This window comes from Bradyrhizobium sp. SZCCT0231, assembly GCF_018130245.1.
In the GTDB taxonomy this organism is placed as follows: Bacteria; Pseudomonadota; Alphaproteobacteria; order Rhizobiales; family Xanthobacteraceae; genus Bradyrhizobium; species Bradyrhizobium japonicum_F.
This window is the reverse complement of sequence record NZ_JAFCKP010000015.1, coordinates 112,928-170,598: the sequence shown is the minus strand read 5'-3', so window position 1 is coordinate 170,598 and position 57,671 is coordinate 112,928. Positions and strand designations below refer to the sequence as shown.

The following is a 57,671-nucleotide window of genomic DNA, read 5'->3' as shown; positions in this document are numbered from 1 at the left end:
CGTGTCCTGCCGATCGAGCCGGTCGAGCCGCAACAGACTGACGTTGGCAAGGCCCGACCAGGAGGGCTCGAACTCCGGCCGGGACGTCAAGAGCACGAGTATCGGCAGTCCCCTGATCCGATCGACCGCGAGATCGAACAGTTCAAGTGTCGTGGCATCGGCCCAATGCATATCCTCGCAGATGATCAGCAACGGCTGGTCTCGCGCCAATCCCTCGAGCTGATCGAGAAGGGCGGCAAATGTCTGCCGCCGCTGCTGCGCCGGGCTCAAGCCGAGGGGCGGGCAATGGTCGCCGGTCGGAATCGAAAGCAGAGCCGCAATGAGCGGTGTTGCCCGGGCGACCTGCTGGGTTCCTATTGCCAGCATCGCCTCGAGCTTGTCGAGCTTTTGTTCCGGCGTGTCGTGCGAGCGAATTCCGGCGGCACGCTCGAGCTGCGCGACAAAGGGATGAAGCGCACTGTTGGTGTGGTAAGGCGAACACTGATATCGCACGCGACGGTGCGCCCCCAACGAGGGGCTTTCGGACAGCGTTGCCACAAGACGCGACTTGCCGATGCCCGCTTCGCCGGAAATCAATACGATCTGGCCCCGGCCCTGCCATGCCTCCCGCTGCCGCGAAAGGATGAATTCGATCTCGTTCTTGCGGCCGACAAAGCCGATCGAGCGCGCGGCACGGACTGCCTCGAAGCGACTCTCGGATGCGGTCGCTCCTTCCACCGCCCAGACTGCGATGGGTTCTGCTAATCCCTTGACCTCCCGGCGGCCGAGATTGCGAAGGCAGAAGAGATCGCCAAGCAGCCTGCGCGTGGACGAGGCAACGACGACCACCCCCGGCTCCGCCAGGCTCTGGAGCCGGGCGGCGAGGTTTGGTGTATCGCCGATGGTTGCGTGCTCCTCCGACGCATCTCCGCTGATGAGGTCGCCGACCACCACAAGTCCGGTCGCAATTGCGATCCGCAGTTCAGCTCGTTCGCCAGCGCCTGTTTTGAGCTGGCGTATCGCGGAGATCATGTCGAGGCCCGCGCGCACCGCGCGCTCCGCATCATCTTCGTGGGCGCGTGGATAGCCGAAATAGACGAGTATTCCGTCACCGACGAATCTGGCTATCCTGCCATCGTAAGCAGCAACGGCGCTCGCGCAGGCAGCGCGGTAGGCCCGGATCACTTCCCACATATCCTCGGGATCGAGACGCGCCGAGAGCGCAGTCGAGCCGACCAGATCGCAAAACATGACGGTGAGGTGACGCCGCTCGGCGTCCTGAGGAGGAACGGGCGATGCGATCAACGCGGCTGGATCGAGGTCGGCGATAGCACGCAGCATCTTGCGGCGATGGCCGAGCAGGACTCCGAGCTTATCGAAGTCCTCGTCCATCAGTTCGGGAAGGATGCCTACGTCGATCCCATTCTGGGCAAAACGCTCTGCGTATTGCCCAAGCCCCAGCTTCTCGAGCCACTCCGCAATCTGCATTGGCTCCACCGATCGTGTGGTTGGCGGTTAGCAGAATTTTGGACCACGGCACGCGGGGACAATATACCAACGCCACCATGATGGCACGTCTTGTTTGTTGCGCGATGGCTTAGGTTTCTCGATACCGATACCGCTTTCAAGCAGTGACGCTGCTCGATGCGAACGGCTTTGCTACCAAACATCATTGGCGCGCAGCGTTGGACGGCAGAGGTTGCGATGAGTCGTCGTTTCAAACCAGAGCCGAACCAACACTGCGGCTCGTGCTCACGCATGGTGCCAAGCGGATGTTTTCCGCGACCGCAGTTCTTTCATTGCTCGCCGATCGGCGCTTCATAGCTGCGAGCCATCGTGCCCGCCGCAACTTGGAGCGAAGAACCAACCGCCCAACAGCCGGCAACAAAACCTATCAAGCCGTTGGGCAGGTTTTGGTCAAGGACAAGGATGCTGACGGAGAGAGTTGCGGCGATTGCCGCGCCGAACGTTCCGGCCGCACTCATGATCTCGACCGGCTCGGAACCGTTCCATTCTTCCGAGATGCTCGATGTCGGCCTCTGTGCCTTGCCGGACAAATCAATTCCGACATAATAGCCAAGAGCTCCGTAGAGCATCGTTATCAGGACGATCCAGCCGCTTTCAAACAGTCCGGCTTTCTGACGTAACACGGTCGCGCCAACATAGAGGCCGCCAGAGGCCCCAACGGCTGCCAGTCCGATTCTTTCAAGAAGATGGGCCGATTTGATCAGACTGGAACGGGCGATCCGAAGATTGCTGACGCGCCTCGTTAAAGAGAAGGCGCTGGAAATTGCGCTGCTTATCTTCATAGGAAGCTCCTTCTGAGCTAGTAGCAGCCTACCGGCCGACCCCGAACAGAAGCTGCGTGAGTTGCGCGATGCCCTTTCATTCCGATTTCTGAAGGATCTTTGCTGAGTGATGGGATTGGCTTGCTCGTGAGCGAGGCTGAGCCAATCCAAAGCTGCGAGCATGCGGCTGCGCAGGCATTGCATCTCACCCGAGTCTGGCAAATGGTGCGGGTGCGGCAATTTCTTGCGGGAGTGGTAATTCAGAAAGAGAGCGATCGAGTATGAAGCGGTTCACACACTGTCGCTCCATTCGGTCACGATTTCCGGAGCACGCGTCTGCATCGTCGCGATAACCGGACGCGAACACGCTGGATCTGCAACGCGCGGTTGGTCAGCAAGCTGCCCGCGTCGCGCCGAGATCAAAGATCCGCGCTTGGCTTCGTGAAGCTCGCAGTGTCATGCCGACCACTCCTCGCCCCAGGCCTGTACGACGTGGCCGGGCGAAACTTCGCGATATTGCCGCACCGGCGGCTGATAATCCGGCGCGCGCACCGGGCTTCTGATCTCGTCGTTGGAGGCCTCGCGCCTGGTGCCGCGACGCGACGGGTCTGGCACCGGCACCGCGGCCATCAGCTTTTTCGTATAGGGATGCTGCGGGTTGCCGAACACCGAAGCGCGCGGACCGATTTCGACGATCTCGCCGAGATACATCACGGCGACGCGGTGGCTCATGCGCTCGACCACGGCGATGTCGTGGGAGATGAAGAGATAGGCGAGGCCCATGCTGGCCTGAAGGTCGAGCATCAAGTTGACGACCTGCGCCTTCACCGAGACGTCGAGCGCGGAGACCGCCTCGTCCGCGACGATCAGCTTCGGCCCCAGCGCGAGCGCGCGGGCGATGCAGATGCGCTGGCGTTGGCCGCCGGAGAATTCGTGCGGGAAGCGCGCCGCCATGTCGGCGGAGAGGCCGACGCGGACGAGAAGGTCGGCGACCCTGTCGCGCGCCTGCGCCGCAGAGGCAAGTCCATTGGCGAGCAGTGGCGCTGCAATCGCAGCTCCCACCGACATGCGCGGATTGAGGCTCGCGAACGGATCCTGAAACACGATTTGCATGTGCTTGCGGACATCGCGTAAAGCTCGGCCGTTCATCGCCAGCACGTCCTGACCTTCGATCAGAACCGTGCCGCTGTCCGGCTCCGTCAATTTCAGGATGGAGCGGCCCGTCGTCGACTTGCCGCAGCCGGATTCGCCGACCAGGGCCAGCGTCTCGCCGGCGCGCAAGGTGAAGGAGACGTTCTCGACCGCATGGACGCGGCCCGAAACCTTGCCGAACAGGCCCGAGCGGATCGGGAAACGCGTGGTGAGGCCCGAGACTTCCAGCAGCGGCCGCTCAGCCGTCGAAACGGTATCGGGCGTTTCCATCGGCTCGTCCGAAGTCCCCGTCACCCTGTCGACGATCGGAAAGCGCATCGGACGCGCGCGTCCGTCCATTGAGCCGAGACGCGGCACGGCCGCGAGCAGCGCGCGCGTATAGGGATGCGAGGGCGTCGCGAAGATGCGCGACGTTGCATCAAGCTCCACCGCCTGTCCGCCATACATCACCACGGTGCGATCCGCGATCTCGGCGACCACGCCCATGTCGTGGGTGATGAAAAGGATCGACATCCCCTCCTCCTGCTGAAGCTCCTTCAAGAGCTCGAGGATCTGGGCCTGGATGGTGACGTCGAGCGCGGTGGTCGGCTCGTCCGCGATCAACAGCTTCGGCTTGCAGGCCAGCGCCATCGCGATCATGACGCGCTGGCGCATGCCGCCGGAGAAGCGATGCGGATGCTCGTGGAAGCGGGATCTCGCCGCGGGGATGCGGACGCGATCGAGCAGGCGGATGGTTTCGGCCTCCGCCGCCGCGCGCGACAGGCCGCGATGCTGGATCAGCGCCTCCGCGATCTGGAAACCGATGGTGAGCACCGGATTGAGGCTCGTCATCGGTTCCTGGAAGATCATGGCGACGTCATTGCCGCGGATGTCTTTCATGCTCGCTTCGGGCAGCGCGAGCAGATCGCGGCCGGCCAGCATGACGCGGCCCTCGACGCGGCCGATCTCCTTCGGAACAAGACGCATGATCGAGAGCGCGGTGACGCTCTTGCCCGAGCCGGACTCGCCGACGATCGCCACGGTTTCCCGGGGCGCGATGTCGAACGACACGTTGCGGACCACGGGTATCCATCGCCGCTCGAGCATGAAGGAGGTGGTGAGGCCGGAGACCGACAGCACGGGGGACTGTGCTTGCGCGATCACCTCGTCAGCTCTGCTCGCGTCCATGCTCATGCGATTGCCCTAATAACCACGCCTGCGATCGACGCGTCCCGGCAGCTCCTCGCCGCGGCGGTGACGGGCGATGACGTCGAGCACGAAATCGACCGCCGTATCGGGCGTGGTCATGCTGGCATTGTGCGGCGTCAGCAGGATGCGCGGATGGCTCCAGAACGGATGTCCTGCAGGCAGCGGCTCGGGATCGGCGACGTCGAGCACCGCGCCGGACAGTGCGCCGCTGTCGAGGGCCGCGAGGAAATCGGCCTCGACGAGATGCGGGCCGCGCCCGACATTGACGAGCCCTGCCCCGCGCGGCAGGCGCGCGAACAGGTCGGCATTGAGAATGCCGCGCGTCTGATCCGTCAGCGGCAGCAGGCAGACGAGAATGTCGGCCTGCGCCAGAAAGTCCGGCAATGCGTCAACGCCCGCGTAACAGGTGACGCCTTCGATCTCGCGCGGCGAACGATTCCACCCCGATAACGCAAAGCCGAACGCCTTGAGGCGTTCGAGCACGGCCTGGCCGAGCTGGCCGAGCCCCATCACGCCGACGCGCCGGCGCTTGGCCGGCGTGATCCGGATCTCGCGCCAAACCTGCTGCTTCTGCTGGCTGATGAAATCGAGGAGATCGCGATGCAGGCCGAGCACGGCCATGGTGACGTATTCGACCATGGTCTCGGCGATGCCGGGCTCCAGCATGCGGACCAGCGGAATGTGCGCTGGAACTTTCGTGGTGTCGAACTGATCGACGCCCGCGCCAACCGAGAAGACCAGTTCGAGATTGGGAAAGGTCGTCGCGATGTCGTCCGGCGGCACCCATGCCACCAGATGGCGGATTTCTGTGGGATTGCCGATGTCGGGCCAGAGCCGGAACGGCATGTTGGGCGCGCGCTCCGCGAAGAGGCGCGCCCACTCGGCGCCGCGCACCATGTTGGCCTTGTAGAGAACCGTCATGCCGCCCTCAGAACGGGCTGACCGGCGCGAGCCGCCGGCCGTCGATCATGCGCTTGTGGCTGTAAGCGGCGGGATCGACCAGCGGCGTTGAGCCGGTCACGATGTCGGCGGCGAGCTTGCCGGCCGCGGGGCCGATACCGAAGCCATGGCCGGAGAAACCGGTGGCGAGGAAGAAGCCGGGCAAGGCATCGACCGATGAGATCACGGGGATCGTATCGGGCGTGCAGTCGATCGTGCCGCCCCAGGCTTCCGCGATCTCGATGTCCTTCAGCTCGGGATTGGACTTGATCAGCGCCGCCAGCGCCGAATTGACCAGCGACATGTCGGGCGCGGGATCACGCACGCGCTCGGCCTCGAACGGCGACGGATTGTCGAAGCTCCAATTCGTGCCGCGCATGATCTGGTCGAAGAACGACTTGCCAAACGACATCTTCAATCCGTTACGGCGGTGCAGATAGGTCGGCCAGAACGTGCGCGCGTAGCGGAACAGGTCGGGCGACAGCTCCACCGTGCCGCGGTTGCGCAGCGCGAGTGTAAAACCGCCGTCGAGGCGGCGACGGATGCAATAGAAATCGGTGCCGAGCGCGCCGGAGGTGATCTCCGGTCCCGGCGTGGTGCGGCAGGCGGTGGCGTTGACGAGGCCGATCGGCAGCTCGATGCCGTGGCGGCGGCAGAACAGCGACGACCACGCGCCGCCCGCCAGCAGAACGGATTGCGTGCGGATAGTGCCCTTCTCGGTGACGACGGCGCTGACCCTCCCGCCGGTCGTCTCCAGCCCGCGCGCGGCGCAGCCCTGATGGATGGTGACGCCGTGCTTTCGTGCGGCGGTGGCGAGCGCGGGCACGGCCATCGACGGCTCGGCGCGGCCGTCGCTCGGTGTGTGCAGGCCGCCGACCCATGTGTCGGCATTGCCGGGCATGCGCTCGGCGACCTCGGCCGGCGTCAGCACGGTGGAGTGCACCTGCTGCTCGCGCGCCACCGCGGCCCAGCGCTCCCAGCTTGCGAGCTCGTCCTTGCTCTTGGTCAGGAACAAGACGCCGGTACGGCGGAAGCCGGCATCGACGCCGGCGTCATTCTGCATGTCCTCCCACAGAAGCAGCGCCTCGCGGGCGAGCGGGATTTCCTCGCGGGCGCGTCCCTGCTGGCGGCACCAGCCCCAATTGCGGCTCGACTGCTCGCCGCCGACATGGCCCTTCTCGACCAGCGCGACGGAGTGCCCCTTTTTCGCCAGATGATAGGCCGCGGACACGCCGATAACGCCGCCGCCGATGACGACGGCATCCACCTGCTGCGGCAAGCGCTCGTCGCTGTTGATACGGTTGAGCGGCGGGGACATGGGGCACTCCTGGAGTTCAGTTCGATCGGGTCTTGCTCGTCACGGGATGCTCATTCGCGGATCGAGCGCGTCGCGCAGCCCGTCACCGAGAAAGTTGAAGCTGGTCACCGCGAGCGTGATGGCAACGCCCGGCGCGATCGCGAGCCAGGGCGCGCTGGTGAGATAGATCTGCGCGTTGTTGAGCATGTTGCCCCAGCTCGCCGCCGGCGGCTGGATGCCGTAGCCGAGGTAGCTGACATAGGATTCGAGCAGGATCGCCTTGGCGACATTCAGCGTCGCCGCGACCACGATCGGCGCGATCGCATTGGGCACGAGCTCGCGGAACATGATCCGCAGGTTGGACGAGCCGAAGGCGAGCGCGGCCACCGCGAACTCACGCTCGCGCAACGACCGCACCTGGGCCTCGACGACGCGGGCAACTGCCATCCACGCGGTCGCCGCGATCAGCATGGTGGTGGTGACGAGGCCCGGCTCGGTGAGCGCCGCGAGCGCGAGCAGGAGGAAGATGGTCGGAAAGCACAGCACGGCATCGACGAGCCGCATCAGGACTGCGCCGACCACGCCGCCATAGAAGCCGGCGAAGGCGCCGACGGCAATTCCGACCGCCATCGCGATCACCATCGCGACGATGCCGATCGAGAGCGAGACGCGGCCGCCCATCATCAGCCGCGCCAGCACGTCGCGGCCGAGCTCATCGGTGCCGAGGATATGCGCGCCCGACAGCGGTGGCGCGAACCGCTTCATGATGTCGATATAGGTGTCGTCGAACGGCAGCAGATAGGGACCGAAGGCCGAGCCGAGCACGAGAACCAGGATGATCACGGCGCCCGCGAGCGCCAGCCGGTGGCGGCGGAAGCGCCGCCATGCGGCTTGCCCGGGGGCGAGTTGGACGGTGGAGAGGGCTGCGGTCGCCATCGCTTAGCCCACCCGAATGCGCGGATCGACGACGGCATAGAAGATATCGGCGAGCAGCGAGCCGATCAGCACCATCGTCGCCGAGAACATCAGGATGCCCATCACCACGGGATAGTCGCGATAGCCAATCGAATCCAGGAACAGCCGCCCCATGCCGGGCCAGGTGAACACGGTCTCGGCGACCAGCGCGCCGCCGAGCAGGGTCGGAAACTGCAGGCCGGCCACCGTGATCATCGGCAGCAGCGCATTGCGCAGCGCGTGCACGGTGAGGATGCGCCATTCCGGCATGCCCTTGGCGCGCGCGGTGCGGATGTAATCCTGGTTGATCACCTCGAGCATCGAGGAGCGCATGAAGCGGCCCCACATCGCGGTCTCGACCAGCGCCAGCACCATTGCCGGCGCGATCAGGTGATGCAGCAGGTCGAGGAAGGAGCCGTCGCCGACCGTCTGCCGGTTGCCGGCCGGCAGCCAGCCGAGCTTCACCGAGAAGAGGTAGATGGTGACGAGGCCGAACCAGAAGGTCGGGATCGACAGCGCGATCATGGCGCCGACAGTGGCGAGCGTATCGAACAGCGAATAGCGGCGCAGCGCGCCAAGGATGCCGATCCAGCAGCCGAGCAGCACCGCGATGATCGTCGCCGTCGCCATCAGCTCCAGCGTGGCGCCGAGATGCGATGAGATCACCGACAGCACCGCCTCGCCGTCGCGATAGGAGCGGCCCCAGTCGCCTTTGAGCATCCGGCCGAACCAGTCGAGATACTGGATCGGCAGCGGTCGATCGAGCCCGAGCTGCCTGGTGACGCGGTCGAGATCCTCCTGCGTCATCTGTGCGGACGCCGCGAACTGAGACAGCGGACCGCCGGGCGCCAGATGCAGGATGGCAAAGCCGATCCCCGAGACGATCACCAGCAGCATGATCGCCTGCGCCAGGCGGTTGACGACGTAGCGGGCCATCTCAGGCGATCCAGCGTGCCCGGGACATCAGGCCCAATACCATTCGCGGATATTCCAGCAATTGATGGAGGTGTTGATGTTGGGACGGAAGCCTTGCAGCCCCTCCTTCACGCCCTCGGCGATGAAGCCCTGGAACAGCGGCAGGATCGCAAGGTCGTTGCGGATCAGCTTCTGCAGGTCACCATAAGTGGTCTTGCGCTGGGTGAGCTCGAACTGCTTGGCGCCTTCGGCGAGCAGACGATCCGCTTCCGGGCTTCTGTACTGATAGGTGTTGAAGCCGCGGCCGCCCTTGGCGGGAATGGCGCCGGAGCCGAAGCGCGGCGTCACGTCGGGGTCGCTGCCGAGCATGAAGTTGACAGAGACCAGCACTGAATTGAACTTCGACTGCTGCCAGAACTCGCCCCAGATCACCGCCGCCGGCATGTTGTTGACGCGCATCGCAGCGCCGATCGCGCGCCAATCCTGGATCAGGAGCTGCTGGGTCTGCTCGCGGACTGCATTGCCCGACGTCGTCGAATTGGTGAATTCGAGCTTGACGCCGCCCTTCTCGCGCACGCCGCCGGAGCCGCGCACCCATCCTGCGGCATCGAGCAGCGCGTTGGCCTTGGCGGGATCGTATTTGTGCTGCGGCAGACCCTGCTGGAACGACCAGGCCTGCTGCGGCACGAAGCTCTCGGTCGGCGTCGGCAGGCCGTAGTTCAGCGCGTCGATGATCGCCTGCTTGTTGATAGCGAGATACAGCGCCTCGCGCACGGTGCGATCGGCAAAGGGACCGAATTCCAGATTGGGCGCAATGTGCTCCACCGAGGACGTCGAGGACACGAAGATCTTGCGGCCCTTCAGCGTCTTCGCCTCCTGCACGAAGTTCGGCAGGATGCCCTGCAGGCCGGTGTAGTCGACCTGGCCGGTGCGGAACTGGGTGTAGAGAACGGTGAGGTCCGGAATGTACTTGAAGACGACGCGTTCGACGTAAGGTCCTTTGCCGTGATAGCCGGCATGGGCATTCAGCTGGATGTGGTCGCCCGGCACGCGCTCGGCCCAGCGGAACGGCCCGGTACCGACGGGCGCGTTGTGGAACGGCGAGGAATTCGGATCGGACACCTTCGCCAGGATGTGTTTGGGCACGATGAAGGTGAGCGAGAGGATCGACATGTAGGGCGAATAGGGAGCCTCCATTCGCCAGTGGATCTCGTCGGGCGCGACGACCTTGATGTCCTTGACGAGGCTGTGGCCGACGCGGTTGCGGACGCGGAAATCGGGATTGTTGATCAGCTCGAGCGAGAACTTGACGTCCTCGGCCGTGAAGGCCGTGCCGTCGTGCCACTTCACATCATTGCGCAGCTTGATCTTCCAGGTCAGGCCGTCCGCGGACAGGCCGCCATTCTCGATGGTCGGGACTTCGCGGGCGAGGTCGGGGACGAACTTGCCGTCGGGCTCGATGAACCAGAGCGGCGAGAACACCTGCCACCAGATGCCCTGATCGACCTCGATACCTGGCATCAAGGGGTGAAAGACGGTCGGCTCCTGCGACAGCGCCGCGATCACCTGTCCGCGCGGCTTGTCCGGCGGATTGGTCGGGCGTTCGGTCTGGGCGAAGGCGTTGCTCGAAAGCGTCCACCCCGCTGCTGCGCCCGCGCCGAGCTGGAAGAATTGACGGCGATTCGGAATGCCGAGATGCAGTGTCCCAACGCCGAGCTTGCCGGTGTCGTCTGCCATGACCCACTCTCCGTTTCCGCACGCGGCACCTTCTCCCGCGCCCCCGAGACCCCGGCAGAGGGACAGGAGTGGGCTTTAGTGCTTCTAAATTTTTCAGCCAAAATTTCATCATGACTAAATACAGCTGTCAATCGCATTGCTAGTATGCGCAATCTTTTTCACTCTGACTAAAAGCCACGGGACCGGTCCGAGGCTGAGATGATGCATGGGAGAGCGACATGAATGGTCGCGGCGACACGAACGGCCCCAAGGATGGCCCCAAGGATGTTGCGACGGTCGAGGCCGACGACGCCGTCGACCAGCGCCTGGGTGAAACCGTGCGGCTGCTGCGGCAGCGCGCCGGCCTCTCGATCCAGGACGTCGCCAACAAGACCGGCCTGTCCACCGGCATGATCAGCCAGCTCGAACGCGCGCGCGCCATGCCGTCGATCCGCACGCTGCGCCTGCTCAGCATCGCGCTCGACGTTCCCATCTCCTACTTCTTCGAAAGCAGCGATCCCGCCGACGGGCAACGCTACATCGTGCGCAAGAACAACCGGCGGCTGCTGCGGCTCACCGCCAGCGGCGTCGTCAAGGAAGCGCTGACCCCGGAAGGCAAAGGCCAGCTCGAGCTCTACGAGCTCACGCTCAACCCCGGCGCCTCCTCCGGCACCGACTTCCTGCAGCACACCGGCGAGAAGGCGGGTTACATCCTGTCGGGCAGCCTGCGGCTGTGGCTCGACAACCAGGCCCACCTGCTGGAAGCCGGCGACAGCTTTCGTTTCCCGAGCATCGTGCCGCACATGTTCGACAACCCGACCCAGCAGGTGGCGCGCGCGATCTGGGTGACGACGCTGCTCCAGACCGATTCGCCGGCCGGTTAAGGCGGCCCCGTTCTGCACCACCGGAAATGCCCCTCGACGCCGCCGCGCCGAGTCTGTAGCTCACGTGATGCCCGCCGCTCGACAAGGCGGCCGGGCGGTCCGCGGCAGGCGTCTTTGGTGTGAGACCATGAAACTCAGGGGGCTTCTGACACTCGCGTTGGCCGCACAGCTCGTCGTGACTGCTGCAGTCTTCCTGACCTCCGATCTGGCGACCGGCGTTGCGGAATTCGGCACGGCCCAGCTCATCGCGCTGCTCGCGAGCGCCGCTGTTGCGGTGTTGCTTGCCCATCTCTGCACCCGCACGATCGAGACATCGCAGCAAAAACGCACCGCTGGGCAGCTGGCCGAGCGGGCGCAGGCCGGCGCACAGATGATGCAAGCGGTCATCAGAACCGCGCTCGATGCCTTCGTTCAGATCGACGAGAGCGGCGCCGTGCTGGAGTGGAGCTTTCAGGCGGAGGCGCTGACCGGATGGACGCGGCAGGAGGCGCTCGGCGCCGACGTTGTCGATCTCGTCGTCGCCGAGCCGCTGCGCGCCGCGTTCAGGCAACGCATGGCGCGCCTCGTTCCGGAATTGTCCGCTGCGCCGGCCGGCATGCGCTTCGAAGTCACCCTGGTCCACAGGAACGGCGAGCCCATTCTGGCCGAGGCGGCCGGCACGGTGACGCGGATCGGAGAGCGCTCCATCATCAACACCTTCGTCAGGGACATCACCCAGAAGCGCGCCGCCGAGGAGCAGCTGATCCAGTCCCAGAAGATGGAGGCGGTCGGGCAACTCACCGGCGGCATCGCGCATGAATTCAACAACATGCTCACGGTGATAACAGGCACGATCGAGATCCTCGCCGACGCCGTCAAGGACAACCCGCCGCTCGCGACCATCACCAAGCTGATCAGCGAGGCCGCCGACCGCGGCGCTGCACTGACATCGAGCTTGCTCTCCTTTGCCCGCAAGCAGGCGCTCCAGCCGGCCGAGATCGACGTCAACGAGCTGATCGAGGAGCTCGCCAGGCTGCTGCTGGCGACCTTCGACAAGAAGATCGAGATCGCGACGAAGCTCGATCGCGCCGTCTGGCTCGCCTACGCCGACCGCGGCCAGCTGAGCTCGGCGCTGCTCAATCTCGCGATCAACGCCCGCGATGCCATGCTGGACGGCGGCAGGCTGACGCTGACGACGTGCAACGTCGTGTTCGGCGTGCGCGAGGCGCTGGCGGTCGGTGCCGGCTATGCCGGCGACTATGTCGGGATCGAGATCGCCGACACCGGCACGGGCATTCCGCAGGCCATTCTCGAACGCATCTTCGACCCGTTCTTCTCGACCAAGGAGGTCGGCAAGGGCACGGGGCTCGGGCTCAGCATGGTGTTCGGTTTCGTCAAGCAGTCCGGCGGCGGCATCAAGGTCGCGTCCGAGGAAGGACGCGGCACGATCTTCACGATCTACCTGCCGAAGGCGGAGGCGAGCACGCTTCGCCCGACCGGCTACGACGATCGCAAGATCGTCGGCGGGAACGAAACCATCCTCTGCGTCGAGGACGACCGCGAGGTCCGCCACTACGTCACGGTCCAGCTCGAAGGCCTCGGCTATAAGGTCATCCCCGCCGCCGATGCGACCGAAGCCCTCGCCATCGCAGCCGAAGGCACGCCGTTCGATCTGCTCTTCACCGACATCGTGATGGCCGGCAGCATGAACGGACGCGAGCTCGCCGAGCAGATGGTGGCCGCGCGGCCGTCCTTAAGGGTCCTGTTCACCTCCGGTTACGCCTACGACTCGCTGCATACCCAGGGACGCGCCACGATGGGCGCACCGCTGCTGCGAAAGCCGTACCGCAAGGCCGAGCTGGCACGCCTGCTGCGCCGCTGCCTCGACACCGCCGTCGATTCCGCCGGCGACGCCATCCCGACGCCCTACTCGGTGCAGGCCGATGTCGAAGCTTTTCTGCGCAGGCAGGCGGCGGAAGACAATACGACGCGGTCGCGGAAGTAGGCGGCCGCCCTAGCTCATCCGTCGCCGCAGCGTGGCCGATGGTGTCTCGCCGAATTTCTCGCGGTAGGCGCCGGCCATGCGGCCGAGATGGGTGAAGCCGAGATCGAAGGCGATCTCGGTGATGGAGGCATCGGGGGCGGCGTGCGCGAGGCGCGTGTTCAGGCCAGCAAGGCGCATGTCGAGCAGCATCTGCGAGATCGACACGCCGAAGTGACGGCGGAAGCCGAGCTGGAGCGCGCGGATGCCGATGCCGGAAGCGCAGGCGAGCTGCGCGAGATCGAGCGGCTCGCCGGCCTTGTCGGCCAGATGGTCGCGCGCGGCGCGGAGTGCGCGCGGCAGACGCTCGGCTTGCCCCGAGAACGTCCGGATCGCATCCGACAGGCCGTGCCGCTGCCGGTTGAGGAGATGATCGAGCAGCGCTTCGCGCCAATCGGCCATCGCGACCGGCGACAGCCTGCCGGACGGACCGAGACGCTCGGCGAGCGTCATCAGCCCGGCAAGGCTGGTCTGCAAGGCCCGCCCGGACGGCGCGTCCAGCTCGATCGCGGGATCGAACTCGACCACCCCGGCCGCCCTGCCCGACAGCGCCGCGGCGCGCTGCTCGACCATGCGGCGGTCGAGCAGCAAAATCGCCTGCGCGCAGTCGCTCCACATCATCCGGGTCGGGATCGTCGGCGACAGCAGTGACGCCGTCCGGTCCGGCGCGGCATCGAGCTCGGTGACACCGGCGCGAATGCGGGCGCTGCCCGCGAGCGGGACTTGCACCAGGAAGAAGCGCTCGAGGCAGCCGGGATCGATGCTGACCGATCCGCCATAGGCCACGTAGTTGATGGAGAAGCCGTCGAACGCCGCGCAATTGTGCCGGGCGGAGAAGCCGGCCGCCCGCGCCTCTCCCGGCTTGAGGTCGTGCGGGCAGAAGATGCGGCCGATCTGCTCGGCGGCTTCGTCGACATCGTCAGTGGTGACGCGGGCGAAGGCCGCAAGCCGCTCGGCTGCGGGCGCCCTTGCGCTCATTTCCAGCACGGCTGCGGACATCATCGACCACGCTTCGCGTCGCGGAATTGCTTTAAGCCTATAATAGTTCCCCAGATGCGAAAAGGGCCGCGCCCTAGAAATCGTCGTGCTGCATGGCAATAGGCGCATCCGGATTCGTTTAGCGGATAGACAGCCGGCCACCAGCTGGCGGAAGCTCCGTCCCCGCCGGAATCCATGAGGAGCAAGCCATGACTGCACTCGAAAAGGGCATTACTGCAAACGGCACGGGCTATGGCGGCAAGAGCTGGAACATCCTTGGCCAGGTCTATTTCCCCAAGGCCGTCACTGATTCCACCTTCGCGTTCGAAACCAACAGCGATCCCGGGCAGTTCGTGCCGGTGCACATCCACCCGACCCAGGACGAGTTCATCCTGGTGCAGGAAGGCACGCTCGATCTCAAGCTCGACGGCCAATGGGTCAAGGCTCATGCCGGCGACCTCGTGCGCATGCCGCGCGGCATTCCGCACGGCTATTTCAACAAGTCCGACAAGCCGTGCCGCGCGCTGTTCTGGGTTTCGCCGATGCAGAAGCTGGAGGCGCTGTTCAACCAGCTCCACAACCTGACCGACCCCGCAGAGGTCGTGCGCATCTCGGCGCTGCATGAGGTCGACTTCCTGCCGCCCGAGGCCAACGACTAGGCGACCCGCCTCCTCGCCCACTTTCATCTGCCTGCAGCTCGGCCGGCCACACCTTGCGGCCGAACCTGGCCGCATGCGCGCGAAACACATCGATTGCGAGCAATCCCATGGTCAGCCCAAAACATGTCTGCGTGATCGGCTCCGGCGTCTCCGGCCTTGCCGCCGCAAAAGCTTTCGCCACCCGCGGCCACCGCGTCACCATCGTCGAGCGCAGCGGCGATCTCGGCGGCGTCTGGGAGCCGGCGCGCTCCTATCCTGAGGTGCAGACGCAGAGCCCGAAGGAGCTCTACCGCTACACCGACCGCGCCATGCCGGACGCCTATCCGGAATGGCCGACCGGGCCGCAGGTCCACGCCTACCTCGCCGACTATGCCAAGAGCTTTGGCCTCAACGGCATGCTGCGCCTCAACACGGAGGTCGCCGGCATGGCGCGCCGCGCCGACGGCAGACCGGGCTGGACCCTCGCCCTGACGAGTAAGGACGGCACGACGAACGAGGATTTCGATTTCGCCGCGATCTGCACCGGGCAGTTCAACGAGCCGCGCGAGCTGCATTGTCCGGGCGAGGACGGCTTTCTGGCGCAGGGCGGCCAGATCCTGCACTCGTCGAAATACGGCGATCCCGCCCTGGCGAAGGGACGCCGCGTCGTCGTGCTCGGCGGCTCGAAATCGGCGACCGACATCGCCGTGAACGCGGTGAAGTCGGGCGCGCGCGAGGTGACGATCGTGATGCGCGAGCCGGTCTGGCGCATCCCCTATTTCATCGGCGGCCTCGTGAACTTCAAGCGCATCCTCTACATCCGCGCGCAGGAGGAGATGTTTCCGGGATGGGGCATCAGCACAATGGCGCGGCTCGCCCACCGCATCGCCGCGCCGCTGGTCTGGGCGAACTGGCGCGGGCTGGAAAGCCTGCTGAAGGCGCAGCTCAAGCTCGGCCGCTGCAACATGGTGCCGAAGGAGCGGATCGAGGACGGCGTCAACTGCTCGGTGCCGATCGCAACGCCGGGCTTCTATCCGATGGTCGCCGACGGCCGCATCAAGGCGGTGTTCGGCACGTTCGATCACTACGAGGGCGACAGCATCGTGATGAGCGGCGGCGAGCGCATCAAGGCCGATGTCGCCGTGCTCGCGATCGGCTACAAGCTCGGCGTGCCGTTCCTGCCCGAGGCCTACACGCAGAAGCTGGTCGACGAGGACGGGCAATACCGGCTCTATCGCCTGATCGCCAACCCTGATCTGCCGGAGCTCGGCTTCGTCGGCTTCAACTCGTCGTTCTGCACCGTGCTCTGCGCCGACCTCGCCGCCAACTGGCTGGTGCGCTATGCCGACGGCCAGCTCGCGAACCAGCCGACGGCGCAGGCGATGCGCGACAACATCGAGATGATGCTGCACTTTAAGCGCGTCGAGCGGCCGGCCGCGGGCGTCTATGGCGGCCTCTGCGTTGCGCCCTATCACTACCGCCATTTCGACGAGCTGATGGCCGACATCGGCGCGAAGCAGCAGAAGCGCGGCGGACTCGCGGGGCGCTTCCAGCCGCCGGATGCGGACGCCTATGCAAAATTCCTGGCGACGGCGCCAGACTACCGGGCCACGGCATGAGAGGAGAATTGCGGCTGCTCGCGTCTGATGGTTACGATCTCGCTGGCCATCGAATCGACGGGAACCAGCCATGGGATCGAGACGACTTGCCGCCGTGGCATTTGCGACTGTTGCCTTCTTCGTCGCGGCGCCCGCCGTTGCGCAGAAGGCCGCGCCGACGCCAAAGCAATCCGAGGCGCTCGCAGCTTACGAGCGCGCGCTCGGCGACTTCAAATCTATCCTCGCCGAGCGGCGGCGCCAGATCGAGGCGAAGGAGCCGCTGCCGAACCTGCCGGGACAGGCGCTCTATCTCGCGCGCGTCGCTGTGATCAGCAGCTACAAGGACCTCACCGACGCCATGCCGTCGCGGATCGGCCGGCCGAACAAGTTCGAGATTCCTCCGGCCTATTTCGATGCCGAGATCGAGCCGCTGGTCGACGAATACGGAAGGCTGTTCGACATCATGGAGGCACCGCCTGCCAGCGCGCAGAACTCGCCAACGCCGTTCAAGGACGTCGTCGATCTTGCGGTCGCGATTGCGCGCGCCAAGGGACTTGCGCCTGAACATGCCGCGGCTGCGGGCCGCATCAGCCTCGGGCTGTTCTTTGCGGAGACCAACGGCAAGCAGAATGTCCGCAATGCGCGTTCGAACACCTATATGGGCAGCTTCCAGACCGGCCCCTCCGAGGACCGCAACGGCCGCAGGAAATGGGAGGCCATCAAGGGCGACATCGCGGCGATTGATCCGGGCTTGAGCGCGCGCGACGACAAGGAAGAGGCGCGGGCCCGCGGCACCGATCACCGCTTCAACCATTGGACCAACGTGCGCGACGGGCTGATGAACGCGCATGCCGACCTGTTCCGTGAGATACCCGGAATCGTAAAGACGCTGCCCGACCCGATCGACCAGATGAAGCTGTTCGAACTGATCCAGATCGTTCCCACCCCGACCCGGTCCGCACTCAAATCGGGCGATCTCCTGAACTATGGGGTCTCCAGCCCCACGATCATGAAGCATTTGCGCAACAACAGCATTTTTGCCTTCGGACAGGCCGACCGGGCGAAGACCTCGGCAAGCTACCGCGAGATTTTCGCTGCGATGTGGCTGTTCAACCGGAAGTTCGAGCGTGCGATGGCGAAGTACGAGGAGATCAAGGGGCGCTGAGAGAATGATTGCAACCGCTACCGCACGTTGTAGTCTGTCGATCTCATCGGCGACACGGTCCGTTTCATGCGCATGCTCATTCTCGGCGGCAGCCAGTTTCTCGGCCGGGCGATCGCCGCTCGTGCCTGTGCCGCCGGCCACGACGTGACCTGCGCGGCCCGCGGCCTCGCCGGGCCGATCGCGCAAGGCGCCCGCTTCGTCCGGATCGATCGCGACGTCGCGGACGGCCTCGCGCCGCTTGCGGGCGAGACGTTCGATACCGTCGTCGATGTCTCGCGTCATCCCGCCCAGGTCCGGCGCGCGGTCGCCGCGCTGAAGCGACCGGGCGTGCATTGGACCTTCGTGTCGACAATCAGCGTGTATGCGGACAACCGCGTCCCGGGGCAACGCGCCGACACGGCGCCGCTGCGCGAGCCTGCCGCCGAGGACGTGGAGCACAGCACCGACGCCATCTATGGCGCCGCCAAGGTCGCCTGCGAACAGACAGTCGGCACCGACGCCTTCATCTGCCGGGCGGGCCTGATCGCCGGGCCGGAGGACCCGACCGGACGGTTCGCCTACTGGCCGGCGCGGCTTGCGCGCGGCGGCGAGGTGCTGGCGCCGGGATCGCCGGAGGATGCCGTCCAATTCATCGACGTGCGTGATCTCGCGCAGTGGATCGTGCATGCGGCAGAGACCCGTCTCACCGGCATCTATGACGGGATTGGGCCAATTCGCACGCGCGGCGAATTCCTGGCCGAGTGCGCATCCGCGCTGGACGCATCCTGCACCTTCACCTGGGTCGATCGCGCCTTTCTGGAAGCGCATGACGTGCGGCGCTGGGCAGGTCCGCGGTCACTGCCGATGTGGCTGCCATTGCCGGACTACGCCGGCTTCCTGACGCGCGATACCTCGCCGGCCCGCGCGGCTGGGCTGAACGCGCGGCCCGTCGGCGTTACCGCGCGCGATACGCTTCATTGGCTCAACGCCAGCAAGGGCCCGGTCATCGGGCTGGCCGCCGAAGAAGAGAAGGATGTGCTCGCGGCGTGGCATGCGCACCAGCCGGTCGCAACCGGAATGTAGTCCGCAACGCAGTCCGACGACTATCCGGTGCGGACGCAGGGCGATCGCACATGACTCGTGGCGGCGGCCTGCGCGCACGCCTCGTCCTTCGAGACGGCGCTGACGCGCCTCCTCAGGATGAGGCTCATCGGCGTCGGTGCCCGTTGAAACTGCTACCGCGCACTCCGCCCTCATCCTGAGGGCCCGCCTCAAGCGGGCGTCTCGAAGGATGGCCGCAGGGAAGAGCTCTCAAATGCGATAGCCCTGGGTGCGGACGCGTCGATCGTGCGCCCCGTGAAAAGCGCCTTGTCATGACAAATCTGTCAAAGGCCACACCTCTCCTTGCGGTTCAAGGCCGTTGACTGCCATGGCTATGGTGTTTCACGGCCAGTCATTTGTTGCTAGCCTGCCGCACCGACAGACAGCAACCCGAGGCCGCCGAATGACCTGCGCCAATCCCGCATCTCCCGCACGACGCCATGGAGCAGCGAGGAAACATATCGGTCGGGCACTCGCCGCAACCGCGGCATTGGTTGCGCTCGCGGGATGCGAGGACAAGAACACGTTCGTGGCGCCACCGCCGCCCAAGGTGGACGTCGCGACGCCGGTGCAGCGTTCCGTGACGCGCTATATCGAGGCCACCGGCAACACCGCGCCGATCAAGAGCGTCGATCTGGTCGCGCGCGTGCAGGGCTTCCTGCAAACGATCGACTATCAGGACGGTACTTTCGTCAAGCAGGGCACCCAGCTGTTCACGATCGAGCCGGAGACCTACAAGCTCAAGGTCGAGCAGGCGAAGGCCGCGGAGGTCGGCGCGCAAGCCACGGTCAAGCAGGCCGAAGCCGATTACAAGCGGCAGGTCGAGCTCGTGCAGCGCCAGGCGGTCTCGCAATCCACCCTCGACACCTCTACCTCGAACCGCGACAACGCCCAGGCCAATCTCCAGCAGGCCCAGGCCAACACCAAGCTTGCCGAAGTCAATTACGGCTACACCAGGGTGACCGCGCCGTTCGACGGCGTCGTCAGCGCACATATGGTCTCGATCGGCGAGCTCGTCGGCGTCTCCTCGCCGACCCAGCTCGCCACCATCGTCGCGATGGACCCGATCTATGTGAACTTCACCGTCAACGAGCAGGACGTGCTGCGCATCCGCGCCGAGGCGGCCCGCCGCGGACTGACGCCCGCAGATATGAAGCAATTCCCGATTCACGTGGGACTGCAGACCGAGACCGGCTATCCGCACGAAGGCAAGCTCGACTACGTCTCGCCGACCCTCAATCAATCGACGGGCACGCTGGCGGTGCGCGGCCTCGTTCCCAACGACAAGCGGGTGCTGCTGCCCGGTTATTTCGTCCGGGTCCGCGTGCCCTTCGACCAGGAGAAGAGCGCCCTGCTCGTTCCCGACACCGCGCTCGGCAGCGACCAGGGCGGCCGCTATCTGCTCGTGGTCAACGGCGACAACATCGTCGAGCAGCGCAAGGTGCAGATCGGCCCCGTCGACAACGGCCTGCGCGTGATCGAGAGCGGCCTGAAGCCAGAGGACCGCGTGGTGATCGCAGGGCTGCTGCGCGTCATCCCGGGCCAGAAGATCGACCCGCAAGTGACGAAGATCGAGCAGCCGCAGGCCTCTGCCAAGTGATATCCGCCAAGTGAAGGGGCGCCAGCCATGATCTCAAAATTCTTCATCGAGCGGCCGGTCCTCTCCAACGTCATCGCGCTCCTGATGATCCTGATCGGCGGCGTTGCGCTGTTCAACCTTGCCATCGCGCAATATCCCGACGTGGTGCCGCCGACGGTGCAGGTCACGACGCGTTATCCCGGCGCCAGCGCCAAGACCGTGATCGACACCGTGGCGCTGCCGATCGAGCAGCAAGTCAACGGCGTCGAGGACATGCTGTACATGCAGTCCTACAGCGGCTCCGACGGCACCTACACGCTGACCGTGACCTTCAAGATCGGCACCGACCTCAACTTCGCGCAGGTGCTGGTGCAGAACCGCGTCTCCAGCGCATTGTCGCAATTGCCCCAGGCTGTGCAGAACCAGGGCGTCACCGTGCAGAAGCGGTCGACCTCGATCCTGCTCTTCGTGACGCTGACCTCGCCGGATGCGAGGTACGACAGCCTTTACTTGAGCAACTACGCCACCATCAACATTCGCGACGAGCTCTCCCGCCTGCCGGGCGTCGGCAACGTCACCGTGTTCGGTGCCGGCCAATACTCGATGCGGATCTGGCTCGATCCCAACAAGCTGCAAGTGCGTGGCCTCGTGCCGCAGGACGTCATCCAGGCGATCCAGCAGCAGAGCCAGCAGGTCTCGGCCGGCCAGGTCGGCGCGCCGCCGACGCCGCCGGGACAGGCGTTCCAGTACACGCTCAACGTCAACGGAAGGCTCGACGACGCCAGCCAGTTCGAGAACATCATCGTCAAGTCAGGCAGCAACGGCGACGTCACGCGGGTGCGCGACGTTGGCTGGGTCGAGCTCGGCGCGCAGACCTACAGCCAGATCTTCTCGCTCAACAAGCAGCCGGCGGTCGGCATCGGCGTGTTCCAGTCGCCCGGCGCCAACGCGCTCCAGGTCGAGCGGGCCGTCGAGAAGAAGATGGCCGAGCTCGCCAGGCGCTTCCCCGAAGGCATCAAGTACGACACGCCGTTCGACACCACCAAGTTCGTGGAAGCCTCGGTGCACGAGGTCTACATGACCTTGATCGAAGCCGGCCTGCTGGTGCTGGTGGTGATCCTTGTCTTCTTGCAGGACTGGCGCGCGATGCTGGTGCCGGCGACGACCGTTCCTGTCACCATCATCGGCGCCTTCGCCGCGATGGCGGCGCTCGGCTTCACCATCAACATGTCGACGCTGTTCGCGATCGTGCTCGCGATCGGCATCGTGGTCGACGACGCCATCGTCGTGGTCGAAGGCGCCGCCCACAACATCGAGCAGGGCATGAACGGCCACGACGCCGCGATCAAGGCGATGGACCAGCTGTTCGCGCCGATCGTCGGCATCACCCTGGTGCTGATCTCGGTGTTCTTGCCGGCCTCGTTCCTCGCCGGGCTCACCGGGCGGATCTATTCGCAATTCGCGCTGGTGATCGCGGCGACTGCGCTGCTCTCCGCCATCAACGCAGCGACGCTGAAGCCGACGCAATGCGCGCTGTGGCTGCGGCCGGCGGTGCCGCCGGAGCAGCGCAATTTCTTCTATCGGGGCTTCAATGCGGTCTACGACCGCGTCGAGCGCGGCTACACGAGGCTGATCACGTTCCTCGTGAAACACGCCACCATCTCGGTCGCATTCGCCCTGCTGGTGATCGGAGCCAGCGGCTACGGCCTGTCGCGGGTGCCGACCGGCTTCCTGCCGATCGAGGACCAGGGCTATCTGATCGCCGCCGTGCAGCTGCCAGACGGCGCCGCGCTGGAGCGGACGCAAGCCGTGCTCGACAGAGCGAGCGAGCTGATCAAGGAGACGCCGGGCGTGGCGCAGGTCATCACCATCGCCGGCATCTCCGCGCTCGACAACAGCGCCAGCCTTGCCAATGCCGGCGTCGCCTACATCATCCTGAAGGATTGGGAGGCCCGCAAAGGGCCCGGCGAGGATCTGCGCTCGCTGGTCTTTGGCCTCAACGACAAGCTCGCGACCATCATGGAGGCGCGCACCATCGTGCTGCCGCCGCCGCCGATCCAGGGCATTGGGAATGCGGCCGGGTTCTCGATGCAGGTCGAGCTGCGCGACGGCAACAGCGATTTCGCCAAGCTGCAGGCCATCACCGCTGCGATGGTCTCCAACGCTCAGAGCCAGAGCGCGCTGCAGCGTGTGCAGTCCTCGTTCCGCTCGTCGGTGCCGCAATTCAACATCGAGATCGACCGCATCAAGACCCAGACCCTGCACGTGACGACGGACCAGGTGTTCTCGGCGCTGTCGACCTATCTCGGCTCGTCCTACGTCAACCAGTTCAACAAGTTCGGCCGCGTGTTCCAGGTCTACACCCAGGCCGATCCGGCCTTCCGCGTCACCGAGCGCGACATCGCCAACATGCAGGTGCGCAACTCGAACGGCGACATGATCCCGATCGGCACCGTCGCCAAGATCACGCCGGCCACCGGCCCGTCGCTGATCAGCCTCTACAACCTCTATCCATCCTCGACCGTGATCGGCCTGCCGGCGCAGGGCTACTCCTCCGGCCAATCGCTGAAGCTGATGGAGGAGATCGCGGACAAGACGCTGCCGCCGGGCACCGGCTATGAATGGACCGCGATGTCCTATCAGGAGAAAGCCGTCTCCAACCAGATCTACTGGGTGTTCGGCCTTGCCATGCTGCTGGTCTATCTCGTGCTCGCCGGCCAGTACGAGAGCTGGTACGCGCCGATCTCGGTGATCCTCGCGGTGCCGCTGTCGCTGCTCGGGCCGATGCTGATCCTCTCCGCGCTTAAGATCGACAACAACCTCTATTGCCAGATCGGCCTGATCCTCTTGATCGCGCTCTCGGCCAAGAACGCCATCCTGATCGTCGAGGTCGGGCTCGAGCTGCACGGCCGCGACGGCAAGCCGATCCTGGAGTCCGCGATCGAAGCCGCGCGCGCCCGCTTCCGCCCGATCCTGATGACGTCATTCGCCTTCATCCTCGGCGTGGTGCCCCTGGTACTCGCCACCGGCGCCGGCGCCAGCGCCCGCAAGTCGATCGGCATCACCGTGTTCTCGGGCATGCTAGCCTCGACCTGCCTTGCGGTGCTGTTCGTGCCGGCCTTCTTCGTGGTGGTGCAGCGCTTCGAGAACTGGCGGGCGAGCAAGAAGGCGGTGAAGGTCAAGGCGGTGGAGGTGAAGACTTAGCTTCCTTTCGTCCGCTCAAAACAAAAAGTGCGAAAACAACCCCATGCACAGTAGGGATGGGGTTGAAAAGGCTTGGAAAATTTCGGTCTTGCCGAAGCGATTTGCTCCGTCGGGCAAAACAGGGGCATAATGGCATCATGGGCGGCATGGGTGAGGTGCCGCGCTCGTTGCGAGCGCACCCCTCTCGTCATTCCGGGGCGCGCGTAAGCGCGAGCCCGGAATCCATAGGGCAGCAGAGATTGCGGACAAATGGATTCCGGGCTCGTCGCTACGCGACGCCCCGGAATGACGGAGCCCTCACACCGTCTGCGGCGTCCTGATCTCGCGCGGCAGGATCAGGGCGGCGGCGATCGCGAGCAGGCAGAGGGCGGCGAAGGCGTGCAGCATGGTGACGAAGCCGCCCTGCTCGTAGAGCCAGGCGACCAGGCCGACCGACGCGCCGGCCGCGGTGAAGCCGACGAAATAGCGCACGGCATAGGCGCGCGAGCGCCATTCCTCGGTGGTGTACTTGCCGACCATGGCATCGTTCACCGTGACCTGCCCGAACGCGCCCATGACGATGCCGATCGAGACCAGGATCAGCGGCAGGTTGTTCAGGCTTGCGGCGAGATACAGGAACGGCGCCAGCATGAAGGACAGCGGCAGCGCCACCGTCTTCAGCGAATAGCGGTCGAGCAGCCGGCCGATCGTGTACTGCGTCATCGCGCCGAACACGTAGACGCCGGCCGCGATGACCCCGAGCAGCGCCGGGCTCCTGGTGAGATCCGCGAGCCGCTCGGCGAACAGCTTCGGCAGCGCCACGGTGACGGCATTGAACGTCGTGGAGATCGCGATCACCACGATCAGCAGCGACAGGATCACGCGCCACATGTCCTGTTTGGCCACCCGGGCCTGGGCCGCCGCCTGCTTCGAGCCCTTGCGATCCTCATGGACGACACTCATCGCGAAGCCGATGCCGATCAGGACCGTGACCGCGCCGGGAACGATGAACGCAAAGCGCCAGCCGAGATATTGGCCGATCACGCCGGTGACCAAGGCCGACGACGCCACGCCGAGATTGCCCCAGACGCCGTTGATGCCCATCTCGCGGCCGAGCCGGTCGGCATAGGACACGATCATGGCGGTGCCGACGGGGTGATAGATCGAGGCGAAGATGCCGATCGCGAGCAGCGCAGCGCCGAGTTGCACGGGGGTCTGCACGAAGCCGACCGCGATCATGGAGGCGCCGATGCCGGCGAAGAAGATCAGCATCATGTGGCGGCGGCTCCAGCGGTCCCCGAGCCAGCCGGTGAGCAGCGAGCCCGCGCCGAAGGCAACGAAGCCCGGCGTCGCGTAAGGCAGGAGCTCCGAATACGCCATGCCGAGCGCCGGGCCCATGATGATGACCGCAGCGGCGAAGATCAGCATCGAATAATGGTCGATGAAATGGCCTGCATTGACGAAACTGATGACCCGGCTGGGGCTGTTCATACGGAATCTTCTCCTGCTCCGAAAATGAGTTATATGTCGGACCCATGACGGGATGCTGCCAATGACTGTCTTGGAAACGCCAATCCTGCGGGAGGTCCGGAGCAACCACCGCTCGCCCGCAGGCGTGCACCTGGTCGCCCGCGACTATCCCAAGGGGATGCGAATCGAGCCACACCTGCACCGCGAGGCGCAGCTGATCTATGCCGCGAAGGGCACGATGCAGGTGACGACGCCCGGGGGACGCTGGCTGGTGCCGCCGGATCGGGCCGTCTGGGTGCCGGCCGGGCTGGAGCACGCCCTCGACCTGCTCGCCGACATCGAGATGCGCACGCTGTATTTCGACCTGGCCTGGCTGAAGCGCGAGCAGCGCCATGACGGCCTGACCAGGGAGTTCGTGGTGCGGGTGTCGCCGCTGCTCAATCAGGCGATCCTGGCGCTGTTCGACGCGCGCAACACCGAGGAGCGCACCGAGCTCCTGGTGCGCCTGGTGATGCTGGAATTGCATCAGGCCGAGGATTCCGCGACCTTCGTGCCGCTGCCGCGCGAGCCGCGCTGCCGCCGCGCCGCGATGATCGTGCTCGACGATCCCACCGGCCTGCACGACATCGACACGCTGGCGCGCGAGGTCGGAACCTCGGCGCGCACGCTGTCGCGGCTGTTCTCGAGCGAGACGCAGCTGAGCTTCAAGAGCTGGTGCCAGCGCGCGAGGATTGCGGCGGCGATCCAGCGCCTGTCGACGGACGCCAACGTGTCGGTGAAGCAGCTCGCCACCCAGCTCGGCTATGCCAGCGTGCCGGCGTTCTCGGCCGCGTTCCGCCAGGTGACGGGGCGGACGCCGACGGAGTTTGCCACACACTCGGCGTCATCGCCCGCCTAGTGCGCAATTGCGCACAGGGGCGGGCGATCCAGTATTCCAGAGGCGGCGCGGCTAGAACCGAGAAGCCGCGGCGTACTGGATGCCCCGCCTACGCGGAGCATGACAGTGTACCGTGGGGTGCATGGCACCACTAAAGATACAAAACTCCCCTGCTTGATTGTGATCGGTTTCCACCCAAATCCCGTGTAAGCTCCCGCGTCGCACAAACCTGATACGAAAGCCCAGATGGCCAACGCCTTCTTCTCCGACCTGCTCACCACCATCTCCGAGCGCGGCCGCACGCTGCTTCGCCGCGGCGACGCCTCGGACACCAGACGGGATGCCGACGGACTGCTCGAGCTTTGCGGCGCGCTGCTGTCCGGCCGGGGCGAAGCGTCCGGCACCGCCATGGCGCGCGAGGTGCTCGATCTCTATCACGAGCTGGATGCGGCGGGACGCCGCGCCTTCTTCGAAGGACTGGTGCGCTTTTTCGGCCCCGACCGGGAACGATTGTCCAAGGCCATCGAGCAATGGCGCGCCAAGCCGAGCGACGAGGATGCCAGCGCCCTGCACTTCGCCTCCGAGCCACGGCGGCAGGAGCTGATCCGCCGCCTCAACCGCGCGCCCGGCGGTACCGGCGATCTCGTCAACATGCGCGCCGATTTGCTCGGCATGATGAACGGGCATGCCGATCTCGCCGCGCTCGACCGCGACGTCTCGCATCTTCTCTCTTCGTGGTTCAACAGGGGGTTTCTCGTGCTGCGCAGGATCGACTGGTCGACCCCGGCCAACATCCTCGAAAAGATCATCCGTTACGAAGCCGTGCACGAGATCTCCGACTGGGACGATCTGCGCCGCCGCATCGATCCCGTCGACCGCCGCTGCTACGCCTTCTTCCATCCCGCGATGGTGGACGAGCCGCTGATCTTCGTCGAGGTGGCGCTGACCGAGACGATTCCCGGCGCGATCGCGCCGCTGCTCGCGGTCGACCGCCAGCACCTTCCGATCGCGAAGGCGCGCACCGCCGTGTTCTATTCGATCTCCAACACCCAGCGCGGCCTTGGCGGCATCTCCTTCGGCAGCTTCCTGATCAAGCAGGTGGTGGAAGAGCTGCGCCGCGAGCTGCCGAAGCTCGACAGCTTCGTGACGCTGTCGCCGGTGCCGGGCTTCATGGCCTGGGTGAAGCAGGACAAGGACCTGCCGCTGTCGGACGAGGACCGCGAGATGCTGAAGCGGCTCGACGATCCCAAATGGTTCGAAAGCCCCGAGACGGCGGCGCTGCTCCGCAGCGTGATCGAGCCGCTCGCGGCGTACTATTTCCTGAGGGCGCGCACGCCGAAGGGCCGGCTGATCGATTCCGTCGCCCGCTTCCATCTCGGCAACGGCGCCAGGCTCGAGCGCATCAACTGGTTAGGGGACCTCTCGCCCAAGGGCATGCGGGAGTCCGCCGGCGTGATGGTCAACTACCTCTACCGCCTCGACGACATCGAGAAGAACCACGAGGCCTACGCCAATGACGGCGAGGTGGTGGCGTCGAGCGCGGTGAAGAAGCTGCTGAAGGGCGAAGGACGGCGGCTGCTGGACATGCGGTTGTCGTAGCGACATACTCGGTCGTCGTCCCGGACAAGCGAAGCGCAGATCCGGGACCCAAAACCACAGGGTTGCGTTTGGCGAAGATTCGGAGTTGCCGGCTCGCGCGAAAACTCCTACCTGGGAGTATGGGTCCCGGATCGGCGCGCGCTTGGGGCGCGCTTGTCCGGGACGACAGCGAGCGTGTGGCGCGGCCGTCCGCCCCCTACTCCGCCAGCGCCTTCATCTCCTTGTAGAGATCGGACTTGCCTTCGAAGCCGATGCCTGCAAGCTCGGGCATGGTGATGTGGCCGTTCTCGACGCGGACGCCGTCGGGGAAGCCGCCGTAAGGCTGGAACAGGTCGGGATAGCTCTCGTTGCCGCCTAAGCCCAAGCCGGCGGCGATGTTCAGCGACATCTGGTGGCCGCCATGCGGGATGCAGCGACTGGGCGACCAGCCGTGGGTCTTCAGCACCTCCAGCGTGCGCTGGTATTCGCACAGGCCGTAGGACAGCGCGCAGTCGAATTGCAGCCAGTCGCGGTCGGGGCGCATGCCGCCGTAGCGGATCAGGTTGCGGGCGTCCTGGTGGCTGAAGAGATTCTCGCCTGTCGCCATCGGGCCCGGATAGAATTCGGCGAGCGCGGCCTGCAGCGCGTAGTCGAGGGGATCGCCGGCCTCCTCGTACCAGAACAAGGGATAGTCGCGCAGCATCTTGGCGTAGGCGATGCCGGTCTCGAGATTGAAGCGGCCATTGGCGTCGACGGCGAGCTGCGCGTCGTTGCCGATCTCTTCCAGCACGGCCTCGATGCGCTTACGGTCCTCGTCGATATCAGCGCCGCCGATCTTCATCTTCACGACGTTGTAGCCGCGGTCGAGATAGCCGCGCATCTCGCCACGCAGCATCGACAGGCCCTTGCCGGGATAGTAATAGCCGCCGGCGGCGTAGACGAAGACGCGCGGATTGGCGGTGACGCCGTGACGTTCGGCGAGCAGGCGGAACAGTGGCTTGCCGGCGATCTTCGCCACCGCATCCCACACCGCCATGTCGATGGTGCCGACCGCGACCGAGCGTTCGCCATGGCCGCCCGGCTTCTCGTTGGTCATCATCGCGGCCCAGACCTTGTCGGGGTCGAGATTGTCGCCGGCTTCATCGCGCAACGACTTTGGATCGGCCTCCAGGATGCGCGCGGCAAAGCGCTCGCGGATCAGGCCGCCCTGCCCGTAGCGGCCGTTGGAGTTGAAGCCGTAGCCGACGACACGCTTGCCGTCGCGGACGACGTCGGTGACGACGGCGACGAGGCTCGTCGTCATCTTGGTGAAGTCGATATAGGCATTGCGGATCGGCGATGAGATCGGTTTTGTAATTTCGCGGACGTCGACGATGCGGACGGACATGGGGGGCCTTTCACTTTCGTCATTGCGAGCGGAGCGAAGCAATCCAGAGTGTCACTGCGGAAAGATTCTGGATTGCTTCGTCGCAAGGGCTCCTCGCAATGACGAGGAGAGAGCGGCGCGCGCTCAGCTCAAGCTATTTCCTATCCCTGAAATACGGCTCGACCGGACCGTGCACCTTGATGGTCAGCGGGTTGCCGTGGCGGTCCTTGGCGTTGCCGGCGGTGACGCGGACCCAGCCTTCGCTGATGCAGTACTCCTCGACATTGGTCTTCTCGATGCCCTTGAAGCGGATGCCGACGTCGCGCGCCAGGATGTCCGCGTTGTAGTACGGGCTGTTCGGGTCGACCGACAGGCGGTCGGGAAATTCGTCGCTCATGATTGTCTCGCTTCACAACAGTGTTTCGATTTGCTGCCGCAATCCTTCGGGCCGGGCGGTCGGCGCGTAGCGCGCGACCACCTTGCCGGCACGGTCCACCAGGAATTTGGTGAAATTCCATTTGATGGAGGCCCCTAGCAGGCCGGATTGCCGGCGTTTCAGGTACTCATACAAAGGATGCGCGTTCGGCCCGTTGACGTCGATCTTCTCGAACAGCGGAAAGGTGACGTCGTAATGGGTCGAGCAGAACTCCTGGATCTCGCTCGCCTGCCCCGGCTCCTGCGCGCCGAACTGGTTGCAGGGAAAGCCGAGCACCGAGAAGCCGCGCGGGGAGAGGTCGCGATAGAGATCCTCGAGGCCGCGATATTGCGGCGTGAAGCCGCATTTGCTCGCGGTGTTGACGATCAACAGCACCTGCCCCTCGAAACGCCTCATCGGCACCTCCTCGCCGGCGAGCGAGTTGGCCTTGAAATCGTAGATGACGGTCATCGCTAGCCCACGGGATCGATCGGCGACGGCGGCACGCCGCCGGCCTCGATCGCTTCGCCCGCGAGCAGGCACAGATCCTCGCGATAGCGGCCGGAGACGATGTGCACGCCGACCGGGGCCTTGCCGACGAGGCCGGTGGAGACCACGAGGCCGGGCAGTCCCATGAAGGGAATCGCGATCTGCGGCAGCTGCGCTTCCCAGACGCGCTTGAAGGACTCGTCGTCCTTGCAGTCGAGATGATCGGGGAACGGCAGCTCGCCGGAGACCGGCGTCAGCAGCACGGCATATTTTTCGAAGAACAGCATCCACTCGCGCGTCAGCGTGGCGCGTCGGGTCAACGCCTTGGCGTAATTCGCCTGGTCCATCGGCGTGACCCTGCTGCGATTGCCGCGCAGGCACGCCAGCGCGCCGGGATCGCCCTCGCGCTCGGCCATTTCCAGCTGCGCCTCATAGCCGTCGCCGAGCCAGAGCTTGATCTGCCACTCGACGGCATCGCGCATCGGCGGGGTGTTCTCGATCACATCGACGGTCCAGCCGGCGCGCTCCAGGCGCTTGCCGGCATCGCTCACCGCGGCCTTCACTTCCGGAGCGGTGGCAAGGCCATCCGGGTTGAGGCAGAGCGCGGCGCGCTTCTCCCGTGCCGGGCCTTGCAGCGGCGCCGGCACATACCAGGGATCGCGGATGTCGCGGGCCGACATCGCTTCGAGCGAGATCCTGATGTCGTTGACGGTCCGCGCCAGGGGGCCTGACACCGCCATGATCTGCGGGCCGATCGGGCGCTCCGGCAGCGCCGGATTGAAGGCGGGGATGCGGCCGAGCGTCGGGCGCAAGCCGTGCACGCCGCAGGCATAGGCGGGGTAGCGGATCGAGCCGGCGATGTCGGTGCCGTGAGCAATGTGGCCGATGCCGGCCGCGACCGCCGAGCCGGCGCCGCCGGAGGAGCCGCCCGGGGTCAGCGAAGGGTCGCGCGGGTTCTTGGTGTCGCCATGGACCAGATTGGTGGTGAACCAGCGATAGGAGAAGGCCGGACAATTGGTGCGGCCGAGCATGACGGCGCCGGCTTTGCGGAAATTGGCGACCACCGGATTGTCCTCGCGCGCGATCAGATCGCGCTGGAGTTTCAGGCCGTTGGTGGTGGCAAAGCCCTCCTGGTCGACATTGGCCTTGATGGTGACGGGCACGCCGGCGAGCACGCCGGGGTCCTCGCCCCTGGCAATTGCGGCATCGACGGCATCGGCCTGCTTGAGCACGTCCTCCGGCCGGTGGTCGATCACGGCGTTCAGTTGGGGGTTGACGGCATCCAGGCGCGCGAGACCGGCCTTGGCGGCCTCCCTGGCGGATACCTGTTTGGACTTGACGAGGGTGGCGAGGTCGGCGGCCGACAGGCGCCAGAGATCTTGCATGGCTTGCTCCGTATGACCGGCGTCTTTTAACGCCGGCAACGCGGCAAAGCCATGCGGATTTCGCGGGGGTGCCTCCGTCATTGCGAGCGAAGCGAAGCAATCCAGACTGCCTCCGAGGAAGCAGTCTGGATTGCTTCGTCGCAAGGGGCTCCTCGCAATGACGGTGGAGAGAGCGGCGCGCCCCTTACTCGCGCGCGGCTAATGCTTCGTCGCGGACTGGTCCGGCAGGTCCAGCAGGGCCTCGGTGAAGGGAAACTCCAGCACGATCTCACCGTCGACGTCGGTCACCTCGATGACTGCCTCCAGCAGGGCCCGTTGGGTGCCTTCCGACTTCACGACTTCAAGGATCATCTGGCGCGCGACCTCCCAGGCGCGATCGGGGTTGCGCAGGTCCTCGCCGTCAGGATCCACGATCAATTCGTCGCCGATACGGGTGTTGAAGAAATATCTGGGCATGCCTGATCCAATGGGGTCGCCTGGAGCCGAAGAGAAGCCGTTCCATACTCACAACTCGTCTATCCTGACAGGGATCACGACCTATCGGCAATTTTGCGTATGGCTTCGTTCATCTTTACGGCCGCAATGCGCTCTCTTTGCAGTGCAACAATTCTCCCAGCCTACTACCTAGGTCGGGAAAATTTCACTGGCTAAGTTTTCCGCCAGCATTAGTTTAGCGGGCGGGCGGATACGTCCCGAATTCCCAAGATGGAGAGCCGAAATGGCCTGGAAAGCCCCTAAGATCGTCGAAGTGCCCTGCGGCATGGAAATCAACATGTATGTGAGCGCCACCCGCAAGTAAGCGGCTGGTGAGAACGCGTTCTGCGCAGGTGGATCTTTCGGTCACGATGCATTTCCGGAAGACGGGATTTGTGTCGGCCTGAGATCCACCTCGCGAATTTGCCTCCAGGAGACGGATCATGCTTCGCGTCGTCGTCCTGGGCGCCGGGGCCGGCGGCGGAGTACCGCAATGGAATTGCGGCTGCGAGGGCTGCCGAGCGGCCCGCAGCGGCGGCCACGAGCTTCAAAGGACCCAAGCCTCGGTCGCCTTCAGCGGCGACGGCGAGCACTGGTTCCTGATCAACGCCTCTCCCGACCTGCGGCAGCAATTGAATGCCACGCCACAGCTGCACCCCAAGGCGGGCGCGCTGCGTCATACGCCGATTGCGGGCGTGATCTTGACCAACAGCGAAGTCGATGCCGTCGCGGGCCTGCTGTCGATGCGCGAGGGCTCGCCCTTTACGGTGTATGCGCATGAGAAGGTGCTGGCGATCCTCAGCACCAACAGCATCTTCAACGTGCTGAACGAGAAGAACGTGCGGCGCCAGCCGATCGCTCTCCGCGAGCCGTTCGAGCCGCGGCTGCCGGATGGTGCGCGCTCCGGCCTGGAGGTGCTGCCCTTCCCGGTGCCGGGCAAGTCGGCCTGGTATCTGGAAGGCAAGGTGCATCCGGGCGGCGAGAGCGGCGACGGCGACACGCTGGGCCTGAAGATCACCGACAAGGCCACGGGCAAGTTCTTCTACTTCATCGCGGCCTGCGCCGAGGTCACCGACGCGCTCAAGGCCGAGATCGACGGCGCCGCGCTGGTGTTCTTCGACGGCACGGTCTGGCGCGACGACGAAATGATCAGGGCCGGCCTCGGCCACAAGACCGGCAAGAGCATGGGACATGTCGCGATGTCCGGCGACGACGGCGCCATCGCGCGGCTGGCCGACCTCAATATCGACAGGAAGCTGTTTCTGCATATCAATAACTCGAATCCGGCGCTGCTGCCCGGCTCGCCCGAGCGCAAGGCCGCGGAGCAGGCGGGCTGGCAGATACCCGCGGATGGAACGGAGATCGTGCTGTGAATGCCGCATCACTGACTGGAATGACCGCGCTCTCGATCGGCAAGGACTTGAGGCTCAACTCGGCCGAGGAGCTGGAGGCAACGCTGCGCCATATCGGGGCGACGCGCTATCACAGCCTGCATCCGTTCCATAAGCTGCTGCATGGCGGCAAGCTGAACAAGGGCCAGGTGCAGGCCTGGGCGCTCAACCGCTACTATTACCAGAGCACGATCCCGATCAAGGACGCGGTGGTGATCTCGCGCTTCCGCGACCGCGCCACGCGCCTGGAATGGCGCCATCGCATCGAGGACCATGACGGCGACGTCGGCAGTGAAGGCGGCATCGAGCGCTGGCTCAAGCTGACCGAAGGGCTCGGGCTCGATACGGCTTACGTGGAATCGACCGAGGGCATCCTGCCGGCGACGCGCTTCGCCGTGGAAGCCTATGTGCATTATTGCCGCGAGAAGAGCCCGCTGGAGGCGATCGCCTCCTCGCTCACCGAGCTGTTCGCGCCGAGCATCCACGAAGAGCGCATTGCCGGCATGCTGCAGCATTATGATTTCGTCAACCCCGACATCATGAGCTACTTCAAGCGCCGCCTCACCCAGGCGCCGCGCGATGCCAATTTCGCGCTTCATTATGTCAAGACGCACGCCACGACGCCGGAGCAGCGCGCGCAGGTCTGCAACGCGCTGATCTTCAAGACCAACGTGCTGTGGGTGCAGCTGGATGCGCTCCAGCACGCCTATGTCGAGGGCCATATTCCGCCGGGGGCGTTCGTGCCCAAAGCGAGTTAAGAGGAGGATCGATGGCCGGGCCGCGGAACATCAGCGTCAGCGAGGCAAGCCGCCCCGTGCTGCCGCGGCATGCCAAGCTGAAATACGACGAGACCCGCAAGGTCTGGGTGATCCTGGCGCCGGAACGGGTGCTGGCACCCGATGAGATCGCGGTCGAGGTCTTGCAGCTCTGCAACGGTGAGCGCAATGTCGGCGTGGTCGCCGATCAATTGGCGGCGAAATACGCCGCACCGCGCGAGGCGATCCTGGCCGACGTCATCGTCATGCTCCAGGATCTCGCCGACAAGGGCTTTCTGACCGAGGCCCGGGAGAAGACGTCATGAGCGACGTGCTCGGCAACATCCCGCCCGAGACCAGCGACAGCCTCGCGGTGCTGGAGAAGCAGCGCTCGACGGCGGAGACGTTCGGCATTCCGCTCGCCGTGCTGCTCGAGATCACCCATCGCTGTCCGCTGCAGTGCCCCTATTGCTCCAATCCCGTCGAGCTCGACCGCTCCGGCAAGGAGCTGACCACGGACGAGTGGAAGAAGGTGTTGGGCGAGCTCGCCGAGATCGGCGTGCTCCAGGTGCACTTCTCCGGCGGCGAGCCGACGGCGCGCAAGGACCTCGTCGAGCTGGTCAAGCATGCCAGCGACGCCGGCCTCTACACCAACCTGATCACCTCGGCCGTGCTGCTGACGCGCGAGAAGCTCAGCGATCTCGCCGACGCCGGGCTCTGCCACGTGCAGATCAGCTTCCAGGGCATCGAGGAAGGCCTTGCCGATCGCGTCGCGGGCTACAGGAACGCTCATCGCAAGAAGCTCGAAGTCGCGAAATGGACGCGCGAGATCGACCTGCCGCTCACCGTGAACGCGGTGATGCACCGGCAGAACCTGCACCAGCTCCCTGATATCATCCAGATGGCGCTCGATCTCGACGCCGACCGGCTCGAGGTCGCCAATGTGCAATATTACGGCTGGGCGCTGAAGAACCGCGCCGCCTTGATGCCGACCGTGGCGCAGCTCGACGAATGCACCCGCCTCGTCGAGGAGGCGCGCGAGCGGCTGAAGGGCCGGCTGACCATCGACTATGTCGTGCCGGACTATTACGCGCTGCGGCCGAAGAAGTGCATGGGCGGCTGGGGCCGGCAGTTCTTCAACATCTCGCCTGCCGGCAAGGTGCTGCCGTGCCATGCCGCCGAGAGCATCACCGGGCTCGCGTTCGAATCGGTGCGCTCCAACCATTCGATCGCCTGGATCTGGCAGAACTCGGAGGCCTTCAACCGCTATCGCGGCACCGGCTGGATGAAGGAGCCGTGCAAGTCTTGCGAGTTCCGCGAGATCGATTTCGGCGGCTGCCGCTGCCAGGCCTTCGCGCTGACCGGCGATGCCGCCAATACCGATCCGGCCTGCGCGCTGTCGCCGCTGCACGAGACCATCTTCAAGCAGGCCGAGCGCGAGGCCGAGGGCGAGACCAACCGTTTCCTCTACCGCAACTTCGCCGGCGGCACCCTGGAACCCGAGAATGACGCCTGACGCGGACGCGGCCGCATCCAGCAGACGCGCCGCCCCCTTTGCGCCGCTGACCTCCGACATGCTCGACGTCGGCGACGGCCACGAGCTCTATGTCGAGAGCATCGGCCGTGCCGACGGAATCCCTGCGATCTATCTGCATGGCGGTCCCGGCAGCGGCTGCCAGCCCGACCATCGCCGGCTGTTCGATCCCGACCGTTTCTGCGCCGTGCTGTTCGACCAGCGCGGCTGCGGCCGCAGCCGTCCCAAGGGATCGCGCGAGCACAACACCACGGCGCACCTGATCGCGGACATGGAGAAGATCCGCGAAAGGTTCGGCATCCCGCGCTGGATCGTGGTCGGCGGCTCCTGGGGCGCGACGCTGGCGCTGGCTTATGCGGAAGCGCATCCCGAGCGCGTCTCGGGCATCGCGCTACGCGCGACGTTTCTCGGCACGCGGGCCGAGGTCGAGACGGCCTTCACCTCGCGCCTGTCGCAGTTCCATCCCGCGCTTTACGAGGATTTCCTCAGCGTGCTGCCGCCCGAGGAGCGCGACCGGCCGGTCGATGCCTATTGGCGCCGCATCCTCGATGCTGACCCTGCCGTGCACGGCCCTGTCGTGCGGGCCTGGCACGACACCGAGCGCACCTTGTCCGAGCACAAGCCCGCAAGGACGCGGCTCGACCTCGCCGCGCTGAACGTCTGGCGCACATTGCCGGCGACCCCGTTCATGGAAGCGCATTATTTCGTCAACGACAGCTTCATGGCCGAGGACCAGCTGCTGCGAAACGCGGGCCGGCTCGAGGGCATTCCCGGCATTATCGTGCAGGGGCGCTACGACCTGTTGTGCCCTCCCGCGACATCCCAGGCCCTTGCGAAAGTCTGGCCCGGTTCCGAGCTTCGCATCGTGGAAGAGGCCGGACATTCGCTCTATGATGGCGGCGTGAGGGACGCGGTCATGAAGTCGATTGCGGACCTCGCGTCGAAGGCCGTGCGCTGACGCGCGAGAAAAGGACAACAAGAAAATGCCGCTCGCCGGGAAAGGCATGCTGCTGACGTCGATGAACATCGACGTTTCAGACGAAGCCGATTTCAATCGCTGGTACGATCGCGAGCATCTGGAAGAGCGTGTCGCGATCGACGGATTTCTCGAAGCGCGGCGCTACGTCGCGCATGCGGCAAATCCCAAATATCTGTGCCTGTATTCGACCGCGACGCTAGAGGTGCTCGACAGTCCCGCCTACAAGACGCGGCTCGCGACCCCGACCGACTGGTCGCGGCAAACCATGGCACGCTTCAAGGACATGCTGCGCGTCGTCGCACGCATCACCATCAGCAAGGGCACCGGACGCGGGGCTGCGCTCGGCGTGGTACGGCTGCGGCCGACGCCCGACAATGCCGCGTCCTGGCGTGATGCACTGCAAGACAGACTGACGCCGGACCAGCGCGACGGCATCGCCTCGATGCATCTGCTCGAAAGCGAGCCCGAATTGTCGGGCGCGACGGCGGAGATACCGGCGGCACGCAACGAGGGCGCGCGCGACTGGTTCGTGCTGATCGACGGCACACATGTCGGCGCGGTCTCCGCCGTCATCGTCGAGCGCTTCACCGGCCCGGCCGCTGCGCCCTTCCCGCTTCCCATCTCCGTCGGTACCTATTGCCTGATGTGGGACCTCGCGAAGAGCGACATCGCGCGCGGCTGAACCAGCAGTCGCATCGCAGCATGCTGCACCGCACGCGCATCGCGTGCCGGCGTGAATGCTGTGCGCGCGTAGCTCCCATGAAAGAGGGTAAGCGCGCAAATTTGCCGTTGTACTTCGGAACGGTTCTAATAAGCTAACCCAATGACGTCATTCAGAAACCGGATCGAGACGCATTAAGCGTCCGCCAAGCTCAAGAAAAGGCCGCGGGGTCTTTGAGCCTGCGCGGACAGGGTAGGAATGAAACCGACCGATATCGCGGCCCCCGACTACTTTCACAAAGTGGTCGATTGCCAGTGGGCCTGTCCTGCGCACACCCCGGTTCCCGAATACATCCGACTGATCGCGCAAGGCCGCTACAGCGACGCCTACATGATCAATTGGAAATCGAACGTGTTTCCCGGAATCCTGGGGCGCACCTGCGACCGTCCCTGCGAGCCGGCATGCCGCCGCGGACGCGTCGAGGACAATCCGGTGGCGATCTGCCGCCTCAAGCGCGTCGCCGCCGACTTCAAGGACGACATCAGGCAGCGTCTGCCACGCCCCTCGCCGAAGAACGGCAAGCGCGTTGCGCTGGTCGGCGGCGGGCCGGCGTCGTTGACGGTGGCGCGCGATCTCGCGCCGCTCGGTTACCATTGCACCGTGTTCGACGGCGATCCCGAAGCCGGCGGCATGATGCGCTCGCAGATCCCGAAATTCCGCCTGCCCAATTCCGTGATCGACGAGGAGACCGGCTACATCCTGGGTCTCGGCGTCGACTTCAAGGGCGGCCATCGCATCGAGAGCATGAAGTCGCTGCTGGCGGAGAAATACGATGCGATCTTCGTCGGCTCCGGCGCGCCGCGCGGCCGCGAGCTCGACATTCCCGGCCGGAAAGAGGCCGCCGCCAACATCCATATCGGCATCGAGTGGCTGGCCAATGTGTCGTTCGGCCATGTCGACAAGATCGGAAAGCGCGTCATCGTGCTCGGCGGCGGCAACACCGCGATGGATTGCTGCCGTACCGCGCGCCGGCTCGGCGGCGAGACCGTCAAGGTGGTCGTCCGCTCCGGCTTCGAGGAGATGAAGGCCTCGCCCTGGGAGAAGGAGGACGCGCTCCACGAGGACATCCCGATCCTCAACTACATGGTCCCGGTGGCTTTCAAGCATGTCGCCGGCAAGCTGATCGGCGTCACCTTCCAGAAGGTGAAAGCCGAATACGACGCCAAGGGCCGGCGCAACCTGGTGCCATCGGGCGAACCGGACGAGACGATCACCTGCGACGACGTGCTGGTCGCGGTCGGCCAGGAGAACGCCTTCCCCTGGATCGAGCAGGATTGCGGCATCGAGTTCGACAAATGGCACATGCCAAAGGTCGATCCGAAGACCTTCGTCTCGACCAACCCGAAGGTGTTCTTCGGCGGCGACGCCGCCTTCGGGCCGAAGAACATCATCTGGGCGGTCGCGCACGGCCATGACGCCGCGCTGTCGATCCACAAGATGCTGTCGGGCGAGGATATCACCGAGCGCCCGCTGCCGGAGGTGCAAATCTCCTCGCAGAAGATGGGCATCCACGAATGGAGCTATGACAACGACATCTCCAACGACAAGCGCTTCAAGGTGCCGCATCGCGACAAGGTCATCGCGCTGAAGGACATCCGCGCCGAGGTCGAGCTGGGCTACGACGTCAAGCTCGCACTGGGCGAAGCCGAGCGCTGCCTGAACTGCGACGTCCAGACCGTGTTCTCGACCTCGCTCTGCATCGAATGCGATGCCTGCGCCGATATCTGCCCGATGGATTGCATCACCTTCACGGGCAACGGCGAGGAAAGCGATTTGCGCCAGCGCCTGAAGGCGCCTTCACTGCATCCGGACCAGGACCTCTACGTCTCCTCGGATCTCAAGACCGGGCGCGTGATGGTGAAGGACGAGGATGTCTGCCTGCATTGCGGGCTGTGCGCCGAGCGCTGTCCCACCGGAGCCTGGGACATGCAGAAATATTTCATCGATATGACCCACGCAGGTTCGACATGCCCGACAAAAAGCCGATCAGCAGCGTAAACGACTTCGTCGTCCGCTTCGCCAACGTCAACGGCTCCGGCTCGGCCAGCGCCAACGAGATGTTCGCGCGCGCGATCCTGCGCCATGGCGTGCCGGTGTCGCCACGCAACATCTTCCCCTCCAACATCCAGGGCCTGCCGACCTGGTACGAGGTGCGGGTGACGGAGGCCGGCCATCTCGGCGCGCGTGGCGGCGTCGACATGATGGTGGCGATGAACCCGCAGACCTGGGACAAGGACGTCGCCGGCATCGAGCCCGGCGGCTATCTGTTCTACGATTCCACCAAGCCGATGCCGTCGACAAAATTCCGCGACGACATCACCGTGATCGGCGTGCCGCTGACCGCGATCACCAACTCGACCTATACCGATCCGCGCCAGCGCCAGCTGTTCAAGAACATCATCTATCTGGGTAGCCTCAGCGCGCTGCTCGACATGGACCCGAAGCTGATCGAGCAGCTGATCGGCGAGCAGTACAAGGGCAAGGAGAAGCTGCTCTCCTCCAACGTTCATGCGCTGCATCTCGGCCGCGACTGGGCGCTGCAGAACCTGAAATGCCCGATCGGGCTGAAGGTAAAGAAGTCCGACAAGGTCGGCGACCGCATCTTCATCGAGGGCAACAGTGCCGCCGCGCTCGGCGCGGTCTATGGCGGCGCCACCGTGTGCGCCTGGTATCCGATTACGCCGTCCTCGTCGGTGGCGGAGGCCTTCACCGCCCATTGCAAGAAGTACCGGCACGATCCGGAGACCGGCAAAGCGAAATACGCCATCGTGCAGGGCGAGGACGAGCTGGCCTCGATTGGCATCGTCATCGGTGCCTCCTGGAACGGCGCGCGTGCTTTCACCGCGACCTCCGGTCCCGGCATCTCGCTGATGACGGAGTTCATCGGCCTGTCCTATTTCGCCGAGATTCCGGCGGTGATCATGAACATCCAGCGCGCCGGCCCCTCCACGGGCATGCCGACCCGCACCCAGCAATGCGACATCATCGCCTGCGCCTATGCTTCCCATGGCGACACCAAGCATGTGCTGCTGTTCCCGGAAGATCCGGCCGAGGCGTTCGAGTTCGCGGCTGCCGCGTTCGATCTCGCCGAGCGGCTGCAGACCACGATCTTCCTGATGCTCGACCTCGACATCGGCATGAACCACCGGCTCTGCCGTCCGCTGAAGTGGGACGACGCCCGGCAATATGACCGCGGCAAGATCATGACCGCGGAGATGCTGGAGGAGGGCCGCGACTTCGGCCGCTATCTCGACGTCGACGGCGACGGCATTCCCTACCGCACCTATCCCGGCACGCATCCGACCAAGGGTTCCTATTTCACCCGCGGCACGTCGCGCGACCGCTATGCGCGCTATTCCGAGGAAGGCACCGTCTACGCCGACAACATGCAGCGCCTGGTGCGCAAGTTCGAGACCGCGCAGGATCTGGTGCCGCGGCCGCTGCAGGCCAATGCGGAACGGCCGACCAAATATGGCGTGATCTATTTCGGCTCGACCTCGCCGGCGATGGACGAGGCGATCGGCCTGTTGGAGGCGCGAGGGCATCAGCTCGACCGGCTGCGCATCCGCGCCTTCCCGTTCCACTCCAGCGTCGCGAGCTTCCTCGCCGAGCACGATTTCGTCTACGTCGTCGAGCAGAACCGCGACAGCCAGCTGCGCCAGCTCATCGTCAACGAGAACGGCATCGACCCCGTCCGCCTCGTGCCGATCGTGCATTACGACGGCACGCCGATCACCGCCCGTTTCATCGCAAAAGCCATTGGCGACCACCAGGATCACCTCAAGGTGACCCCGCTCCGCAAGGCCGTGTCATGACCTACGCGTTGTTCTCACCGCCGTCATGCCCGCGCATAGCCGTCCGAAGGACGGCGTCGCTTCCGCTCGCCTATGCGCGGGCATCCACGCCTTTCTTCTTCCTGGCCAAGACGTGGATGGCCGGGACAAGCCCGGCCATGACGCCGCGGAAGCTTCAGGTGCTCTCATGACCTACATTGCAAAACCGAAATTCCATCATCCGGGCCTGAAGAAGAACGAGCTCGGCTACACCCATCGCGACTACGAGGGCAAGATCTCGACGCTGTGCGCGGGCTGCGGCCACGATTCGATCACGGCCTCGATCATCGAAGCCTGCTACGAGCTCTCGATCGAGCCGCATCGGGTGGCAAAGATCTCCGGCATCGGCTGCTCGTCGAAGACGCCGGACTATTTCCTCGGCAACTCGCACGGCTTCAATTCCGTGCACGGCCGCATGCCCAGCGTGCTCACGGGCGCCAATCTCGCCAACCGCGATCTGATCTATCTCGGCGTCTCCGGCGACGGCGATTCCGCCTCGATCGGCTTCGGCCAGTTCGCGCATTCGATCCGGCGCGGCGTCAACATGACCTATATCGTCGAGAACAACGGCGTCTACGGCCTGACCAAGGGCCAGTTCTCGGCCACCGCCGACCGCGGCTCGAAGAGCAAGAAGGGCGTCACCAACACCGACAACGCCATCGATCTCGCCGCGATCGCGCTGCAGCTGGGCGCGACCTTCGTGGCGCGCTCGTTCTCCGGCGACAAGAGCCAGCTGGTACCGCTGATCGCGGCCGCGATCGGCCACAAGGGCGCGTCCTTCATCGACGTCATCAGCCCCTGCATCGCCTTCAACAACCACGCCGGCTCGACCAAGAGCTTCGATTATGTCCGCGAGCACAATGACGCCGTGAACCGGCTCGACGTGCTGGTCGGCCGCGATCCGATCGCGGTCGACTACGCGCCGGGCACGGTGCAGGTGGTCGAGCAGCATGACGGCAGCAAGATCGCGTTGCGCAAGATCGACGCCGACTACGATCCGCATGACCGGTTAGGGGCCCAGACCTTCCTCGCGAGGCACGCCGCCAAGGGACAGATCGTCACCGGCCTGCTCTATGTCGACCCCGACGCAGACGACCTGCACGAGCATCTCAACACGGTCGAGACCCCGCTCAACACGCTGGAAGCGGACACGCTCTGCCCGGGCTCGGCGGTGCTGGACAAGATCAACGCCAGCCTGCGCTAGCAGGCAACCGAATCGTCATGTGGCGCGCGCAGCAGCATGGTAGGTGCGGCAGGTTTCCAGAAGCATTTCTGTCGTCACATTGAAGCCGGCCGTCCCAATCTGCACCTTGTCCACACCAAGTGTCCTGTTGGTGAGTTGGATGGGGTGGCGCTTCGGCCCGATGTGGAACCGAATATAGTCGGCGGCCCGACTGAGTCTGAGCAGCAGAAATCGCTCACGGTTCTGGTGCGAAATGTCTTCCACCAGCTTCCATGGAATGACTTCTTCGGCAATTCGTCTGTCGCGAATACCGTCTCGGCTGATAACGACAATGGGTCCCTCTACTCGCCTCCACAGCCAGACCGCCGCAACGGTGCCCAGGCCGAAGAAAGCCAAACCAACATAGCCTGCGACGACCCCGACGGCGCCCCTCAAGGTCCCCGCCGGTCCCGATCCGCCAATTGCTATCCATTGAAACGCCAGACTTGCGCTCGCGACCGTCATGAGGACGCCCGCTCCGATCAAGCCAACCAATCGGAGCGGTGAATATCCAATCTCGATCGTGGGCAGTTCTAGATTTGACGCCATGGTTGAGGTCCGAAAAAGCGAAAGAACGCAGCGATGCTGACGTGCGCATCCTTCTCGGAAATCGTTAACAGAAAGCATCTTGCTCGCCGAGGTAGCGCCAGTTTCGCTGTTGACACGCCCGTGAACACGCTGGAAGCGGACACGCTCTGCCCGGGCTCGGCGGTCCTGGACAAGATCAACGCCAGCCTGCGGTGACGCGCCGTGTTGTTACCTCTCCCCATCGGGGAGAGGTGATCCAGAGACCGGGGCCGACACCGGTTCAGCGGGATCTAATGGACAGGTTCGGGTTCGGTCTTGGGGTGGGCCGTATATGCCAAACGGCCGGCCTTCCAGTACTGCTTGCAAGTCTCGAGCAGCGTTTCGCCATCCATGGTCAGGCCGCCGGGATTGACGAGCACTCCCTCCGCGCCGACCGCTTTGTTCATCATCGATACAATGCGCTTCAGAAGGCCGACGTCGAAGCGGTCGGCGACAAGCGGGTCGAGCTTGAGGATCACAATCATCTGACTGCGATACTGCCAAACCGATATGTCCCGCACGGATCTCCAGGAGATGGTGTCATCGGCGATGCGGGTGTCGCGAATACCGACGCGGGTGATGAAGAGGACCGGCTTCCTTGTGGAGACCAGCCTCCAGAGCACTCTGATCGTGGCAAAGCCGCACACCGCGAGTCCAACGTAGCTGGCCGTGATCTGGAACGCGTTGAGAGTCTTGATATTCAACCAGTTGAATGCGATCGCGGCGAACAAGAGTGTGAGGAACAGTCCCGCGGCCAGCATCTTCAGCAGCCGCAGCACGGAATAGCCGATCGCAAGGTTGGGCAAGTTCTGACTTATGGACATTTCGACCGCCACCAGTCATCTGCAACAACCAGGGGTTTACCAACGCCCCTCCTTCTAAACTGTTAAGGCAGGAACCTTGCGCGGGGCTGGACAAGATCAACGCCAGCCTGCGGTGATCAACGGCGCCGTACTGAACCGGGCTGCCTCACTCGTACGGTGATCTTCTCGGACGCGACGGGCGGATCGAAGGGATAGTGCTTCGCATCGCCCAGCACCAGTTGCAGCGTGTGCGTGCCGGGCGGAAGCTCGAGAAACGTTTCGGTTTGCCCTGCCCCGAAATGCAGATGGGACTTGTCCTGCGGGATCGGTTCCTTGGTATCGATGGGCTCGTTGACGTCGACCAGCAGATGATGATGACCGGCGTTCTGGTAGTCATCGCCAGCATGCGTCACGCCCATGTTGCGCAGACCGAACCGGACCCAGAACCCACCGCGGATCTTCTGCCCCTCCTGCGGGGTGATGAAATAGAGCTTTGCGTCTTTGGGAGCGGTCTTGCCCTGAGAGTAAGCAGCGCTTGGCAGCAAAACACTTGGCAGCAAAACACCCGGCAGCAATGCGAGCGCCGCCAGCGCGGCGCAGCGAATGATTTTCATCAAACCTACTCCAGCTTCAAGGACTGAGCGCGACACGGAATCCATGCGTGGGGTAACGGACATTGGTGTCATAGCCATCGCGGTTGGACGGCCGAACGTATCTCGAATCGTTCTTCCAGGAGCCCGAACGCAGGACGTGCGATGAGCAGTCGCCGCCGGTCCATGCCGAGCCGTCGACCGGCGCACCCTGATAATTCTTGTGCCAGCAATCCTCGACCCATTGGTCGACGCCGCCACCCATATCGTGGAGTCCGAATGGATTGGGCTTGAAGCTGCCCACCTTCGCCGGCTGCTCGGCCGCGAGGTCGCCGCAATCCTTGCATCCGGCCATGCCCGGCTGCAGCTTGTCGCCCCACCAGTACTTTGTTTGCGTACCGCCGCGAGCCGCGTATTCCCATTCGGCCTCGCTCGGGAGCCGGTACTGCTTTTTCGTCGCCTGCGACAGAAAGACGGCATATTGCTGCGCGTCGGTCCAGCTCACATTGCTGACCGGTGCATCGTCCTTGCCGGTCGCGGTGAAACCACACGCGTTCGCAGCCGCGCATTCGTTCCACTCCCGCACCGTCACCGGATATTTTCCGATCGAGAACGGCTTGATCGTGACCTGGTGGACGGGACGCTCGGTCGGATCGTCGTTGCTTCCCATCGCGAAGCTGCCGCCGCGAATGGCGATCATTTCGGGCTCGCGCACCGGCGTCGCGGACGGGCTTGGCGCCGGCGCGGGCGATGAAGGCGCCGAAGCCAATGAGGGAGATGGTTGCGGCGCCTGCGTCGCCACGTCGCGCGGCGGAGCTTGCGGGACGGGGGATGGCGCCGGAGAGGCGGCGGGTGCTGCGAGCTGCTCGCCCACCCTGCCCTGAGGCCGTGCCAGCAAATACCAGAGTGCGCCGGCGGCAATGACGAGCAGCGTGATGGCCAGGAGAAAGATCAGCGCGTTCTCGCGCTGGCTCCTCGTCTTGCCGACGGCATCTGCATCCGGCAGCACGCGATAGACCCGCACGGGATCGGTGATGTTCTTGACCTTGCGGTCGCCGAGCGACTCATAACCGCACACGATCTTGTGCTTGATCTGCTCGTAGATCGCGCCGGAGATGTAGACCTGCCCCGGCTCCGCGATGCCCTCGATACGCGTGGCGATGTTGACGCCGTCACCATAGATGTCGTCCGGCTCCACGATGACGTCGCCGAGATTGACGCCAATCCGATATTCGAGCCGGGAATGCCTGGGAACCGAGGCGTTGCGGCCGACGAGATTCTGCTGGATGACGATGCTGCATCGAACGGCCTCCACGGGACTGTCGAAAATGGCGATGAAGCCGTCGCCGGTCGTCTTCACCAAGCTTCCATGGTGCTCGATGATGCTGGGCTGAATGAGATCTCGTTCGATCCGCTTGACGCGAACATGCGTGCCTTCCTCGTCGGCCTGCATCAACCGGCTGTAGGAGGCGATGTCGCCGACGATGATCGCGGCGAGACGACGAGGCATTCCGCTGTGCGGCGGCGGCTCATCCTGATTTCCGGATCTGAAGTTGCGAATTTCGCCCATGCGGGGGACTCCACAAACTTGCGAGGCAACCGCAGCCTACGACCGCCAGAGGCGTTCGTCTGTGAAGGCTATCACATTGACGAACCGAGACAATGTCGCAGCGATCGCCGGCGTCGGGTTCCGGAGACTCAAGGCCGTCACACCCATTGAACCTTCCTGATCGCAGCGATGACTAAGGCCCGGCCGGAGGCCGTTGGCCCGTATCGCCTGCACGATGGTCACACGAGCGACGTGCGGAGGTTGAACGCGCTGCACCTCGCTCGCGTCTAACGGACAGCAGCACTGTTGTGCTGCGGTGAAATTATCGCGCCCGAGGCCGTGTCATGAAGCTCCCTGTCATTGCCGCCCTGACTTTCGCTGCGCTGGCCGGCGCCGCCCATGCCGATGAGGCCGACGACATCCGGGAGGCCACCAAGGCCGAGGCCGACAGCTTCAACGCGCGTATGTATGCGGGCAGGCCGGGCGACAAGGCCTATGCCTGCTTCGTCCGCCGTTACGACGCCGAGCATCTGGCGCGCCACCCGAAGCAGAAGGTCGCCTCGATGAAGCTGCTGGTCTCCGCGGAGGTCGACAAGGAGGACAAGCAGCTCCACAACTCGTTCCGCCTCGGCTTCAGGTATCGCCATCGCAGCGGCGATTTCGATTCCAGCGGCTCCTGTAACCACGCCGCGTTCACCAAGGACGGCACCGAAATCCGCCTCGGCTGCGGCGTCGACTGCGAAGGCGGCGGCATCGGCGTGGCGCTGTCAAAGGACGACAAGTCGGCAATCGTGCGGCTCGAACGGGTCAGGGTCTGGCAGAACAACAAGCCCGATGACGACGCCGAACAGTCGCTGGTGGGCGGCGCCGACGACAGGATCTTTCGGCTCGACCGTGTCGATACCAGCGAGTGCGCTTCGCTGGTGACCGACCGCAAGGAACTCGCCGCGCTGCGCCACAAATGATATCTGTCCGGCAAGTCAGGCTAGGGAGGTCGCCATGAACCGCCGGAACATCTTATGGAGCGCCGTCTCGGCCCTGGGCGCGGCGCTTGGCGCCTCCAGCGCGAAGGCCGCGACCGAAGCCGGCGCGAGCAACAAGCTGAAGGTCGTCTATCATCTCAGCGATGCCGAGAAGGTCAATTTCGTGCTCGGCAACATCCAGAACCACATCGACGGCGTCGGCGGCCCCGAGCATGTGACGATCGCGCTGGTGATCCACGGCCCGGCGCTGAAGGCGTTTCACTCGGCGCAGGCCAACCCCGACGTCAGCAAGCGCGTCGGCGATTTCTCCAAGGACGGCGTCGAGCTCGCCGCCTGCGGCAACACGATGAAGGCGCAGAACGTCACGCTGAGCGAGCTGCTGCCGGGCTTCGTCAGTGCGGAGAAAGGCGGCGTGGTGCGCCTCGCCGAGCTGCAGTCGCAGGGGTATCTGTATTTGCGGCCGTAGGGGCAGCGGCGCCGCCACATCCCCCGTCCTTGCGAGGAGCGATCGTAGCCCGCATGGAGCGCAGAGTAATGCGGGAAAGGTCCCGGATTACGCTTCGCTCCATCCGGGCTACGAGGCCGGCTTCCGCCGTATCCTCTCATTGCGCTTGACTTACCCATAACTCCACAGTTATGAGTTTATTCATAACTCCCTGGTTATGGATTACCCATGTCCGCCGCCCCCGATCTCCTGTTCAGGACCCTCGCCGATCCGACGCGGCGGGCGATCTTCGAGCGGCTGTGCCGCGAGGGGGAGCAGACCGTCGGGGCGCTGACGGCGCGATCCGGAGTGTCCCAGCCGGCGGTCTCAAAACATCTCGGCGCCCTGAAGCAGGCCGGCCTGGTGCGCGACCGCCATGAAGGACGCCAGACCCACTACAGCGCGCGGCCCGGTGCGCTCAATCCGCTGATCGACTGGACCGGCCAGATGGCCGGGTTCTGGCAGAGGAGGCTCGACGCCCTCGACGATCTCCTGAAGAGGATGGACCAATGAACGAACCTGCCGAGACTCGCACCGTCGTCATCGAGCGCGAATTTGCCTTTCCGGCCGAGCGGATCTGGCGCGCGCTGACGCAGCCGCATCTGATCGAGGAATGGCTGATGAAGAACGACTTCAAGCCGACCGTCGGCCATCGCTTCAACCTGCGCGGCGAATGGGGCGGCGTGCTGGACTGCGAGGTGCTCACCATCGAGCCGCAGAAGACGCTCGCCTACACCTGGAATTTCTCGCACGAGGATGCCGCCTTCGATCTCAAGAGCGTGGTGACCTTCACGCTGACGCCGACCGGCGCAGGCACGCATCTGCGCGTCGAGCAGGCGGGCTTCAGCCCGACGCAGAAGCAGGCTTTTGGCGGCGCGCATGCCGGCTGGAAGCAGTTTTTGGCCAGGCTGGACGAAGTCCTGGCGCGGCCGGATTGAGCGCAGCCATTTCGATCATTGCAGAGGAGGTCCCGTTGAAGATGTGGATTCGACAAATCCATCGCTGGCTGTCCATCGCCTTCACCCTCGCGGTGATCGCGAACATCGTCGCCATGACGATGCAGCTCGATGCCGCCTGGATCGGCTTCCTGGCGCTCGTCCCGCTGATCCCGCTGCTCGCGACCGGGCTCTATCTGTTCGCGCTGCCTTATCTCGGCCGGCATAGCGGTGCTCACAGCGAGGCCAGGTCGTGAAGAAAGCGGCGGCGGCGAAGAAAAGCAGCGCGAAGGCGGCGGACGGGGCCTCGCCCTCCAGGCTGATCGACGGCCGGATCAAGGAGCTCGGCGACTGGCGCGGCGAGATGCTGGCGCGAATCCGCGGCCTGATCAGGGAAGCCGATCCTGACGTCGTCGAGGCGTGGAAATGGCGCGGCGTTCCCGTGTGGGAGCACGACGGCATCATCTGCACCGGCGAGACCTACAAGGACGTGGTGAAGCTGACCTTCGCCAAGGGCGCCGCGCTGGAGGATCCCGCGGGCCTGTTCAATTCCAGCCTCGACGGCAATTTGCGCCGCGCGATCGATATTCGCGAGGGCGAAAGGGTCGACGGGAAGGCGTTGAAGGCGCTGATCCGCGCGGCGGTGGAGCTGAATGGGTCAAAGGCCAAAGGCAAATCCGCCAAGCGATCGGACTGAAGTCCTACCGGATTTGTTTGCTGCGCGTGCACGGCCGATGCACCCGGGCCGTCGCCCTTCGAGGCTTGTTCAACGGCGCATTTGCGCCGCTGAACAAGCACCTCAGGGTGACGGCGAGGGCTAGCGCTAGTCTCTCAATACCTCATCGCCTCATGTGCCGCCTTCAAGCCACCGCGGCGGGAATCGGGCGCGGGCTCACGACGTATTCGCGCAGGACCTTGTCGTTGGTGTCGACCTCGATCAGCGCGACATCGTAGGTCCAGAGATCGGCGAGATGCTGCAACACGCGCTTGGCATCGGTCTCGTTGAGCTGCGAGCCCTTGATGACGTGGTGATGCAGGATCAGGCGGCGGTCGCCGGAGAGATCGACGTCGACCACCTCGATATTGGCGTCGATGAAGCCGACGTCGTGCTGCCGCGCCAGCTCGCGGCGGACGCGGCGGAAGCCGCGCTCGTCATGGATGGCATCGACCCGGATGCCGGCGCGCTCCTCGGGATCGTCGTGCAGATGGAACATGCGGAAGTGCCGCATCAATCTGGGGCTCAGGAACTGGCCGATGAAGCTCTCGTCGCGGTAATTGGCCCAGACGTCGCGCAGCACGCCCATGACATCGTTCCTGCCGGCAATGTCGGGGAACCATTCGCGGTCCTCGTCTTCCGGCCTGGTGACGATGCGCTCGATGTCCTGCATCACGGCAAAGCCGAGCGCGTAAGGATTGAAGCCGGAGAAGCGGGGATCGTCGAATTCGGGCTGGAACACCACGTTGGTGTGCGATCCCAGGAATTCGAGGAAGTTGCCGTCGCTGATGCGCCCCTGCTCGTGCAGCTTGGTCATGATGCGATAGTGGACGTAGGTCGCCGTCCCCTCGTTCATCACCTTGGTCTGGCTCTGCGGATAGAAATACTGCGCGATGTGGCGGACGATGCGCAGCAGCTCGCGCTGCCAGGGCGCCAGCCGCGGCGCGCTCTTCTCCAGGAAATAGAGCAAATTCTCCTGCGGCAGGCCGAGCAGCTTGCGGCGGCGCTCGATGCTGAGCGCGGACCGGCTCTTGGTCGCGCCCTTGGGGACTGTGCGCCAGAGATCGTTGAAGACCTCCTCCTCGTGCTGGCGGCGGCGCCCTGCCCGCTTCTCCTCGGCGCGCAGATCGAGCTTCTTCTTGCCGGGATAACGGTCGATGCCATGCGACATCAGCGCATGCGCGGCATCGAGCGTGCGCTCGACCTCGACGCGGCCGTAGCGATCCTCGCATTGCATGACGTAGTTCTTGGCGAAGTCGAGATAGTCCAGGATGCCGTCGGCATCGGTCCACTGCTTGAACAGATAATTGTTCTTGAAGAAATGGTTGTGGCCGAAGGCGGCGTGCGCGATCACCAGCGCCTGCATCGTCGCCGTGTTCTCCTCCATCAGATAGGAGATGCAGGGCGAGGAGTTGATCACGATCTCATAGGCGAGCCCCATCAGGCCCTTGCGATAGGATGCCTCGTGGAACGCAAAGTGCTTGCCGAACGACCAGTGCTTGTAGAACAAGGGCATGCCGACCGACGAATAGGCGTCCAGCATCTGCTCGGCGGTGATGACCTCGATCTGGTTCGGATAGACGTCGAGCCCGAGATCCTTCAACGCCACCTCCTCGCAGGCATCGGTGATGCGCTGCAAGGTGTGGAAATCCCAATCGGCGCCTTCGAACAATCGTTCCGTCATGGAGCAGTCTTCTCCTGGGCAGTTTCGCGGCGCTGGAACAAATCGTGGAACACCGGAAAGATCTCGCTGCGCTCCGAGACCTTGCGCATCGAGAGCGGTGCGCCGCCGGTGCGCAGGCGCTCATAGAGGGTCCAGAGCGAGGAGTCGGAGAGATCGAAGGCGCTGCCGCCGGATTCCCCGACCTCGAGATAGGCGAAGAACTGGCAGACCGGCAGGATCTTGTCGGTCAGCAGCAGGCCCGTGAGCTCGCCGTCGGAATAGGAATTGTCGCCGTCGGAGGCTTGCGCGGCGTAGATGTTCCAGTCCGCGGGATTGAAGCGCTCGCGCACGATCTCGTGCATCGCCTGCAGCGCGCTGGAGACCAGCGTGCCGCCCGAGGCGGGACCGTAGAAGAAGGTCTGCTCGTCCACCTCCTCGGCGCGATCGGTGTGCCGGATGAAGACGATCTCGACATGCTTGTAGCGGCGCTTCAGGAAGACGTAGAGCAGCATGTAGAAGCGCTTGGCGAGGTCCTTCATGTGCTCGGACATCGAGCCGGAGACGTCCATCAGGCAGAACATCACGGCCTGCGCGACCGGCTTCGGCACGGTCTCGAAACGGCGGTAGCGGATGTCGAGCGGATCGATGAAGGGAATGCGCTTGGACTTCGCCTTCAGCCTTTCCAGCTCGGCGACCAGCTCTACCCGTTCATCCTCGTCGGTGCAGGCGGCGATCGCCGCCTCCAGCTCCTCGATCTCCTCCTTGCGGGGACGCTTGAGCGCGATGCGGCGCGCCAGAGCTAGCCGGACAGTCCGGCTGACCGAAATGTTGGCGGGCGAGCCCGACGTGGTGTAGCCGGCGCGCTGGATGCCCTCGCTCTCGGTCTGCGCGATCTTGCGCTTGGCGAGATCCGGCAGCTCGAGGTCGTCGAGGAAGAGATCGACGAATTCGTCGCGGCTGAGGACGAAGCGGAACGCGTCCTCGCTGTCGCCTTCGCCGGGACCAGAGTCCTTGGCGCTGCCCTGGCCAGAGCGCTGCAGATAGTCGCCCTCGATGAACTTCTTGTTCCCGGGCAGCACCATGTCGCGCGTTCCGCCTTCGCGGCGGAAGCGCGGCTCGTGCATCCCGTCCAGCGGGATCGTGACCTCACCACCCTCCAGGACGTCCTTGATGTCGCGTTCCTGCGAGGTCTTCTTGACGGCGCCCTGCACCAGGGATTTGGCCCGACGCAAGAACCGCTGCCGGTTCTCAAGACTCTTGCCGCCTGGATTCAGGCGCCTGTCAATGATGTGAATGGGCACTTTTCCATCCGCCTCAACCGGCCTGCTTCACGCGCATGTACCATTCGACGAGCCGGCGAACCTGACGCTCGGTGTAGCCGCGCTCCACCATGCGTGCGACGAACTCGCCGTGCTTCTTCTCCGTCTCGCCGTCCTTCTTCGACCCGAAGGAGATGACCGGAAGCAGGTCCTCGACCTGGGAGAATATCCGCTTTTCGATCACGTCGCGAATCTTCTCGTAGGAGGTCCAGGTCGGATTCTTGCCGGCATTCTGTGCTCTGGCCCGTAACGAGAACTTGACCACCTCGTTGCGGAAATCCTTCGGATTGGCAATGCCGGCCGGCTTTTCGATCTTGGTCAACTCCTGGTTCAACAGTTCGCGATCGAGCAACTGGCCGGTGTCCGGATCCTTGAAATCCTGGTCCTCGATCCAGGCATCGGCGTAATCCACATAGCGGTCGAACAGATTCTGGCCGTAATCCGAGTAGGATTCGAGATAAGCCTTCTGGATCTCGTTGCCGATGAACTCGGCATAGCGCGGTGCCAACTCCGCCTTGATGAACTCCAGGTAACGTTTCTCGGTTTCCTCCGGCAGCTGCTCGCGGCGGATCGCCTGTTCCAGCGCGTACATCAGGTGCACGGCATCGGCGGCGACCTCCTGCGGATCGTGGTTGAAGGTCGCAGCCAGGATCTTGAAGGCGAAGCGGGTGGACACGCCGTCCATGCCTTCGTCGACACCGGCGGCATCCCGGTATTCCTGGACGCTTCGTGCCTTGGGATCGGATTCCTTCAGGCTTTCGCCGTCGTAAACCCGCATCTTGGCGAACAGCGTGGAATTCTCGTGCTTGCGCAGGCGCGACATCACCGAGAACCGAGCCATCGTTTCCAGTGTCGACGGCGCGCACGGCGCAGACGCCAGCTCCGAACCCTGGATCAGCTTCTCGTAGATCTTCTGCTCTTCGGTGACCCGCAGCACATACGGCACCTTGATCACGCAGATGCGGTCGATGAAGGCTTCGTTGTTCTTGTTGGCCTTGAAGCTCGCCCACTCCGCCTCGTTGGAGTGCGCGAGAATGACGCCGGTGAACGGGATCGCGCCGATATTCTCGGTGCCAATGTAGTTGCCCTCCTGCGTTGCGGTGAGCAGCGGGTGCAGCATCTTGATCGGCGCCTTGAACATCTCGACGAATTCAAGGATGCCCTGGTTGGCGCGATTGAGGCCGCCGGAATAGCTGTAGGCATCGGGATCGTTCTGCGCGTAGGTCTCGAGCTTGCGGATGTCGACCTTGCCGACCAGCGAGGAGATGTCCTGGTTGTTCTCGTCACCCGGCTCGGTCTTGGAGACCGCGATCTGGCGCAGCCGCGACGGCTGGATTTTTGCGACCCGGAACTGGGAAATGTCGCCGCCGAAGGCTTCCAGCCGCTTGTAGCACCACGGACTCATCAGGCCAGTGAGGCGCCGGCGCGGAATGCCGTACTTCTCTTCCAGCATCGGCCCGAGATTATCGGGATCGAACAGGCTGAGCGGGCTTTCAAAGACGGGCGAGAGTTCGTCGCCGGCTTTGAGCACGTAGATCGGCTGCACTTCCATCAGCGACTTGAGCCGCTCGGCGAGCGAGGATTTGCCGCCGCCGACCGGGCCGAGCAAATAGAGGATCTGCTTGCGCTCTTCGAGACCCTGCGCCGCGTGGCGGAAGAAACCGACGATGCGCTCGATGGTTTCTTCCATGCCATAGAAGCCGGCGAAGGCCGGATAGGTGCGGATCGTGCGGTTCAAAAAAATACGGCCAAGGCGTGGGTCCTTGGCCGTGTCAATCGTCTGCGGATCGCCGATCGCTGCTAGTAGTCGCTCGGCCGCGTTGGCGTATTTCATGGGATCGCTTCGACACGATTCCAGATATTCAGCCATCGACATGTCGTGCTGGCTTCTCGCCTCGAACGACCGAGCGAAAGCGTTGAATAGAGAATCGTTGTACATGATCCCTCTCCGCGTGAGTTCCGCTACAAGCTGAAACGAAAGCAGTTACCGGACCGTTCCTCAGGCCGTTTCGAATCAGCGTGAGCACATGACGATCATTGGACACCCGCGTGCCAACACGACGCAACGCACAACGTAGGCACTCCATGAGTTACGAACAGGCACATGCCTGTAATTTGTGCGAATCTCTATCTATATTGGCTCATTTCCAGAAAATGTCACTTGGTCGCAACATCCGGGCATTCCCGGAGGCTGTGTCCATCCGGCAATGCAGCATAGCGATCCGGGCGCGGCGAACTTATGACACTTGTACGGCGAAGCTTTGGGGGCCGCGTTCATCTTCCTGCTGCAATGCGGTGTGCGCGCTGCTGGCAGCGTGGCAGTCGCGACAGGCGTGCAGCAATGTATCAAAATCGGTCGCCAGGCCCTCCGAGCGGATGACGATGCGACCATCCTGCGCGCCCCGGGCCAGGGAGGGAATGGCGCACAGCTGGCGGCGCAATGCCGGCGACGGCGTCAGCACGATCGTCTCGTGGCCGCGGTATTCTTCAGCCGAAATCTCCGCGATCGACTCCCACGGCAGAAATTCATTGCCGATGCGGAGATCGCGGATGCCGTAGGGGGTGACGACCACCACGGCTGCTCGCTCGGCGGGAAGCATCCAGATCAGCCACGTCTGGCTGACGGGGCGAGACGGCTGTCGCTACGCAAAGCGACTTCACGCCAAGCGATTTCGGCCGCGTTCTCCGGCCAAGTTTTACGCAACACCTGCCACTCTCGCCTGGATCGCCATGATCGCGACGGAGTTACACTGGAGGGTATGACCCTGATTGGTTCCCTCCCGGTAGCATGTACGCTACAGGATAGCGCGTCAGGACCGGCGCGGAAACCCCTCGCCCGCAGGCTTGGAGATAAATAAGCATCATGAATCCCGTCAAAGAACTGGAAAAGCACGGACAGGCCGTCTGGCTGGACTTCCTGGCTCGCGGTTTCATCGCCAAGGGCGACCTGAAGCGGCTGATCGACACCGACGGCGTCAAGGGCGTCACCTCCAATCCGTCGATCTTCGAGAAGGCGATCGGCAGCTCCGACGAATATGACGCCTCGATCGGCAAGGCGCTGAAGCGCGGCGACCGGACCGTGGCCGACCTGTTCGAGGCGGTCGCGATCGAGGACATCCAGAATGCCGCCGACGTGCTGCGCCCGGTCTATGATCGCCTCGAGGGCCAGGACGGCTTCGTCAGCCTGGAAGTGTCGCCCTATCTGGCGATGGACACCGCCGGCACCGTCGCCGAGGCGCGCCGGCTGTGGAAGGACGTGGGTCGCAAGAACCTGATGGTGAAGGTGCCGGCGACGCCGGAAGGCCTGCCGGCGATCGAACAGCTGATCGGCGAAGGCATCAGCATCAACATCACGCTGCTGTTCTCGAAGGCGGTCTATCTCGAGGTCGCCGAAGCCTATCTCGCCGGCCTCGAGAAATACGTCGCCGGCGGCGGCGATCCGTCGCATGTCGCGAGCGTGGCGAGCTTCTTCGTCAGCCGGATCGACTCGGCGGTCGACAAGCAGCTCGACGAGAAGATCGCCCGCGCCAATGATCCGTCGGAGAAGGAGCGGCTTGCCGCGCTGAAGGGCAAGGTCGCGATCGCCAATGCCAAGCTCGCCTACCAGGATTACAAGCGCCTGTTCACAGGTTCGCGCTGGCAGAAGCTCGCCGCCAAGGGCGCCAGGCCGCAGCGCATGCTTTGGGCCTCCACCGGCACCAAGAACAAGGACTACAGCGACGTCCTCTATGTCGAGGAGCTGATCGGCCCCGACACCATCAACACCATGCCGCCGGCGACGCTGGATGCGTTCCGCGACCACGGCAAGCCGCGCGACAGCCTGGAAGAGGATGTCGATGACGCCAGGCGCGTGCTGGAGGAGCTGGAGCGCTCCGGCATCTCCCTCGATGCGATCACCGAGGAGCTGGTCAAGGACGGCGTCAAGCTGTTCGCCGACGCCGCCGACAAGCTCTACGGCGCCGTCGCGCACAAGCGTGCCACCGTGCTGGGGCCCGCGCTCGACCGCCAGTTTCTCTCGCTCGGCGATGGCCTCGGCAAGGCCGTGGCTGAGAGCACCGAGGAGTGGCGCGCCTCAGCCAAGATCCGCAGGCTCTGGCAGCGCGACAAGTCAGTGTGGACCGGCACGGACGAGGACAAATGGCTCGGCTGGCTCGACAGCGCCGCCAAGGCCGACATTGCCGACTACGAGGATTATGCCGGCCGCGTGAAGGGCCAGAAATTCTCCGACGCCGTCGTGCTCGGCATGGGCGGATCGAGCCTGGGCCCCGAGGTGCTGGCCGAGACCTTTGGCAAGAAGCCCGGCTTCCCCAAGCTGCATGTGCTTGATTCCACCGATCCCGCGCAGGTGCGGGCGATGGAAGGGAAGATCGACATCGCCAACACCGTGTTCATCGTCTCCAGCAAGTCCGGCGGCACCACCGAGCCGAACGCGATGAAGGACTATTTCCATGAGCAGGTCGCCAAGGCGGTCGGAACCAAGGTGAAGACCGGCCATCGCTTCATCGCGGTGACCGATCCCGGCTCGTCGCTGGAGAAGGCGGCAAAGAAGCTGAACTACGCCCGCATCTTCCACGGCGAGCCCTCGATCGGCGGACGCTATTCGGTGCTCTCGCCGTTCGGTCTGGTGCCGGCGGCGACCGCGGGCATCGACGTCAAGACCTTCGTCAAGCATGCGCTCGCGATGGCCCGCTCCTGCGGGCCGGACGTGCCGCCATCCGAGAACCCGGGCGTGCAGCTCGGGCTTGCCATGGGCCTCGCCGGGCTCGAAGGCCGCGACAAGGTGACGATCCTGGCGTCGAAGAAGATTGCCGATTTCGGCGCCTGGGCCGAGCAGCTCATCGCGGAATCAACCGGCAAGGAGGGCAAGGGCCTGATCCCGATCGAGGGCGAGCCGCTGGGCGATCCCTCGGTCTACGGCAACGATCGCTTCTTCATCGACATCCGCATCGATGGCGAAGCGGACGCCGCCCACGACTCCAAGCTTGCCGCCATCGAAGCGGCCGGCCATCCCGTGGTGCGCATCGTCATGAAGTCGGTCGACCATCTCGGCCAGGAGTTCTTCCGCTTCGAGATGGCGACGGCCGTGGCGGGCTCGATCCTCGGCATCAACCCGTTCGACCAGCCGGACGTGGAAGCGGCCAAGATCAAGACCCGCGAGCTCACCGCCGCGTTCGAGAAGACCGGCGCGTTGCCGGAAGAGCAGCCGGTGGTCAGCACGGATGAGGCCGATCTCTACACCGACGAGGCCAACGCGGCGGCGCTGCGCGCGGCCGGCGCCAACGGCGATCTCAGCTCCTGGCTGAAGGCGCATCTCTCCCGCTCGAACCATGGCGACTATGTCGCCCTGCTCGGCTACATCGCGCGTGACAAGGCGACGATCGACGCGCTCCAGGCCATGCGGCTCGAGGTGCGCGAGAAGCGGCATGTCGCGACCTGCGCCGAGTTCGGACCGCGCTTTCTGCACTCGACGGGACAGGCCTACAAGGGCGGGCCCGACAGCGGCGTGTTCCTCCAGATCACGGCCGACGATGCCAAGGATCTGCCGGTGCCGGGCCAGAAGGCCAGCTTCGGCGTGATCAAGGCGGCGCAGGCGCGCGGCGATTTCGACGTGCTCACCGAACGGGGCCGGCGTGCGCTGCGCGTGCACTTGAAGGGCGGGCTCAAGAAGGGTCTTCTGGCCCTCAACGCGGCGCTCAACGACGCGCTGAACTAAGGGAATGATGCAGATGCAACTCGGCATGATCGGCCTCGGCCGAATGGGCGGCAACATCGTTCGCCGCCTGATGCGCCAGGGCCATTCGACCGTGGTCTACGACAAGGACGCCAAGGCCGTCGCCGGCCTTGCCGCAGACGGCGCGGTCGGCTCGGCGACGCTGGAGGAGTTCGTCGCGAAGCTGGAGCGGCCACGCACGGCCTGGGTGATGCTGCCGGCAGGGCGCATCACCGAGACCACGATCGAGACGATCGCTGGCGTGATGCAGGCTGGCGACGTCATCATCGACGGCGGCAACACGTTCTGGC

The 57,671-nt window shown here is 64.7% G+C and carries 50 protein-coding genes and 1 pseudogene (2 of these 51 running past the window's edge); 28 read left to right on the top strand and 23 right to left on the bottom strand.

Going from position 1 to position 57,671, the window contains the following annotated elements:
* The 8 genes from JQ566_RS27455 to JQ566_RS27420 form a co-directional block, all read right to left on the bottom strand.
* On the bottom strand, positions 1-1,467 hold the 5' end (the start) of the coding sequence (locus tag JQ566_RS27455; RefSeq protein ID WP_212378204.1) for an AAA family ATPase. It extends 1,863 nt beyond the left edge of the window; the window shows 1,467 of its 3,330 coding nt (coding positions 1-1,467); the start codon lies at positions 1,465-1,467; its stop codon lies beyond the left edge, outside the window.
* Positions 1,468-1,775: 308 nt separating this feature from the next.
* Complete coding sequence (locus JQ566_RS27450) at positions 1,776-2,288, bottom strand: hypothetical protein (protein ID WP_212378203.1); 513 nt, start codon at positions 2,286-2,288, stop codon at positions 1,776-1,778.
* A gap of 435 nt (positions 2,289-2,723) precedes the next feature.
* Positions 2,724-4,592, bottom strand: a complete 1,869-nt coding sequence (locus JQ566_RS27445) for an ABC transporter ATP-binding protein (protein ID WP_212378201.1) — start codon at positions 4,590-4,592, stop codon at positions 2,724-2,726.
* Positions 4,593-4,601: 9 nt separating this feature from the next.
* Positions 4,602-5,528, bottom strand: a complete 927-nt coding sequence (locus tag JQ566_RS27440) for a 2-hydroxyacid dehydrogenase (RefSeq protein ID WP_212378199.1) — start codon at positions 5,526-5,528, stop codon at positions 4,602-4,604.
* Between the two features lie 7 nt (positions 5,529-5,535).
* The gene (locus JQ566_RS27435; protein ID WP_212378197.1) at positions 5,536-6,864 is read right to left on the bottom strand and encodes an NAD(P)/FAD-dependent oxidoreductase; all 1,329 of its coding nucleotides are present in this window, start codon (positions 6,862-6,864) and stop codon (positions 5,536-5,538) included.
* Between the two features lie 39 nt (positions 6,865-6,903).
* The gene (locus JQ566_RS27430; protein WP_212378195.1) at positions 6,904-7,779 is read right to left on the bottom strand and encodes an ABC transporter permease; all 876 of its coding nucleotides are present in this window, start codon (positions 7,777-7,779) and stop codon (positions 6,904-6,906) included.
* 3 nt (positions 7,780-7,782) lie between these two features.
* The gene (locus tag JQ566_RS27425) at positions 7,783-8,733 is read right to left on the bottom strand and encodes an ABC transporter permease (RefSeq protein WP_212378193.1); all 951 of its coding nucleotides are present in this window, start codon (positions 8,731-8,733) and stop codon (positions 7,783-7,785) included.
* Between the two features lie 27 nt (positions 8,734-8,760).
* On the bottom strand, positions 8,761-10,449 hold the full coding sequence (locus JQ566_RS27420; RefSeq protein WP_212378191.1) for a peptide ABC transporter substrate-binding protein: 1,689 nt from the start codon (positions 10,447-10,449) through the stop codon (positions 8,761-8,763).
* Positions 10,450-10,667: 218 nt separating this feature from the next.
* Here JQ566_RS27420 and JQ566_RS27415 point away from each other — a divergent pair, with 218 nt between their 5' ends.
* Positions 10,668-11,312 carry a cupin domain-containing protein gene (locus JQ566_RS27415; RefSeq protein ID WP_212378189.1) on the top strand — a complete coding sequence of 215 codons (645 nt, stop codon included), beginning with the start codon at positions 10,668-10,670 and terminating at the stop codon, positions 11,310-11,312.
* 127 nt (positions 11,313-11,439) lie between these two features.
* The gene (locus JQ566_RS27410) at positions 11,440-13,296 is read left to right on the top strand and encodes an ATP-binding protein (RefSeq protein ID WP_212378187.1); all 1,857 of its coding nucleotides are present in this window, start codon (positions 11,440-11,442) and stop codon (positions 13,294-13,296) included.
* 9 nt (positions 13,297-13,305) lie between these two features.
* Here the strand turns inward: JQ566_RS27410 and JQ566_RS27405 are convergent, their stop codons facing one another.
* Positions 13,306-14,331 carry an AraC family transcriptional regulator gene (locus JQ566_RS27405; RefSeq protein WP_212378241.1) on the bottom strand — a complete coding sequence of 342 codons (1,026 nt, stop codon included), beginning with the start codon at positions 14,329-14,331 and terminating at the stop codon, positions 13,306-13,308.
* Between the two features lie 188 nt (positions 14,332-14,519).
* Here JQ566_RS27405 and JQ566_RS27400 point away from each other — a divergent pair, with 188 nt between their 5' ends.
* The 6 genes from JQ566_RS27400 to JQ566_RS27375 all read left to right on the top strand — a co-directional run bounded on the left by JQ566_RS27400 (position 14,520) and on the right by JQ566_RS27375 (position 23,574).
* Positions 14,520-14,969: a cupin domain-containing protein gene (locus JQ566_RS27400; protein WP_024339447.1), complete on the top strand. Its 450-nt coding sequence runs from the start codon at positions 14,520-14,522 to the stop codon at positions 14,967-14,969.
* Between the two features lie 107 nt (positions 14,970-15,076).
* Complete coding sequence (locus JQ566_RS27395) at positions 15,077-16,567, top strand: flavin-containing monooxygenase (RefSeq protein ID WP_212378185.1); 1,491 nt, start codon at positions 15,077-15,079, stop codon at positions 16,565-16,567.
* 70 nt (positions 16,568-16,637) lie between these two features.
* Positions 16,638-17,711 (top strand): hypothetical protein, encoded by a 1,074-nt coding sequence (locus JQ566_RS27390; RefSeq protein WP_212378183.1) that lies wholly within the window; start codon positions 16,638-16,640, stop codon positions 17,709-17,711.
* 72 nt (positions 17,712-17,783) lie between these two features.
* Complete coding sequence (locus tag JQ566_RS27385; RefSeq protein WP_249139839.1) at positions 17,784-18,773, top strand: NAD-dependent epimerase/dehydratase family protein; 990 nt, start codon at positions 17,784-17,786, stop codon at positions 18,771-18,773.
* A gap of 421 nt (positions 18,774-19,194) precedes the next feature.
* A complete protein-coding gene (locus tag JQ566_RS27380; RefSeq protein WP_212378179.1) occupies positions 19,195-20,391 on the top strand; it encodes an efflux RND transporter periplasmic adaptor subunit in 1,197 nt (398 codons plus the stop codon).
* Positions 20,392-20,418: 27 nt separating this feature from the next.
* Complete coding sequence (locus JQ566_RS27375) at positions 20,419-23,574, top strand: efflux RND transporter permease subunit (protein WP_212378177.1); 3,156 nt, start codon at positions 20,419-20,421, stop codon at positions 23,572-23,574.
* A 297-nt stretch (positions 23,575-23,871) separates the two neighbouring features.
* Here JQ566_RS27375 and JQ566_RS27370 read toward each other — a convergent pair whose 3' ends face one another.
* Positions 23,872-25,044: an MFS transporter gene (locus tag JQ566_RS27370; RefSeq protein ID WP_212378175.1), complete on the bottom strand. Its 1,173-nt coding sequence runs from the start codon at positions 25,042-25,044 to the stop codon at positions 23,872-23,874.
* 61 nt (positions 25,045-25,105) lie between these two features.
* Here JQ566_RS27370 and JQ566_RS27365 point away from each other — a divergent pair, with 61 nt between their 5' ends.
* Entirely contained in the window at positions 25,106-25,921 is an 816-nt protein-coding gene (locus tag JQ566_RS27365) for an AraC family transcriptional regulator (protein WP_212378173.1), read from the top strand.
* 225 nt (positions 25,922-26,146) lie between these two features.
* Positions 26,147-27,499: a malonyl-CoA decarboxylase gene (locus JQ566_RS27360; protein ID WP_212378171.1), complete on the top strand. Its 1,353-nt coding sequence runs from the start codon at positions 26,147-26,149 to the stop codon at positions 27,497-27,499.
* A gap of 196 nt (positions 27,500-27,695) precedes the next feature.
* Here JQ566_RS27360 and tarD read toward each other — a convergent pair whose 3' ends face one another.
* The 5 genes from tarD to JQ566_RS27335 all read right to left on the bottom strand — a co-directional run bounded on the left by tarD (position 27,696) and on the right by JQ566_RS27335 (position 31,589).
* On the bottom strand, positions 27,696-28,865 hold the full coding sequence (tarD, locus tag JQ566_RS27355) for a D(-)-tartrate dehydratase (RefSeq protein ID WP_212378169.1): 1,170 nt from the start codon (positions 28,863-28,865) through the stop codon (positions 27,696-27,698).
* 133 nt (positions 28,866-28,998) lie between these two features.
* Positions 28,999-29,241: a DUF3297 family protein gene (locus tag JQ566_RS27350; protein ID WP_212378167.1), complete on the bottom strand. Its 243-nt coding sequence runs from the start codon at positions 29,239-29,241 to the stop codon at positions 28,999-29,001.
* Between the two features lie 12 nt (positions 29,242-29,253).
* Positions 29,254-29,730, bottom strand: a complete 477-nt coding sequence (locus JQ566_RS27345) for a glutathione peroxidase (RefSeq protein ID WP_212378165.1) — start codon at positions 29,728-29,730, stop codon at positions 29,254-29,256.
* A gap of 2 nt (positions 29,731-29,732) precedes the next feature.
* The gene (locus tag JQ566_RS27340; RefSeq protein WP_212378163.1) at positions 29,733-31,133 is read right to left on the bottom strand and encodes an amidase family protein; all 1,401 of its coding nucleotides are present in this window, start codon (positions 31,131-31,133) and stop codon (positions 29,733-29,735) included.
* 198 nt (positions 31,134-31,331) lie between these two features.
* Complete coding sequence (locus JQ566_RS27335) at positions 31,332-31,589, bottom strand: DUF6894 family protein (RefSeq protein WP_212378161.1); 258 nt, start codon at positions 31,587-31,589, stop codon at positions 31,332-31,334.
* A gap of 262 nt (positions 31,590-31,851) precedes the next feature.
* Between JQ566_RS27335 and pqqA the strand changes: the two genes are divergently transcribed.
* From pqqA to JQ566_RS27285, 10 genes are all read left to right on the top strand, one after another.
* Entirely contained in the window at positions 31,852-31,932 is an 81-nt protein-coding gene (gene pqqA, locus JQ566_RS27330; protein ID WP_007595659.1) for a pyrroloquinoline quinone precursor peptide PqqA, read from the top strand.
* A 118-nt stretch (positions 31,933-32,050) separates the two neighbouring features.
* On the top strand, positions 32,051-32,980 hold the full coding sequence (gene pqqB / locus JQ566_RS27325) for a pyrroloquinoline quinone biosynthesis protein PqqB (RefSeq protein ID WP_212378159.1): 930 nt from the start codon (positions 32,051-32,053) through the stop codon (positions 32,978-32,980).
* A 20-nt stretch (positions 32,981-33,000) separates the two neighbouring features.
* Positions 33,001-33,756: a pyrroloquinoline-quinone synthase PqqC gene (gene pqqC / locus JQ566_RS27320; RefSeq protein ID WP_249139850.1), complete on the top strand. Its 756-nt coding sequence runs from the start codon at positions 33,001-33,003 to the stop codon at positions 33,754-33,756.
* An 11-nt stretch (positions 33,757-33,767) separates the two neighbouring features.
* On the top strand, positions 33,768-34,079 hold the full coding sequence (gene pqqD / locus JQ566_RS27315) for a pyrroloquinoline quinone biosynthesis peptide chaperone PqqD (protein ID WP_212378157.1): 312 nt from the start codon (positions 33,768-33,770) through the stop codon (positions 34,077-34,079).
* Positions 34,076-35,269 (top strand): pyrroloquinoline quinone biosynthesis protein PqqE, encoded by a 1,194-nt coding sequence (gene pqqE / locus JQ566_RS27310; RefSeq protein WP_212378155.1) that lies wholly within the window; start codon positions 34,076-34,078, stop codon positions 35,267-35,269. Before pqqD ends, pqqE begins: the two co-directional genes overlap by 4 nt.
* Positions 35,259-36,245, top strand: coding sequence for a prolyl aminopeptidase (gene pip, locus JQ566_RS27305; protein ID WP_212378153.1), 987 nt, complete (start codon positions 35,259-35,261; stop codon positions 36,243-36,245). Before pqqE ends, pip begins: the two co-directional genes overlap by 11 nt.
* Positions 36,246-36,270: 25 nt before the next feature.
* Positions 36,271-36,948, top strand: coding sequence for a DUF4286 family protein (locus JQ566_RS27300; protein WP_212378151.1), 678 nt, complete (start codon positions 36,271-36,273; stop codon positions 36,946-36,948).
* A gap of 237 nt (positions 36,949-37,185) precedes the next feature.
* Positions 37,186-38,985, top strand: a complete 1,800-nt coding sequence (locus JQ566_RS27295) for an FAD-dependent oxidoreductase (protein ID WP_212378149.1) — start codon at positions 37,186-37,188, stop codon at positions 38,983-38,985.
* Complete coding sequence (locus tag JQ566_RS27290; protein WP_212378147.1) at positions 38,955-40,802, top strand: 2-oxoacid:acceptor oxidoreductase subunit alpha; 1,848 nt, start codon at positions 38,955-38,957, stop codon at positions 40,800-40,802. Before JQ566_RS27295 ends, JQ566_RS27290 begins: the two co-directional genes overlap by 31 nt.
* 166 nt (positions 40,803-40,968) lie before the next feature.
* A complete protein-coding gene (locus JQ566_RS27285; RefSeq protein WP_212378146.1) occupies positions 40,969-42,024 on the top strand; it encodes a 2-oxoacid:ferredoxin oxidoreductase subunit beta in 1,056 nt (351 codons plus the stop codon).
* Positions 42,025-42,039: 15 nt separating this feature from the next.
* Here the strand turns inward: JQ566_RS27285 and JQ566_RS27280 are convergent, their stop codons facing one another.
* The 4 genes from JQ566_RS27280 to JQ566_RS27265 form a co-directional block, all read right to left on the bottom strand.
* Entirely contained in the window at positions 42,040-42,591 is a 552-nt protein-coding gene (locus tag JQ566_RS27280; RefSeq protein WP_283814380.1) for an STM3941 family protein, read from the bottom strand.
* Between the two features lie 269 nt (positions 42,592-42,860).
* Positions 42,861-43,445 (bottom strand): STM3941 family protein, encoded by a 585-nt coding sequence (locus JQ566_RS27275; protein ID WP_349643360.1) that lies wholly within the window; start codon positions 43,443-43,445, stop codon positions 42,861-42,863.
* A 104-nt stretch (positions 43,446-43,549) separates the two neighbouring features.
* Positions 43,550-44,026, bottom strand: a complete 477-nt coding sequence (locus JQ566_RS27270; protein WP_212378142.1) for a DUF4399 domain-containing protein — start codon at positions 44,024-44,026, stop codon at positions 43,550-43,552.
* 16 nt (positions 44,027-44,042) lie between these two features.
* Positions 44,043-45,572 carry an SUMF1/EgtB/PvdO family nonheme iron enzyme gene (locus JQ566_RS27265; protein WP_212378140.1) on the bottom strand — a complete coding sequence of 510 codons (1,530 nt, stop codon included), beginning with the start codon at positions 45,570-45,572 and terminating at the stop codon, positions 44,043-44,045.
* Between the two features lie 323 nt (positions 45,573-45,895).
* Between JQ566_RS27265 and JQ566_RS27260 the strand changes: the two genes are divergently transcribed.
* The 6 genes from JQ566_RS27260 (at position 45,896) to JQ566_RS27235 (ending at position 48,650) form a co-directional block, all read left to right on the top strand.
* Entirely contained in the window at positions 45,896-46,516 is a 621-nt protein-coding gene (locus JQ566_RS27260; RefSeq protein ID WP_212378138.1) for a hypothetical protein, read from the top strand.
* Positions 46,517-46,550: 34 nt separating this feature from the next.
* On the top strand, positions 46,551-47,000 hold the full coding sequence (locus JQ566_RS27255; protein WP_212378136.1) for a DsrE family protein: 450 nt from the start codon (positions 46,551-46,553) through the stop codon (positions 46,998-47,000).
* 207 nt (positions 47,001-47,207) lie between these two features.
* On the top strand, positions 47,208-47,531 hold the full coding sequence (locus tag JQ566_RS27250; protein ID WP_212378134.1) for an ArsR/SmtB family transcription factor: 324 nt from the start codon (positions 47,208-47,210) through the stop codon (positions 47,529-47,531).
* Complete coding sequence (locus JQ566_RS27245; protein WP_212378132.1) at positions 47,528-47,956, top strand: SRPBCC family protein; 429 nt, start codon at positions 47,528-47,530, stop codon at positions 47,954-47,956. Before JQ566_RS27250 ends, JQ566_RS27245 begins: the two co-directional genes overlap by 4 nt.
* Before the next feature lie 41 nt (positions 47,957-47,997).
* Positions 47,998-48,210 (top strand): hypothetical protein, encoded by a 213-nt coding sequence (locus tag JQ566_RS27240; protein ID WP_212378130.1) that lies wholly within the window; start codon positions 47,998-48,000, stop codon positions 48,208-48,210.
* Positions 48,207-48,650, top strand: coding sequence for a DUF1801 domain-containing protein (locus JQ566_RS27235; RefSeq protein WP_212378128.1), 444 nt, complete (start codon positions 48,207-48,209; stop codon positions 48,648-48,650). The genes JQ566_RS27240 and JQ566_RS27235 overlap by 4 nt, the downstream gene beginning before the upstream one ends.
* A gap of 163 nt (positions 48,651-48,813) precedes the next feature.
* Here JQ566_RS27235 and JQ566_RS27230 read toward each other — a convergent pair whose 3' ends face one another.
* The 4 genes and pseudogenes from JQ566_RS27230 to JQ566_RS27215 all read right to left on the bottom strand — a co-directional run.
* Entirely contained in the window at positions 48,814-50,352 is a 1,539-nt protein-coding gene (locus JQ566_RS27230; RefSeq protein WP_212378126.1) for a SpoVR family protein, read from the bottom strand.
* Positions 50,349-51,626, bottom strand: a complete 1,278-nt coding sequence (locus tag JQ566_RS27225) for a YeaH/YhbH family protein (RefSeq protein WP_212378237.1) — start codon at positions 51,624-51,626, stop codon at positions 50,349-50,351. Before JQ566_RS27225 ends, JQ566_RS27230 begins: the two co-directional genes overlap by 4 nt.
* A gap of 19 nt (positions 51,627-51,645) precedes the next feature.
* Positions 51,646-53,589 carry a PrkA family serine protein kinase gene (locus JQ566_RS27220; RefSeq protein ID WP_212378124.1) on the bottom strand — a complete coding sequence of 648 codons (1,944 nt, stop codon included), beginning with the start codon at positions 53,587-53,589 and terminating at the stop codon, positions 51,646-51,648.
* Between the two features lie 298 nt (positions 53,590-53,887).
* Positions 53,888-54,259: pseudogene (locus JQ566_RS27215) on the bottom strand (hypothetical protein); the annotation flags it as partial.
* 254 nt (positions 54,260-54,513) lie between these two features.
* Between JQ566_RS27215 and JQ566_RS27210 the strand changes: the two are divergent.
* Complete coding sequence (locus tag JQ566_RS27210; RefSeq protein WP_212378122.1) at positions 54,514-57,363, top strand: bifunctional transaldolase/phosoglucose isomerase; 2,850 nt, start codon at positions 54,514-54,516, stop codon at positions 57,361-57,363.
* Between the two features lie 13 nt (positions 57,364-57,376).
* Positions 57,377-57,671 carry the start of a phosphogluconate dehydrogenase (NAD(+)-dependent, decarboxylating) gene (gnd, locus tag JQ566_RS27205; protein WP_212378235.1) on the top strand. It continues 704 nt past the right edge of the window, so 295 of the gene's 999 nt are visible here — the first part of the coding sequence; the start codon lies at positions 57,377-57,379; the stop codon falls past the right edge of the window.

Coding starts and splice junctions, on each gene's coding strand:
- JQ566_RS27450 (WP_212378203.1), bottom strand. CDS start 2,288: ATGAAGATAAGCAGCGCAATTTCCAGCGCCTTCTCTTTAACGAGGCGC.
- JQ566_RS27445 (WP_212378201.1), bottom strand. CDS start 4,592: ATGAGCATGGACGCGAGCAGAGCTGACGAGGTGATCGCGCAAGCACAG.
- JQ566_RS27440 (WP_212378199.1), bottom strand. CDS start 5,528: ATGACGGTTCTCTACAAGGCCAACATGGTGCGCGGCGCCGAGTGGGCG.
- JQ566_RS27435 (WP_212378197.1), bottom strand. CDS start 6,864: ATGTCCCCGCCGCTCAACCGTATCAACAGCGACGAGCGCTTGCCGCAG.
- JQ566_RS27430 (WP_212378195.1), bottom strand. CDS start 7,779: ATGGCGACCGCAGCCCTCTCCACCGTCCAACTCGCCCCCGGGCAAGCC.
- JQ566_RS27425 (WP_212378193.1), bottom strand. CDS start 8,733: ATGGCCCGCTACGTCGTCAACCGCCTGGCGCAGGCGATCATGCTGCTG.
- JQ566_RS27420 (WP_212378191.1), bottom strand. CDS start 10,449: ATGGCAGACGACACCGGCAAGCTCGGCGTTGGGACACTGCATCTCGGC.
- JQ566_RS27415 (WP_212378189.1), top strand. CDS start 10,668: ATGAATGGTCGCGGCGACACGAACGGCCCCAAGGATGGCCCCAAGGAT.
- JQ566_RS27410 (WP_212378187.1), top strand. CDS start 11,440: ATGAAACTCAGGGGGCTTCTGACACTCGCGTTGGCCGCACAGCTCGTC.
- JQ566_RS27405 (WP_212378241.1), bottom strand. CDS start 14,331: ATGTCCGCAGCCGTGCTGGAAATGAGCGCAAGGGCGCCCGCAGCCGAG.
- JQ566_RS27400 (WP_024339447.1), top strand. CDS start 14,520: ATGACTGCACTCGAAAAGGGCATTACTGCAAACGGCACGGGCTATGGC.
- JQ566_RS27395 (WP_212378185.1), top strand. CDS start 15,077: ATGGTCAGCCCAAAACATGTCTGCGTGATCGGCTCCGGCGTCTCCGGC.
- JQ566_RS27390 (WP_212378183.1), top strand. CDS start 16,638: ATGGGATCGAGACGACTTGCCGCCGTGGCATTTGCGACTGTTGCCTTC.
- JQ566_RS27385 (WP_249139839.1), top strand. CDS start 17,784: ATGCTCATTCTCGGCGGCAGCCAGTTTCTCGGCCGGGCGATCGCCGCT.
- JQ566_RS27380 (WP_212378179.1), top strand. CDS start 19,195: ATGACCTGCGCCAATCCCGCATCTCCCGCACGACGCCATGGAGCAGCG.
- JQ566_RS27375 (WP_212378177.1), top strand. CDS start 20,419: ATGATCTCAAAATTCTTCATCGAGCGGCCGGTCCTCTCCAACGTCATC.
- JQ566_RS27370 (WP_212378175.1), bottom strand. CDS start 25,044: ATGAACAGCCCCAGCCGGGTCATCAGTTTCGTCAATGCAGGCCATTTC.
- JQ566_RS27365 (WP_212378173.1), top strand. CDS start 25,106: ATGACTGTCTTGGAAACGCCAATCCTGCGGGAGGTCCGGAGCAACCAC.
- JQ566_RS27360 (WP_212378171.1), top strand. CDS start 26,147: ATGGCCAACGCCTTCTTCTCCGACCTGCTCACCACCATCTCCGAGCGC.
- tarD (WP_212378169.1), bottom strand. CDS start 28,865: ATGTCCGTCCGCATCGTCGACGTCCGCGAAATTACAAAACCGATCTCA.
- JQ566_RS27350 (WP_212378167.1), bottom strand. CDS start 29,241: ATGAGCGACGAATTTCCCGACCGCCTGTCGGTCGACCCGAACAGCCCG.
- JQ566_RS27345 (WP_212378165.1), bottom strand. CDS start 29,730: ATGACCGTCATCTACGATTTCAAGGCCAACTCGCTCGCCGGCGAGGAG.
- JQ566_RS27340 (WP_212378163.1), bottom strand. CDS start 31,133: ATGCAAGATCTCTGGCGCCTGTCGGCCGCCGACCTCGCCACCCTCGTC.
- JQ566_RS27335 (WP_212378161.1), bottom strand. CDS start 31,589: ATGCCCAGATATTTCTTCAACACCCGTATCGGCGACGAATTGATCGTG.
- pqqA (WP_007595659.1), top strand. CDS start 31,852: ATGGCCTGGAAAGCCCCTAAGATCGTCGAAGTGCCCTGCGGCATGGAA.
- pqqB (WP_212378159.1), top strand. CDS start 32,051: ATGCTTCGCGTCGTCGTCCTGGGCGCCGGGGCCGGCGGCGGAGTACCG.
- pqqC (WP_249139850.1), top strand. CDS start 33,001: ATGACCGCGCTCTCGATCGGCAAGGACTTGAGGCTCAACTCGGCCGAG.
- pqqD (WP_212378157.1), top strand. CDS start 33,768: ATGGCCGGGCCGCGGAACATCAGCGTCAGCGAGGCAAGCCGCCCCGTG.
- pqqE (WP_212378155.1), top strand. CDS start 34,076: ATGAGCGACGTGCTCGGCAACATCCCGCCCGAGACCAGCGACAGCCTC.
- pip (WP_212378153.1), top strand. CDS start 35,259: ATGACGCCTGACGCGGACGCGGCCGCATCCAGCAGACGCGCCGCCCCC.
- JQ566_RS27300 (WP_212378151.1), top strand. CDS start 36,271: ATGCCGCTCGCCGGGAAAGGCATGCTGCTGACGTCGATGAACATCGAC.
- JQ566_RS27295 (WP_212378149.1), top strand. CDS start 37,186: ATGAAACCGACCGATATCGCGGCCCCCGACTACTTTCACAAAGTGGTC.
- JQ566_RS27290 (WP_212378147.1), top strand. CDS start 38,955: ATGCCCGACAAAAAGCCGATCAGCAGCGTAAACGACTTCGTCGTCCGC.
- JQ566_RS27285 (WP_212378146.1), top strand. CDS start 40,969: ATGACCTACATTGCAAAACCGAAATTCCATCATCCGGGCCTGAAGAAG.
- JQ566_RS27280 (WP_283814380.1), bottom strand. CDS start 42,591: ATGGCGTCAAATCTAGAACTGCCCACGATCGAGATTGGATATTCACCG.
- JQ566_RS27270 (WP_212378142.1), bottom strand. CDS start 44,026: ATGAAAATCATTCGCTGCGCCGCGCTGGCGGCGCTCGCATTGCTGCCG.
- JQ566_RS27265 (WP_212378140.1), bottom strand. CDS start 45,572: ATGGGCGAAATTCGCAACTTCAGATCCGGAAATCAGGATGAGCCGCCG.
- JQ566_RS27260 (WP_212378138.1), top strand. CDS start 45,896: ATGAAGCTCCCTGTCATTGCCGCCCTGACTTTCGCTGCGCTGGCCGGC.
- JQ566_RS27255 (WP_212378136.1), top strand. CDS start 46,551: ATGAACCGCCGGAACATCTTATGGAGCGCCGTCTCGGCCCTGGGCGCG.
- JQ566_RS27250 (WP_212378134.1), top strand. CDS start 47,208: ATGTCCGCCGCCCCCGATCTCCTGTTCAGGACCCTCGCCGATCCGACG.
- JQ566_RS27245 (WP_212378132.1), top strand. CDS start 47,528: ATGAACGAACCTGCCGAGACTCGCACCGTCGTCATCGAGCGCGAATTT.
- JQ566_RS27240 (WP_212378130.1), top strand. CDS start 47,998: ATGTGGATTCGACAAATCCATCGCTGGCTGTCCATCGCCTTCACCCTC.
- JQ566_RS27230 (WP_212378126.1), bottom strand. CDS start 50,352: ATGACGGAACGATTGTTCGAAGGCGCCGATTGGGATTTCCACACCTTG.
- JQ566_RS27220 (WP_212378124.1), bottom strand. CDS start 53,589: ATGTACAACGATTCTCTATTCAACGCTTTCGCTCGGTCGTTCGAGGCG.
- JQ566_RS27210 (WP_212378122.1), top strand. CDS start 54,514: ATGAATCCCGTCAAAGAACTGGAAAAGCACGGACAGGCCGTCTGGCTG.